At 38.5% G+C, this 55632-nt stretch carries 46 protein-coding genes, 1 other RNA gene and 4 pseudogenes; 30 read left to right on the plus strand and 21 right to left on the minus strand.

Annotated features, from left to right (window positions below; translation table 11 throughout):
• An RNA gene (gene rnpB / locus L647_RS1000000125095) (RNase P RNA component class A) lies at positions 1–189 on the plus strand; the annotation flags it as partial.
• Positions 190–265: 76 nt separating this feature from the next.
• Here rnpB and L647_RS0120350 read toward each other — a convergent pair.
• Positions 266–1345 carry a mechanosensitive ion channel family protein gene (locus tag L647_RS0120350; RefSeq protein WP_024612652.1) on the minus strand — a complete coding sequence of 360 codons (1080 nt, stop codon included), beginning with the start codon at positions 1343–1345 and terminating at the stop codon, positions 266–268.
• A gap of 120 nt (positions 1346–1465) precedes the next feature.
• On the opposite strand from L647_RS0120350, the gene L647_RS0120355 reads away from it, so the two are divergent.
• The gene (locus L647_RS0120355) at positions 1466–2419 is read left to right on the plus strand and encodes a YihY/virulence factor BrkB family protein (RefSeq protein ID WP_024612653.1); all 954 of its coding nucleotides are present in this window, start codon (positions 1466–1468) and stop codon (positions 2417–2419) included.
• A gap of 50 nt (positions 2420–2469) precedes the next feature.
• On the opposite strand, the gene L647_RS0120360 is transcribed toward L647_RS0120355, so the two are convergent.
• Positions 2470–3351, minus strand: coding sequence for a LysR family transcriptional regulator (locus tag L647_RS0120360; protein WP_024612654.1), 882 nt, complete (start codon positions 3349–3351; stop codon positions 2470–2472).
• Between the two features lie 90 nt (positions 3352–3441).
• Entirely contained in the window at positions 3442–6546 is a 3105-nt protein-coding gene (locus tag L647_RS0120365; protein WP_033024562.1) for an EAL domain-containing protein, read from the minus strand.
• Between the two features lie 199 nt (positions 6547–6745).
• Between L647_RS0120365 and L647_RS01000000124715 the strand changes: the two are divergent.
• A pseudogene (locus tag L647_RS01000000124715) lies at positions 6746–7581 on the plus strand (pirin family protein).
• 21 nt (positions 7582–7602) lie between these two features.
• Entirely contained in the window at positions 7603–8580 is a 978-nt protein-coding gene (locus L647_RS0120375) for a glutathione S-transferase family protein (RefSeq protein ID WP_024612656.1), read from the plus strand.
• Here L647_RS0120375 and L647_RS0120380 read toward each other — a convergent pair.
• The 3 genes from L647_RS0120380 to L647_RS0120390 all read right to left on the minus strand — a co-directional run bounded on the left by L647_RS0120380 (position 8577) and on the right by L647_RS0120390 (position 9915).
• On the minus strand, positions 8577–8819 hold the full coding sequence (locus L647_RS0120380; protein WP_024612657.1) for a hypothetical protein: 243 nt from the start codon (positions 8817–8819) through the stop codon (positions 8577–8579). The genes L647_RS0120375 and L647_RS0120380 overlap by 4 nt on opposite strands.
• A gap of 313 nt (positions 8820–9132) precedes the next feature.
• Positions 9133–9570: a hypothetical protein gene (locus L647_RS0120385; RefSeq protein WP_024612658.1), complete on the minus strand. Its 438-nt coding sequence runs from the start codon at positions 9568–9570 to the stop codon at positions 9133–9135.
• A 6-nt stretch (positions 9571–9576) separates the two neighbouring features.
• A complete protein-coding gene (locus tag L647_RS0120390) occupies positions 9577–9915 on the minus strand; it encodes a hypothetical protein (RefSeq protein ID WP_024612659.1) in 339 nt (112 codons plus the stop codon).
• A 496-nt stretch (positions 9916–10411) separates the two neighbouring features.
• Here L647_RS0120390 and mraZ point away from each other — a divergent pair, with 496 nt between their 5' ends.
• The 16 genes and pseudogenes from mraZ (at position 10412) to lpxC (ending at position 28118) form a co-directional block, all read left to right on the plus strand.
• On the plus strand, positions 10412–10870 hold the full coding sequence (mraZ, locus tag L647_RS0120395) for a division/cell wall cluster transcriptional repressor MraZ (RefSeq protein WP_024612660.1): 459 nt from the start codon (positions 10412–10414) through the stop codon (positions 10868–10870).
• Positions 10871–10903: 33 nt separating this feature from the next.
• On the plus strand, positions 10904–11842 hold the full coding sequence (gene rsmH / locus L647_RS0120400; RefSeq protein ID WP_024612661.1) for a 16S rRNA (cytosine(1402)-N(4))-methyltransferase RsmH: 939 nt from the start codon (positions 10904–10906) through the stop codon (positions 11840–11842).
• Positions 11839–12168 carry a cell division protein FtsL gene (gene ftsL / locus L647_RS0120405; protein ID WP_024612662.1) on the plus strand — a complete coding sequence of 110 codons (330 nt, stop codon included), beginning with the start codon at positions 11839–11841 and terminating at the stop codon, positions 12166–12168. Before rsmH ends, ftsL begins: the two co-directional genes overlap by 4 nt.
• The gene (locus L647_RS0120410; RefSeq protein ID WP_024612663.1) at positions 12165–13982 is read left to right on the plus strand and encodes a penicillin-binding transpeptidase domain-containing protein; all 1818 of its coding nucleotides are present in this window, start codon (positions 12165–12167) and stop codon (positions 13980–13982) included. The genes ftsL and L647_RS0120410 overlap by 4 nt, the downstream gene beginning before the upstream one ends.
• On the plus strand, positions 13975–15453 hold the full coding sequence (gene murE, locus L647_RS0120415; RefSeq protein ID WP_024612664.1) for a UDP-N-acetylmuramoyl-L-alanyl-D-glutamate--2,6-diaminopimelate ligase: 1479 nt from the start codon (positions 13975–13977) through the stop codon (positions 15451–15453). Before L647_RS0120410 ends, murE begins: the two co-directional genes overlap by 8 nt.
• Positions 15450–16832, plus strand: a complete 1383-nt coding sequence (gene murF, locus L647_RS0120420; RefSeq protein WP_024612665.1) for a UDP-N-acetylmuramoyl-tripeptide--D-alanyl-D-alanine ligase — start codon at positions 15450–15452, stop codon at positions 16830–16832. Before murE ends, murF begins: the two co-directional genes overlap by 4 nt.
• Positions 16832–17914: a phospho-N-acetylmuramoyl-pentapeptide-transferase gene (mraY, locus tag L647_RS0120425; RefSeq protein WP_024612666.1), complete on the plus strand. Its 1083-nt coding sequence runs from the start codon at positions 16832–16834 to the stop codon at positions 17912–17914. The genes murF and mraY overlap by 1 nt, the downstream gene beginning before the upstream one ends.
• Positions 17915–19205, plus strand: a pseudogene (murD, locus tag L647_RS01000000124720) (UDP-N-acetylmuramoyl-L-alanine--D-glutamate ligase).
• Entirely contained in the window at positions 19202–20377 is a 1176-nt protein-coding gene (gene ftsW, locus L647_RS0120435) for a cell division protein FtsW (RefSeq protein WP_024612667.1), read from the plus strand. Before murD ends, ftsW begins: the two are co-directional and overlap by 4 nt.
• Positions 20374–21450, plus strand: a complete 1077-nt coding sequence (murG, locus tag L647_RS0120440) for an undecaprenyldiphospho-muramoylpentapeptide beta-N-acetylglucosaminyltransferase (RefSeq protein ID WP_024612668.1) — start codon at positions 20374–20376, stop codon at positions 21448–21450. Before ftsW ends, murG begins: the two co-directional genes overlap by 4 nt.
• Complete coding sequence (gene murC, locus L647_RS0120445; RefSeq protein WP_024612669.1) at positions 21451–22902, plus strand: UDP-N-acetylmuramate--L-alanine ligase; 1452 nt, start codon at positions 21451–21453, stop codon at positions 22900–22902.
• Positions 22899–23819 (plus strand): D-alanine--D-alanine ligase, encoded by a 921-nt coding sequence (locus L647_RS0120450; protein WP_024612670.1) that lies wholly within the window; start codon positions 22899–22901, stop codon positions 23817–23819. The genes murC and L647_RS0120450 overlap by 4 nt, the downstream gene beginning before the upstream one ends.
• A gap of 1 nt (position 23820) precedes the next feature.
• Entirely contained in the window at positions 23821–24600 is a 780-nt protein-coding gene (locus L647_RS0120455; protein WP_024612671.1) for a cell division protein FtsQ/DivIB, read from the plus strand.
• Entirely contained in the window at positions 24597–25829 is a 1233-nt protein-coding gene (gene ftsA, locus L647_RS0120460; protein WP_024612672.1) for a cell division protein FtsA, read from the plus strand. The genes L647_RS0120455 and ftsA overlap by 4 nt, the downstream gene beginning before the upstream one ends.
• Before the next feature lie 21 nt (positions 25830–25850).
• Positions 25851–27102: pseudogene (ftsZ, locus tag L647_RS01000000124725) on the plus strand (cell division protein FtsZ).
• Between the two features lie 104 nt (positions 27103–27206).
• Positions 27207–28118, plus strand: coding sequence for a UDP-3-O-acyl-N-acetylglucosamine deacetylase (gene lpxC / locus L647_RS0120470; protein ID WP_024612673.1), 912 nt, complete (start codon positions 27207–27209; stop codon positions 28116–28118).
• Positions 28119–28245: 127 nt separating this feature from the next.
• Here the strand turns inward: lpxC and yjjG are convergent, their stop codons facing one another.
• From yjjG to L647_RS0120485, 3 genes are all read right to left on the minus strand, one after another.
• Positions 28246–28920, minus strand: coding sequence for a pyrimidine 5'-nucleotidase (gene yjjG, locus L647_RS0120475; RefSeq protein ID WP_024612674.1), 675 nt, complete (start codon positions 28918–28920; stop codon positions 28246–28248).
• A 13-nt stretch (positions 28921–28933) separates the two neighbouring features.
• On the minus strand, positions 28934–29479 hold the full coding sequence (gene yjjX / locus L647_RS0120480; protein ID WP_024612675.1) for an inosine/xanthosine triphosphatase: 546 nt from the start codon (positions 29477–29479) through the stop codon (positions 28934–28936).
• A 78-nt stretch (positions 29480–29557) separates the two neighbouring features.
• On the minus strand, positions 29558–30457 hold the full coding sequence (locus L647_RS0120485) for a phosphoribulokinase (RefSeq protein WP_024612676.1): 900 nt from the start codon (positions 30455–30457) through the stop codon (positions 29558–29560).
• A 116-nt stretch (positions 30458–30573) separates the two neighbouring features.
• On the opposite strand from L647_RS0120485, the gene L647_RS0120490 reads away from it, so the two are divergent.
• Complete coding sequence (locus tag L647_RS0120490) at positions 30574–31449, plus strand: hypothetical protein (protein ID WP_024612677.1); 876 nt, start codon at positions 30574–30576, stop codon at positions 31447–31449.
• A gap of 105 nt (positions 31450–31554) precedes the next feature.
• Positions 31555–31920 (plus strand): hypothetical protein, encoded by a 366-nt coding sequence (locus L647_RS0120495; RefSeq protein WP_007579906.1) that lies wholly within the window; start codon positions 31555–31557, stop codon positions 31918–31920.
• An 81-nt stretch (positions 31921–32001) separates the two neighbouring features.
• Here L647_RS0120495 and L647_RS0120500 read toward each other — a convergent pair whose 3' ends face one another.
• The 6 genes from L647_RS0120500 to L647_RS0120525 form a co-directional block, all read right to left on the minus strand.
• A complete protein-coding gene (locus L647_RS0120500; protein ID WP_024612678.1) occupies positions 32002–34575 on the minus strand; it encodes a M1 family metallopeptidase in 2574 nt (857 codons plus the stop codon).
• 127 nt (positions 34576–34702) lie between these two features.
• Positions 34703–35383 (minus strand): hypothetical protein, encoded by a 681-nt coding sequence (locus tag L647_RS0120505; protein ID WP_024612679.1) that lies wholly within the window; start codon positions 35381–35383, stop codon positions 34703–34705.
• A 170-nt stretch (positions 35384–35553) separates the two neighbouring features.
• The gene (locus L647_RS0120510) at positions 35554–35904 is read right to left on the minus strand and encodes a DUF2750 domain-containing protein (protein ID WP_024612680.1); all 351 of its coding nucleotides are present in this window, start codon (positions 35902–35904) and stop codon (positions 35554–35556) included.
• A gap of 17 nt (positions 35905–35921) precedes the next feature.
• Entirely contained in the window at positions 35922–36500 is a 579-nt protein-coding gene (locus L647_RS0120515; RefSeq protein WP_024612681.1) for a glutathione S-transferase family protein, read from the minus strand.
• 62 nt (positions 36501–36562) lie between these two features.
• On the minus strand, positions 36563–36844 hold the full coding sequence (locus tag L647_RS0120520) for a peptidylprolyl isomerase (protein ID WP_024612682.1): 282 nt from the start codon (positions 36842–36844) through the stop codon (positions 36563–36565).
• Positions 36845–36927: 83 nt separating this feature from the next.
• Positions 36928–37503 (minus strand): glutathione peroxidase, encoded by a 576-nt coding sequence (locus L647_RS0120525; RefSeq protein WP_024612683.1) that lies wholly within the window; start codon positions 37501–37503, stop codon positions 36928–36930.
• 82 nt (positions 37504–37585) lie between these two features.
• Here L647_RS0120525 and L647_RS0120530 point away from each other — a divergent pair, with 82 nt between their 5' ends.
• The 3 genes from L647_RS0120530 (at position 37586) to L647_RS0120540 (ending at position 41366) form a co-directional block, all read left to right on the plus strand.
• The gene (locus L647_RS0120530; protein ID WP_024612684.1) at positions 37586–38074 is read left to right on the plus strand and encodes a GNAT family N-acetyltransferase; all 489 of its coding nucleotides are present in this window, start codon (positions 37586–37588) and stop codon (positions 38072–38074) included.
• 119 nt (positions 38075–38193) lie between these two features.
• Positions 38194–40188 carry an ATP-binding protein gene (locus L647_RS0120535; RefSeq protein ID WP_024612685.1) on the plus strand — a complete coding sequence of 665 codons (1995 nt, stop codon included), beginning with the start codon at positions 38194–38196 and terminating at the stop codon, positions 40186–40188.
• A gap of 50 nt (positions 40189–40238) precedes the next feature.
• Entirely contained in the window at positions 40239–41366 is a 1128-nt protein-coding gene (locus L647_RS0120540) for a response regulator (protein WP_024612686.1), read from the plus strand.
• Positions 41367–41413: 47 nt separating this feature from the next.
• On the opposite strand, the gene queG is transcribed toward L647_RS0120540, so the two are convergent.
• The 4 genes from queG to L647_RS0120560 all read right to left on the minus strand — a co-directional run bounded on the left by queG (position 41414) and on the right by L647_RS0120560 (position 45448).
• Positions 41414–42547 carry a tRNA epoxyqueuosine(34) reductase QueG gene (gene queG / locus L647_RS0120545; protein WP_024612687.1) on the minus strand — a complete coding sequence of 378 codons (1134 nt, stop codon included), beginning with the start codon at positions 42545–42547 and terminating at the stop codon, positions 41414–41416.
• Positions 42548–42613: 66 nt separating this feature from the next.
• Positions 42614–43831 carry a methyl-accepting chemotaxis protein gene (locus tag L647_RS0120550; protein ID WP_024612688.1) on the minus strand — a complete coding sequence of 406 codons (1218 nt, stop codon included), beginning with the start codon at positions 43829–43831 and terminating at the stop codon, positions 42614–42616.
• A gap of 49 nt (positions 43832–43880) precedes the next feature.
• Entirely contained in the window at positions 43881–44585 is a 705-nt protein-coding gene (locus L647_RS0120555; RefSeq protein WP_024612689.1) for a glycerophosphodiester phosphodiesterase family protein, read from the minus strand.
• Positions 44582–45448 (minus strand): DMT family transporter, encoded by an 867-nt coding sequence (locus L647_RS0120560; RefSeq protein WP_024612690.1) that lies wholly within the window; start codon positions 45446–45448, stop codon positions 44582–44584. Before L647_RS0120560 ends, L647_RS0120555 begins: the two co-directional genes overlap by 4 nt.
• Before the next feature lie 318 nt (positions 45449–45766).
• Between L647_RS0120560 and L647_RS01000000124730 the strand changes: the two are divergent.
• The 5 genes and pseudogenes from L647_RS01000000124730 to rlmB all read left to right on the plus strand — a co-directional run bounded on the left by L647_RS01000000124730 (position 45767) and on the right by rlmB (position 51822).
• Positions 45767–46855 (plus strand): annotated as a pseudogene (locus L647_RS01000000124730) (sensor histidine kinase).
• Between the two features lie 30 nt (positions 46856–46885).
• Complete coding sequence (locus tag L647_RS0120575; RefSeq protein WP_024612691.1) at positions 46886–47500, plus strand: response regulator transcription factor; 615 nt, start codon at positions 46886–46888, stop codon at positions 47498–47500.
• A gap of 155 nt (positions 47501–47655) precedes the next feature.
• Positions 47656–48390: an enoyl-CoA hydratase/isomerase family protein gene (locus L647_RS0120580; RefSeq protein WP_024612692.1), complete on the plus strand. Its 735-nt coding sequence runs from the start codon at positions 47656–47658 to the stop codon at positions 48388–48390.
• Positions 48391–48589: 199 nt separating this feature from the next.
• The gene (gene rnr / locus L647_RS0120585; RefSeq protein WP_024612693.1) at positions 48590–51082 is read left to right on the plus strand and encodes a ribonuclease R; all 2493 of its coding nucleotides are present in this window, start codon (positions 48590–48592) and stop codon (positions 51080–51082) included.
• Positions 51079–51822 carry a 23S rRNA (guanosine(2251)-2'-O)-methyltransferase RlmB gene (gene rlmB / locus L647_RS0120590; RefSeq protein ID WP_024612694.1) on the plus strand — a complete coding sequence of 248 codons (744 nt, stop codon included), beginning with the start codon at positions 51079–51081 and terminating at the stop codon, positions 51820–51822. Before rnr ends, rlmB begins: the two co-directional genes overlap by 4 nt.
• 430 nt (positions 51823–52252) lie before the next feature.
• On the opposite strand, the gene L647_RS0120595 is transcribed toward rlmB, so the two are convergent.
• Both L647_RS0120595 and L647_RS0120600 read right to left on the minus strand, forming a co-directional pair.
• Positions 52253–54409, minus strand: a complete 2157-nt coding sequence (locus L647_RS0120595) for a TonB-dependent receptor (RefSeq protein WP_024612695.1) — start codon at positions 54407–54409, stop codon at positions 52253–52255.
• A gap of 221 nt (positions 54410–54630) precedes the next feature.
• Positions 54631–55476 (minus strand): LysR family transcriptional regulator, encoded by an 846-nt coding sequence (locus tag L647_RS0120600; protein ID WP_024612696.1) that lies wholly within the window; start codon positions 55474–55476, stop codon positions 54631–54633.
• Positions 55477–55632 lie beyond the last annotated feature (156 nt).

Raw genomic sequence — 55632 nt, forward strand, 5'->3', positions numbered from 1 at the left:
CCGGGCCGCTAGTAATAGTCGGTTGCAAGGTAAACTCCACTCGGAGCAAGACCAAATAGGGTTCCTTATGGCGTGGCCCACGTTGGAACCGGGTAGGTTGCTTGAGCCATAGAGCGATTTATGGCCTAGACGAATGATTATCACTTTCTTCGGAAAGGACAAAACCCGGCTTATAGGCTGACTCACTCATTCAATAAAAAGCCCGCAGTTAACGCTGCGGGCTTTTTTGCGTCTAAATTTTAGTTATATATAATCTAAGCCATCCTTAAATAATATTTTTCCCTTGTTCTGGATCGCGTGATTGCTCTGCTTGTTCGCGTATTTCATCGGTGTCGCTGCTTACATCATCAAGCGTTTTAGTTTGATCAACTGTTTCACTCTTTTTGTTTTTGCTCTGAGATGGCTGTTTTTGCTCTGAACTAGAAATACTGTCGTTAGGGGCTGTGAGTATAATTCTTTCTCGTGCGTCATCAGGCATACTAATATTTTGTTTTGTAAACTCATTCACAAGCTCTCGCATAAGTTGTGAGCCTACCTTTAATGGGCTGTGCTGTTCGCTATTAACCCAAAAATACAAAACAAAGTTAATCGTCGATGATCCTAAGTTTTTTATTAATACTTGTGCCGGCGGGTCGATAAGCACCGCGTTTTGTTGATTCGCAATATCGAGGGCAAGGGTTTGTACGCTGCGTATATCGTTATCGTAGCCTATACCAATTTCTACTTTACCGCGCATTTTTGGATTGGCAGTTAGGTTTTTAATGGTATTTTTATACACAGTCGCGTTAGGAATTTGAATATGATTGCCATCGTAATCAACAAGCGTGGTTGCTCTTGCGGTTACTTTTTTAACAATACCTAATCGGCCATCTACTTCAATGACATCGTCAATTTTAAAAGGTCTTTGTACACTCAATAATAAACTGGCGATGAAGTTCTCTGCTATGTCTCTAAAAGCAAAGCCGAGTATTAAACCGATTAACCCAGTCCCACTCATAATAGCAACAGCAAATTGAGTAAGCCCTGCTAAACGTAAAAATAAATACACCCCTAATAAAATAATCAAGGTGCTTATGCTGCGCCTTATAACGAGATGAACAAGTTTACTGTCGGTCATGTAATCAATGGGTTTAATTAGTAATCGAGAAAGTGGTCCTGCAATTAAGTAACTGAGTATTAAAAGTATTATACCGAGTAAAAGTGTGGGTAAAATTTGCGCTGTTGCGTGAAGTAATTGCACGCCTTGATCATAAAAGAAATTCCACGAAAGTGTGTCAACTCTAATTATTTCAGTTGTTGGTGCTGTATTATTTAGTGCTAGGCTGCTTTGTAGAGTAGTGAGCATGGCTTATCTTCCGTGTTAGAGTCACTTATAGTTAAATGTTAGCAAGTTTGATACCAAACGCTTTATTTAACTTGGCAAATATTTTGCTGTAATAACATAATACAAATTTTGAGGTTTAGAATGAAAGAAGCTAAGCGAGGGCAGCAAGCTACACAACCTATAAGTATTCCTGCTGTAGGTTGGTGGGATATTGCTAAACGCATTTTTAAACAAATGGATGAAGACAATTTATCGCTTGTTGCTGCAGGTGTGGCATTTTATGCTCTACTTGCTATTTTTCCGGCAATTGCAGCATTAGTATCAGTTTATGCCTATTTTGCATCTCCTATTGATATAAATGAGCACTTAAGTCAATTTGTTACGTTATTACCCGATAGCACACGAGAGCTTATTTTATCGCAAGTTTCGAGCCTTGCCCAAAGTTCAAACGCAAGCTTAAGTATGAGTGCTTTGGGTACATTAGTATTAACTATTTGGAGTAGCTCAAAGGGAAGCCAAGCATTAATTACTGCGTGTAACATTAGTTACCGTGAATATGAAAAGCGATCTTTTTTTCAAGCGCAATTGGTTCGATTTTTGTTTTCGGTAGGCGCTATTGTTGTGTCTATTTTTGCGCTATTGATTATTGGTATTTTACCGATTGTTCTCAACTTGGTAGGTTTACAAGAAGAAGTTGATTTACTTATAAAGCTTATTTCATGGCCATTGCTGGCATTTACTTTTAATTTTGCATTAGTACTTTTATATAGATATGCACCACATCGTAAACCAGCTAAATGGCGCTGGATCACGATGGGATCGTCTATTGCAACCGTGCTTTGGATTGTTGCTTCGATTGGTTTTTCATTTTACGTGTCGCGTTTTTCAAGTTACAACGAAACCTACGGATCGCTAGGTGGCGTTGTTATTATGCTTATGTGGCTTTATATAAGTGCTTATATTGTTATTCTAGGTGCTTCTACTAATGCTGCTACAGAGCAGCAAACGGCAATAGATAGCACAATTGGTCCATCTAAAGAAAGAGGTCATAGAGGCGCTTACGTTGCCGATCATCTCGATGTTAAAAATAATTAATTTAAAGCGTATCAGGTAAAAAAATACGCTAATTTAAATTAGCGTATTAATTACGAATTAGTTAAAGCAATTAATTGCTCTTTAAACTCTTGGGCAGCAGGACCTAGTCTATCTATATCGTTACACATTAAATATAAATTAAGAGTGCGAGTTGTGCCTTGCTCTAAATTTAGCGCTTTTAATGTTTGATCTTCTATTAGGTGCGATATTTGTGTATTGGGGAGCCATGCATAACCTAAGTTTTGGCTTACCATATCAATAGAGTTACGTAAGTGGCTAACTGTCCAGCGCATATCGGCACCAAGCCATCCTTCATTGTGGCTGGTGTAAGTTGCTGAATCTCTTACTACTATTTGCCTGTGAAGTTTTAAATCATGAAAATTTAATTGCTCCACTCGTTGGTGCAATGGATGATCTTTATGAGCTACGGCAACAAACTCAATATCACAAAGTTTGGTGCAACTAATGCCATAAACAGGGATAGATGAGATAGCTAAGTCAACTACAGCATTGCTTAGTAACTCGTTTGTACCGGTTAGCACACTTTCGATTAAATCAATTTTTAGCAGCGGATAAAGCTCGCTCGTTTTAGCAAGTGCTTGGTATAAAATAGAATGCGGAAATACTTCATCAACCGCAATTTTTAATGTACTTTCAATACCTTCACTTAAGGTACTTGCTACTGACTCTATTTTACTTGCTTCTTCAATTAAAAACTCTGCACGGCGTAAAATGAGCTTACCATTATCGGTTAAAAATGCTTTACGACCTTTTACTTCAAGCAACTTTACTTGCAAGGCGCCTTCGAGCTTTTGCACAGCATGATGCACGGTTGATTGGCTTTTATGTACTGCAGCGCTTGCACCTGCAAACCCACCGTGGTCTACAACCGCTTTAAACATTCGCCATTGCTCTAATGTTGCTTTTGCCATTTCGAAATCCTGTCACTACTTTCTATCTGATTGCATTACTTGACCGCATAGATGGACTATTTATTGCGTAACAGTGTTTTTTTTGTCTAATTATTTAGAACGAATAACTTTTTTATCAGTTAAAAGTGTCATAAAGTCACTTTTATTTAGAGGCTTAGAAAATAAGTAACCTTGACCATAGTCGCATCCTGCATCGAGTAATAATTGCATTTGTAATTTGGTTTCAATACCTTCAGCAATTACTTTTAAACCTAGTTGATGCGCCATTACTATAATTGCTTCACAAAGCGCGAGTTCTTGACTACCAACTTGAATATTATCAACAAAGCGCTTGTCTATTTTTAAGTAGTCGGTATCCATTTCTTGTAAGTAAGCAAGCGATGAGTACCCTGTACCAAAGTCATCAAGAGCAAGTTGCATTCCTGATTTTACTATTTCTTTTAGGCGTCTTTGCGTTAACGCTTCAGGGTTAACCATTAAACCTTCGGTTATTTCAGCCACAATTGAAGAGGCGGGTAGTTTTGCTGCATTTAGCATCGCGTACCAGTCATCTATACCGCTATCGGGGGTTGATAGTTGTACGGGAGATACGTTTACACTTATTTGAAAAGTATCATCTGTGAGTTTTTTTATGTCATTTAATGTTTGTAAGGCTTGAGCAAACACAAATTGACCAATTGCATTTATTTGTCTGGTTTCCTCAGCAAGTGGAATAAAAGCAATAGGGCTGATTAAGCCTTTTTTTGGGTGTTGCCAACGAATCAATCCCTCTGCTTTGTGAATTTGTAGGTTATTTAAAGCAACAATGGGTTGGTAAAATAACTCAAACTGCTCTTGCTCAATTGCACTTCTTAAATCTTTTAATAGCAACATACGGGCTTGTGCATGTTCGCGCATATCAGCAGAGAAAAATTCAAAACCGTTACGCCCGTTGCTTTTTGCTTTATACATTGCCTGATCGGCGGCTTTTAAAAGTTGCTCGGTATTTTCACCATCGTTAGGCGCACATGCAATACCTATACTTGCACTAATAAAAAACTCTTCTTTTTCAATATGTAAAGCTGAAGACAAGCTAAGTAAAATGTTACTGGCTATTTGATTTATATGGCGTGTACTTTTAATGTGGTTAAACACAATAACAAATTCATCGCCACCAATACGCGCTACAAATTCAGCATTTTTTGCCGACTGCACAATACGCTGTGATACTAACTTTAGTAAGTTGTCACCGTAATGATGACCTAAAGTGTCATTAATATCTTTAAAGTGATCAATATCTAAAAGCATAATAACGAGTTGGTTATTACTGCTATCTACATTTAAAAGTTGTTTGTTTAATCGCTCTTTTAATTCTAATCGGTTAGGTAGATCGGTTAAATGATCAAAATGTGCCTGTCGCCAAATAGTTTCGTTAGCTTGTTTTTTTTCTGTTAGATCTGTGAATATAGCGATACGACGAATTGCTATATTGTTTTGATCGTAAATCGTATCGATAGTGAGTAATTCTGTATACAGCTTACCGCTTTTTTTACGGTTGATAACTTCGCCTTGCCAGCGACCAGTCTGTTTTAGTTCAGACCACATTTTATTATAAAAACTCTTATCGTGTTTTCCCGATGAAAGAATAGCAGACGATTGACCAACAACTTCTTCTCTATTATATAAAGTAGCTTTGCAAAAAGCAGGGTTAACATCGTAAATAATGCCATTAGCATCGGTTATTGCCATACCTTCACTGCTGTTGTTATAAACTAATGAGGCAAGATGGAGCGCCTCTTCATTTGCTTTTCGCTGTGTTATATCGCGAAGTACAACCACGTACTCATTATTGTTTTGCATTGCACTAATACGTGCTTCAAAACTGCGCTTTGGATCTGATTTTTCGAGCGTAAATTCTAAGTTATTCGACACATCTAGTTTAGGCAACTGCGCCAATAAAAGGTAAACATTAGCTTGTGAGAGTATTGATGTTAAGTGAGGAACTTCAATACTGTTTGGATTTACTTGAGGCTTGAATTGACCCGTAATATTAAGAATATCACCCTGACTATTAATCTTAACGTAACTATCTGGTAGCGTATTAAGTAAGCTCGTTAGTTCATCGTGCTTATTTTTTAAGTTAGCCTCTGCGGTGAGTCGAGTTTGCGCCATTGATTTAAAACGTTGATAAAGTGTGTTTAGTTCTGGGCTATTAGGCTGAACTTGCTGCTCGGGCATTGCGCCTTTAGCTAACACATCGGTTGCATTCGTTAGGTTGTTAATGGGGTCAATAATACTGGTTTTAAGTAATTTACGTGCGATTAGGGTCATTGCCAACAATGACAAAATAAATATACCGAGTGCTATAAAAAAATTATTATTTATCTGATTTAAAGCATTAGTTATAGGGAGTGCAATATGTATGTTTAAACTATTATTACTCGGATCGCTATAAATTACAGAGTGATGAAATATACGAGTTTCACCCCCATTAGAATTTATTATTGTTGATGTTGTATTATCTACAGAGAAATCGGTTGCCAGTAAAGTTTGGGTAATATTTTCTCCCACTGCAGCAGAGTCTGGCGGATAGCGGGCTAAAATTTTACCGTTTGCATCAGCAATTGCTGCAATAGAGCCTACTGGTAGTTCAATATCATTAAAAGCATTGTTCCACCAATCAAGTGCTACCACTATAACAATAACACCTTGGGTTATATTATTTTTATTAGTGATGGGCAGGGCAAAGTTAAGCGTATTTTTTTCTAGGCTTCTATCGTGTTGAAAGTAACCTACAGATAACTGGTTACTCTTTAAAGCATTTTGAAAGTATGGACGATCTGCAACATTTATCGCTTTAGCTAATCCATTTGTTGTGCAAATAACAACCCCATGTTGATTAACAATACCAATATTTGCAACGTGCGGATAAATAGCTCTAAATTGATTAAAGTAGTTTGGGCAGGTTGTTGCTAAGTTATTTTTATTACTTTCCTCTTTAGCTAAATAACTAGCTAAACGATCAATATCATCAATTAAGTTTTTTTGCTGAGAAATGAAGTGCTTTGCAATACTTGTTACCTTGTCTTCACTTTGCTCTATTGAATGAGCGCGTTCAAACAGCAATGTAAAAACAATCAAAGCGGTGCCCGGAATGCTAAGTAATATTAACAAGCGATAAAGCTGATGTTTGAGAGAATAAGTAAAAATAACTATTCCTTAGTTTTGTATTTTGCAATAAGAATTGTAACCAAATTAGCTCCAAATAACCATAGTAATTATAAGGTTGAAAATATAACCAATAAAGCATTATAGTCTATTTTTTAGAATGTTAAGCTCGATTTAAAGACATAGTTGTTTTGTTTAATGGATGATTTAATAACTCCATCAACTTATTCTTTAAAGTGAGTTAAAAATGAAAATATTAAAAGTACTTACAGCCTATGCAACTCAAGATGGCGATGGGGTAAATATTAGTCGAATACCAGGGTTTGATGGAAAGTATTTAGATCCGTTTTTAATGATTGATGAACTTAAATCAGATAATAAAAAAGATTACATAGGAGGCTTTCCTGAGCATCCCCACCGAGGAATTGAAACATTTACTTATATTCTAAAAGGAGGCTTTGAACATCGAGATCAAATGGGTAACAAGAAAGCGATTAGATCAGGCGATGTACAATGGATGAGTACAGGTAGGGGAGTAATGCACAGTGAAATGCCACTTGCAGACACTTCAAATGGTCTGCATGGATTTCAAATTTGGATCAATATGCCAAGTTTGGATAAAATGCGTGATCCACGTTATCAAGACACTACACAAAATCCAGCCCCGAGTTTTACAAACACACAAGGCGTGACGTTCAAAGCACTTGCAGGATCGTGGCAGTTCGAAAATGAGATACTTACAAGTAGTTTGCAAAGTTTAGCTGCTAACGCTGCACTTGCAGATATCACATTACCTGCAGAAAAAAGCATGTATTTAGCACCTCTGAGCCAGCAAAAAGTAATGATCTATATTCACAGTGGCTCNCAGCCGATAATCAAACAATACCAGCAGGTAAGTTACTTATTTTAGAACCTGGCAGCGATATTAATATTAGCTCTTTACAAGGTGCCGGTATTTTGGTTTTAGCAGGTGACCCACTTAATCAACCTATTGCTCATATGGGTCCATTTGTAATGACTACTCAAGCTGAAATACAGCAAGCAGTACGCGATTATAAAAATGGTGATTTTGGTAATATTTAACAATATTTTTAGGAGAATTTTATGGGATTATTAGTTAACGGCAAGTGGCAAGATAAGTGGTACGACACAGATTCAAGTAATGGTAAATTTGAACGTGAAGCTGCTCAGTTACGCAATTGGATAACGGCGGATGGCAGAGCCGGCGTTACTGGTGATGCTGGGTTTAAAGCCCAAGCTAACAGATACCACTTATACGTATCGCTGGCATGTCCTTGGGCGCACAGAACGCTTATATTTAGAACATTAAAAGGATTAGAAGAGTTGATTACCGTGTCGGTTGTTAGCCCTGATATGCTTGATAGTGGTTGGGCGTTTGATACTCAAAACAGTACTGGCGATACTTTATTTAACAGTAATTACTTACACCAGGTTTATACAAAAAATAATGCTAAGTATTCAGGGCGAGTGACAGTTCCTGTATTGTGGGATAAAAAGCTTAATAAAATTGTGAGCAATGAGTCTGCTGACATTATACGTATGTTTAACAGTGCGTTTAATGAATTAACAGGTAACAAAGATGATTATTATCCTGATGTATTAAAACTAAAAATTGATGAATTAAACGCGCTGATTTATCCAAATATCAATAATGGAGTTTATCGTACGGGCTTCGCAACAACTCAGAATGCTTATGAAGAGGCATTTAACGATGTATTTAAAGCACTCGATAAAATAGAAAACATACTGAGTAAGCAGCGTTATTTAGCTGCAAATGAACTCACAGAGGCAGATTGGCGACTATTCACTACTCTAATTCGGTTTGATAGCGTGTACGTTGGTCATTTTAAATGTAATTTGCGCACGATTGAAAGCTACCCTGCACTAAGCGGATACCTTAGAGAGTTATATCAGGTTAAAGGGATAGCGGAAACGGTTGATTTTTATCATATTAAACGTCATTACTACTTTAGCCACACAATGATCAACCCAACACAGGTAGTGCCGAATGGTCCTGAGATAAATTATTTATCTGATCACGGTAGAAATATTTACTTTTAAGCGAGTAGCCTAACAAGCCAGCCATATTTTTTGACTAGCCCCGTTTCGTTTTTACCCGCTTGAACTGCTACACCAGCTAAAAATGCACTGGTTAATCCTACTTTAGTTGCAGCGAAACGCTTTAGCCTATATTGAAATGCAGCATGATGCTGTCGTTTCAATTCGCTGCGCACATCCATTTGCTTACTTAAAAGTTGAACATTCTCATTAGGTGCTTTAATTAAATGATTTACTAACACAATAGGCCCGTTTATCTTTTGAGGTTAAATTTACAGTAGCATGTTTGGTTATTAAGCAAAGCAGAGCCTATGTAGTGTGGTTGCTCCCCATAAATAGGTAGTAACGCAGCATAAAGGCAAGACATGCGCTGCCCTTTGGGCAATTTACTCTTTGTTACTTACTCGGTTTTCACTTGTTCTTACATGGATGAAAGCCAGTAGGGTAACGCAAGAGGAGTTACCGAGCCCACTAGGTTACAACCTCGCGCCGCAATTAAACTGCCTCTAGAGAGAACAAATTTTAATCATGGAAGGTCAACAGATCCAAGTCTTCTTACAAATTAAATAGCTGCTTTAAGCTTTTTAGCGTTTTACTAAAACCAATCTTGTTACTTAAATAAACAGTGTTTTTCCAAAGCCATGCTAAGCAAGCGACTTGCAATAAAGTGGCTGNAAGCCATACCGATCCAAATAAATCGTATATACCATATCCAACAGCACCTAAAACTCCCGCCCACAACAAAACTAAACCACTGGCAAAACAGCCCAAAAATATGGTGATCAATGCAAGCGATCTAAGCGATAACCTCCATTCAGCTTTAGCAAGCTGGTGGGTGATCTTTCCTTGAGTTTGGTAATCATCCTTGAGTTGCTTTGAGTATTCTAAAAGCTTTGCAATGTGATCTTGCCAATCGTCCTTTTGGCTTTCATGATCAGTGGTTTGGTTTTGCGCGTTACCATCCTTGGTTGCGTTTGTTTGCGAGTTATCCATCACAAGTTACTTACGGCGAAATAACGATGTAATAAGCATGCCCGCAGCAAAGGCGATACCTGCAGTTGCTAATGGATTTTCAGAGGCAAAGGCGCGTGTTTTTGCTGTACATTCACTTAGCTTTTCACGAGCAATAAGTTGCTTTTCGCTTAATGCTTCAGCTGAACTAGACGCCCCTTTTCTCATACTACTTTCTGCTGTTGCAGCTTTTCCAGATAGAGCATCCACTGCATCGTGTGCAGCTGATGTGGCTTTATCGGTCAAAGGTGCTTCACTATTTGTTTGCTTAATCTCAGACTTCGCATCTGTAGGTACAGTCGATTTAGTATTTGTTGCAGTAGCCATAATCAATCCTTAATAAATTAAAATATTTAAATAGTGATTTTAGATATGCAATGACTGATCCAAATATGTTTTTAATTTTAGTTTATTGATTATATTAGTTTTTATTTTTACTTCTCGTTTTTTATATTTTGTAATTAAAAATAAATCGTAACTATTACTACCTATCTGGGTAAATTTTACAAAATAGTGAAAAAGGGTTAAAAATTTATAAATATTCACTGTTTATTCAGTAAGCAGAGCTTGTAAACAAGAAGTTATCAAAAGCGAGGAAAGTTTTTTCTGCGTTGTTATTCCACTTTTTCCCACGTAATTCAATCGCTTTGCTTAAACCCTTATTTTTTCTAGCTTTGGGACTTGTTAAAGCTGGTCAGCTTACTTGACAAAAAGGCTTGTCAAGCCATAAACTGGAGCACTGTGGTGAAAAGTGGTTTTTAGTGGATCAAATTGGATCAAATTAATCAAATGTTGATTAAAACAATTTTAAAATAGGCTTTTTATGTTTCGTGGCGCAAGTTCGCTGAGTTTGGATGATAAAGGACGCTTTGCGGTACCCACTAAGTACCGAGAATCCTTGTTATCTGAAGATCAGGGAACAGTGATCTGTACCGTTGCGTTAAATGAGCCCTGTTTATGGTTATATCCACTAGCTGAGTGGCAAGAGATAGAGAATCGCTTAGCTAAAATTTCTAATATGGATCCACGAGCCCGTCGAATGCAGCGTATGTTGCTCGGGAATGCTACTGAATATCAACTTGATAAAAATGGTCGAATTTTGTTAGCGCCTTCATTGCGCGCACATGCAGAACTTGGCAAAAAAATCATGCTGGTTGGTTTGATGAATAAATTTGAAATATGGGACGAGGCGCGTTGGAACGAACAGATGCGTAAAGATACTGAGCTAGAAAGACTTGGTGCTTTTGAGCCAAACCCAATTTTAGATAACTTTACACTTTAACTAACAGCACAATAAAAAGGCAAAGAATAGCTAATGACAGCGCAATTTGAACACGTATCCGTTTTGATGGACGAGACCATAGATGCCCTTGCAATTAAGCCAGACGGCATATACATGGATGGCACTTTTGGACGTGGTGGTCATTCAGGCCAAATTTTAGCGCGCCTTGGTGACGAAGGACGCCTGCAAGCAATAGATCAGGATCCACAAGCTATTCAATCAGCTGAAAAGTTTGCTGATGACCCACGGTTTGCAATTGCACACTCTCGCTTTTCAAAACTTTACGAAGTAGCAGAGCAAAACGATCTCATTGGCAAAGTAGATGGTATTTTATTAGACATTGGTGTGTCGTCGCCACAACTTGATGATGCTGAACGTGGTTTTAGCTTTATGAAAGATGGCCCACTTGATATGCGCATGGATCCTACTTCGGGTCGCAGTGCAGCACAATGGTTAGCCGAAGCTGAACTAGATGATATAACCCATGTTATTAAAAAGCTGGGCGAAGAAAAGTTTGGCAAACGTATTGCGCATAAAGTACTCGAAATACGTGAACACACACCAATCACAACTACAAAGCAGCTTGCTGATTTAGTTGACGAAGCGGTACCAGTAAAAGATAAATTTAAACATCCAGCTACACGCACCTTTCAAGCTATTCGTATTTACATAAACAGCGAGCTCGAAGAGATTCAAACTGCATTGCAGTCCGCAGTTAAAGTACTAAAGCCAGGTGGGCGTTTAGTGGTTATTTCGTTCCACTCATTAGAAGATCGTATCGTAAAACAATTTATTAGAAAACAGAGTCGGGGAGAGATTTTACCTAGAGGTTTACCTTTAACTGATGCACAAATAAATAAAAATTTGACGTTAAAAGCAGTGGGTAAAGCAATTAAACCAAGTGCTGCAGAAGTTCAGCGTAATCCACGTTCTCGTAGTTCAGTACTTAGGATTGCACAGAGGCTTGGATGAGTAATAAAGCGAATCATCGTCAACCACCTAATTTATTCTTTGAAATAATTAAAGGCCTGGGAGCTAACAAGCTTACCTCGGTTTTGTTGGTTGTGATATTCGCTTCTAGTTTAACGGTTGTACAAACAACTCATCTTGCTCGTGGGCAGCTAATTGAGCAAGACACGTTATTAGAAGAGCGTGATGAGCTTGATTTAGAGTGGCGTTATTTATTAGTTGAAGAAGAATTTTATTCGCAGCATGCGCGCATTGAAGAAGTGGCTATATCGCAGCTAAAAATGAAACGGCCAACAAGCCAAGATGAACAGGTAATAGTATTACAATGAGAACTCGAGGTAAAAAACCAGCAAATAATTTAATCACATGGCGCTTTATGTTGGTGTGTGGCGTTGTGTTTATGGTGTTTGTAACACTGGTATCTCGAGCTGCTTACTTACAAGTAATTGAACCAGATAAGGCGCGTTCAGAGAGTGATAAGCGAACTGTACGTGTCGAAAAACTTCATGTGCAACGCGGAATGATTTTTGACCGCAACGGTAAAGAACTTGCTGTTAGTGTACCTGTAGTAAGTGTGTATGCTGATCCTAAAGCATTGCGTAAGTCACTTGTTTCTAAAGTGGTTAAACAAGCGCGCAAAGATGGCGAAGATCAAGTGTCTTTAGCTGAAAACGCAGTTGAGCTTGATAAACGCACTGCGCTTTATTATAAAAATGATCTACGTTGGCGTGAACTTGCCGATGTTTTACGCACTGATCCTAAAAAAATAAATACTCGACTTTTAGATGATCCTACTCGTCGTTTTGTGTATTTAAAACGCCAAGTTACACCTGCCGTCGCAAATTACATTGCTGATTTGCGCTTACCGGGTATTCACTTATTAGATGAATCTAAACGTTATTACCCTGCTGGTGAAGTTACTGCCCATGTTATTGGCTTTACCAATATTGATGGCAAAGGAATAGAAGGCATTGAAAAGCTTTATGAAAATGCATTAACGGGCGAAGAAGGCCGTCGTACTATTCGTAAAGATGCACAAGGGCGTGAGGTAGAAGTACTCGATGAACGTGAGCGTGTAGAGCCCGAAAGTATTCAGCTTAGTATTGATCAACGTATTCAGGGTATTGCTTACAAAGCAGTAAAATCTGCTGTACTTACTTATAAAGCGACATCGGGATCTGCCATGGTGGTTGATGTTAAAACTGGTGAAGTACTTGCAATGGTTAATAGCCCATCATTTAACCCTAATAATTTAAATGATGCAGCTCCTCACAAGCGCCGTAATCGCGCAATTACCGATTTGTTTGAACCAGGCTCAACTGTTAAGCCACTAGCCATTTTAGCTGGGCTAGACTACGGCGCAATTAAAGCAGATGACACAATTGATACCTACCCAGGTTGGATGCGTTTAGGCGGAAGCCTAGTACGAGATACTCGTAACCATGGCGAACTAACCTTACGTGAAATATTAAAGTATTCCTCAAACATGGGTGTTGCGAAAGTGACGCAACTTGTACCTAAAGACTACTTAGTCGGTTTATATCAAAAAGTAGGATTTGGAAGTGACACAGGTACGGGCATGGTGGGCGAAAGTAGTGGATTATTTTATCCAAACCGTCGTTGGTCTGACTTTGAAATTGCGACCTTATCGTTCGGGTATGCTATTTCGGTAAGTACTGCTCAAATGGCACGTTTTTATACCATGTTAGGTGCAGGTGGAGTTAATCGCCCTTTGACTATTTTAAAACAAGATAGTGTGCCTGAAGGCGAACGCATTTTTAAGCAAAAAGACGTAGAAGCCGTAGTAAGCATGATGGAAAGTGTGTTTGAAAAAGACGGTACTGCACGAAATATAAAAGTTGATGGTTACCGTGCAGCGGGCAAAACAGGTACTTCTAAAAAAGCTGTTGCTGGTGGTTATGGTGATGAATACGTAGGTTATTTTGCAGGTGTAGCACCGGCGAGTAATCCTCGTTTAGCAGTGGTAGTTATGATTAATGAGCCAGGCGGTGATGTGTACTATGGAGGTGCCACTGCGGGACCTGCATTTGCAGAAATCATCTCTAACGCATTAAGAATATTAAACGTAGCGCCAGACAAGGAAGAGGTTGCGTACGTAAAAGGTAAAGATAACGATGCGTGATTTAAAGGATATTTTAAAATACATCGAAATAGATGCACCCTCGCAACAGGTTAAGCATTTGCGTCTAGATAGCCGTGAAGTAACCCCTGGCGATGTATTTGTTGCAATTAAAGGTCATGAATTAGATGGCGGGCACTTTATTGCCAAAGCAATTGAAAATGGCGCAATAGCTATCATAGCTGATAGATTATGTGAGTTTGAAACAAATTTTGAACCACTGTTTTTAGTAACAGAGCTTGATAAAAAACTGCCAGAATTGGCTAGTCGTTTTTACAATCAACCAAGTCGGAATATTGATTTAATTGGTGTAACTGGAACTAATGGTAAATCGACGACCACTGCAATGATTGCCCATTTGGCGCAATTTTGTAGTACTGAATCAGCTATTATTGGCACACTAGGTTATGGGCATCCCGATAGCCTAATTCCGCTTATTAATACCACACCTTCTACGGTCGACTTACAACACATTTTAAGTGACTTAAGCTCGCAACATAAAAAACTAGTGGCGATGGAAGTATCATCCCATGGTTTAGTGCAGCACCGTGTTGCAAAGTGTGAATTTAAAGCCGCTGTATTTACAAACCTTTCTCGCGATCACTTAGATTACCACGGTGATATGGCAAGTTATGGTGACGCTAAACTAATGCTGTTTCGTGATTTTGAGCCAGAGGTTGTAGTACTCAATCAAGACGATTCTCAAGCTGAGCAATGGCTTGAAAAATATGATTTTGAGAACCTTATTTGTTATGGGCGTAAAAGCCTGCCTCCTAAAAATGCGAAATTTGTATATTTTTCTGACGTTAAATATTCAAGTGAAGGTATTTCGGCGCAATTAACTACAAGCTGGGGTGATGTTGCAATCAAATCTCCATTGTTTGGGGAGTTTAACTTATACAACCTGACTGCGGCTATTGCCACATTATTAGGTTTAGGTTATTCGCTTGAGCAGTTAATTGCTGGTTGTGCGCAATTACAACCAGTTGCTGGGCGAATGCAATCATTTAGCCAAGCAAATATGCCAACGTGTGTTGTTGATTACGCACACACTCCAGATGCACTTGCACTTGCATTACAAGCATTGCAGCAACATGTGCCAGGTGGAGTTAGTTGTGTGTTTGGTTGTGGTGGCGACAGAGATAAAGGTAAACGGGCATTAATGGCACAAGCCGCAGAGCAAAATGCGAATAAAATAATTATCACAAGTGATAACCCTCGCTCAGAAAACCCGAATGATATTATTGCTGATGTAGCTGGCGGTTTAACACATCCTGAAAAAGCGCATTTAGAAGCAGATAGAGCCACAGCAATTAGCTACGCCATTGAAAATGCAACGGCAGATGATGTGATTTTGATTGCAGGTAAAGGTCACGAAGATTATCAAATAATAGGCGATAAGCGCATCGATTTTTGTGATCGCCGTTATATACAAGAACAACTAAAAAAAGCAGTAAGAGGGACTCAAGCATGATCCCAATGGATTTTGATTGGTTAGCCAATGTGCTAGCAACCGATTATCAAGGTGATAATCAACAAGTGCTAAATATAAATACTGATACTCGCACAGTATGCGAAGGCGAAGTGTTTTTAGCGCTTAAAGGACCAAATTTTGATGGTCACAAATTTATAGCAGAGGCTAAACAAAAGGGCGCTATTGGCGTTATTGTTCAGCATAAAGTAGATGTAGATATTCCACAATTTATAGTTAGCGATACGCGTATTGCACTAGGTGTAATTGGCACAGCAGTTATGGCGCAAGTTGCGCCTAAAACAATTGCCATTACAGGAAGTGTAGGCAAAACCACGGTAAAAGAAATGTGTGCGGCAATTTTATCGGTGCACGGTGATGTACTTGCTACTAAAGGCAATTTTAATAACGATATTGGCGTGCCACTAACATTGTTACGCTTAGAGCCACAACATCGCTTTGCTGTTATTGAGCTTGGCGCAAACCACTTAGGCGAAATAGCATATACCACAGCAATGGCAAAACCAGATGTGGCAGTAGTATGTAATGTAGCTGCAGCCCACTTAGAAGGTTTTGGTAGTTTGATGGGGGTTGCGAAAGCGAAAGGTGAGATTTTTGATGGTCTTAAAGGCGATGGTGTCGCCATTGTTAATTGTGACAGTGAATTTAGTCAATATTGGTTAGACAAACTTAAAGGGCGTGATGTTAAGCGCTTTTCAACAACCGAAAAACTCGATATTTGGGCTGAAGATATAACACTTGATGCCAACGCTCGCGCAAGCTTTACGCTTTGTACTAAAGATAAGCAGGTCCCTGTTACTTTAGCATTGCCTGGTAAACATAATATTGGTAACGCGCTTATTGCAGCCGCATTAACTAGCGAGTTTGATGTAACTCTTGAAGACATAGCCAATGCACTTGCCACTATGGGAGATGTAAAAGGTCGTGTAAATTTAATTGAAGTATCTGATTTACTTACCGTAGTTGATGATACATACAATGCCAATGTTAAGTCGGTAAAGGCAGCTATTGATTTGTTAAGCGATATGCAGGGTCATCGTATTTTAGCACTCGGAGACATGGGAGAGCTCGGTGAAGATGCACGTAAATATCATCAAGAAGTAGGTGAATATGCACTGCAAAAAGGTATTGATGAGCTATTTACGTTAGGTGTATTGAGTAAATATGCTAGTGATGTATTTGAAATACCTAATCGCCATTTCTCGAGTCGAGAGCAAATGCAACAAAGAATACAAACGAGTATTAATGAAGTGAATAAAAAAACAACGATAGTAGTGAAAGGATCGCGTAGTTCTCGCATGGAATTATTAGTAACAGATTTAGTTAATGGCCAGCAACAAGCCATCAATGGAGTATCATAATGTTAGTTTGGCTGGCTGAGTATTTAACACAATATTTTAGTGGTTTTCATGTTTTTTCGTATTTAACGCTCCGTGCTATTTTAGGTATTTTAACTGCGTTGGTTATGTCTCTTTATTTAGGTCCTAAATTAATCCGTGGCTTGCAGCGTATGCAAATAGGTCAAACAGTTCGTGATGACGGTCCACAATCGCATCTATCTAAGTCAGGTACACCGACTATGGGTGGCTTACTTATTTTAGCGGCTATTTTTACCAGTACATTACTGTGGGCTGATTTATCGAATAAGTATGTATGGGCAACACTGTTTGTAATTGGCTCGTTAGGTATTGTTGGTTTTGTTGATGACTACCGTAAAGTTATTCGTAAAGACCCTAAAGGTTTAATTGCTAAGTGGAAGTACTTTTGGCAATCGGTAATTGCGCTAGTTGTGGCTACTGCATTGTACTTTACCAGCGCACAAGCTTCTGAAACATCGTTAGTTGTACCATTTTTTAAAGATGTATTACCGCAATTAGGTTTGTTTTATATAGTACTTACGTATTTTGCGATAGTAGGTACTTCTAATGCTGTAAATTTAACAGATGGACTTGATGGGCTTGCAATTGTACCCACTATTTTAGTGGCTTCTGCACTGGCTATCATTGCGTATTTAACGGGTAATATTAACTTTTCAGCTTACTTACATATTCCGCATTTACCATTAGCGAGTGAGCTTGTAGTTGTGTGTACTGCCATTGTAGGTGCCGGGCTTGGCTTTTTATGGTTTAACACTTACCCAGCCCAAGTATTTATGGGCGATGTAGGCTCATTAGCCCTTGGTGGTGCATTAGGTATTATTGCTGTGTTAGTTCGCCAAGAATTACTGCTTATTATTATGGGCGGTGTGTTTGTTATGGAAGCATTGTCGGTAATTTTACAAGTTGGTTCGTATAAACTGCGAGGGCAACGAATTTTTAGAATGGCACCAATCCATCATCATTACGAATTAAAAGGTTGGCCAGAGCCGCGTGTTATTGTGCGCTTTTGGATTATTTCTATTGTGCTAGTACTTGCTGGCCTTGCGACATTAAAGATTCGATAAATGCAGTATTTAAACGAGATAAAAAGCAAACAAATAACAGTGCTCGGACTCGGTGTAACCGGTCTGGGCATTGTGCGTTTTTTATTATCTCAAGGCATTACACCCAAAGTAGTTGATAGCCGAGCAAACCCACCAGGGATTGATTGGCTAAAAGAGCATGCACCAATGCTAAATACGCACTTTGGTAATTTAGATGACGCAGCACTTAGTTCAAGCGATATAATTATTGTAAGTCCGGGGCTTAGCTTAAAAATATCGGCTATTGCGCACGCAATTAACAGCGGTGTTGAAGTTATTGGTGATGTTGAATTATTTGCACGTATAAACACCAAACCTGTAGTTGCAGTAACGGGCTCTAATGGTAAATCAACCGTAGTTACACTTGCTTATGAAGTACTAAAAGAAGCCGGTTACAAAGTTGCATTAGGTGGAAATATTGGCACTGTGGTACTTGATTTACTTAGTGATGATTTTGATGTGTATGTACTTGAGTTATCAAGTTTTCAGCTAGATACAACTACAAGCTTAAAGCCAATTAGTGCGACTGTGCTTAATGTGTCGGAGGATCACCTTGATCGATACGATAGTTACCAAGCTTATATTGACTCCAAACTAAGTATTTATAACTCTGCAGAGCGTGTTGTTGTAAATGCCGACGATATACAAACATACCCAATTAATAGCGGTGTAACACCTCAAGTTAGCTTTGGGGCTCAACATGGTGATTACCATTTGGCGCCACACAATGGTGAAACTCATTTTATTGTTAAAGGCGAAGCTTTTTTACCTGTGAGTACACTTGCGGTAGTGGGTAAGCACAATTATTTAAATGCGCTTGCAGTAATGGCACTTTTAAGCCCGTTTGAAGTAAGCAAAAAGCAATATAAAAACGCGTTAAGTCAATTTAATGGCTTGGCTCATCGTTGTCAATTTGTAGCTGATCAAAATGGCGTTAAGTATTTTAACGATTCAAAAGCGACTAATGTTGGGGCAACTATTGCAGCAATAGATAGTTTAGCAAGTGACGGTGAGAATCTTATTGTTATTGCGGGTGGCGATTCTAAAGGTGCTGATTTAAATGCCCTTAAGCCTTACATAAAACAACATGTTAAAGCGCTAATTTGTTTTGGTAAAGATGCAAATGAGCTAGCTGCAATTACTAATAAAAGCTACTTAACTAATAATATGGAAGAAGCCGTTACTTTGGCTAAAGNCGAGTATTGATATGTACAACAATTATATGCAGCGTGGTGAGCATTTTGTTGAGTGTGTTATGGCGGAGCAATTATGATTGCTTTTGCCGATATTAAAGATGCATTAACACCTAAGCCTTCTGGGCAGCTATACGATGTACCGTTGTTGTACTGCGTAATAATGCTAATTGGTGTTGGTTTTATAATGGTAACCAGTGCATCAATGCCGACAGCTGAGCGATTGTTTAATGACCCTTACCACATAACAATTCGTCATAGCATGTTTTTAGCGATGGCTTTTGTACTTTTTTGGATCACTGTTTGTGTACCAATGGATTGGTGGAAACGGTCAAATCCTTATTTACTAATATTAGGAATGGTGCTGTTAATAGCAGTATTAATTATTGGTAGAGAGGTTAATGGTGCAAAACGATGGATCCCCATTGGACCGGTTGGGTTTCAGGTGGCTGAAGCCGCTAAGTTATACTTTTTTAGTTATATAGCGGGCTACTTAGTTAGAAAGCGCGAAGAAGTACAAGAAAATATTAAAGGGTTTGCAAAGCCAATTGCTGTTTTTGCTGTGTACGCACTGCTTATTTTATTACAGCCAGACTTAGGCACAGTGGTTGTTATGTTTGTAACAACCGTTGGTTTATTGTTTTTGGCAGGCGCTAAGCTATGGCAGTTTTTTGTACTTATCCTAACGGGCATTGGTTTGGTTGTATTACTTATAATTGTTGAACCGTATCGAATGGCGCGTGTTGTTGGCTTTTTAGATCCCTGGGATGATCCCTTTGGCAAAGGCTATCAATTAGTACAATCGTTAATGGCGTACAGCCAAGGCGGTTGGTTTGGTCAAGGCTTAGGTAACAGTGTGCAAAAGCTCCAATATTTACCAGAGGCGCATAATGACTTTATTTTTGCTGTAATAGGCGAAGAGCTTGGCTTAATCGGCGTAGTAAGTATTTTAGTTGTACTAGGCACTTTAGTGTTTAGAGCATTATTAATTGGGCAACAAGCACTTAAATGTGGCAAAGAATACGAAGGTTATTTTGCGTTTGCCATTGGTATTTGGTTTGCGTTTCAAACCATGGTTAATGTGGGCGCAAGTGCAGGTATATTGCCAACAAAAGGGTTAACGCTGCCGTTTATTTCTTATGGTGGATCAAGCCTATTAATAATGACAATAGCCACCGGTATTTTATTGCGCGTAGATTTTGAAACCAAAATGGCAACCAAACAAGCCACCTCACGCGGAGGTAAACGATGAGTAAAAAATTAGTAGTAGTGGCTGGTGGTACCGGCGGACATATTTTCCCAGGCATTGCAGTGGCTGATTATTTAAAGCAGCAAGGCTGGCAAGTTAGCTGGATTGGCACGCCCGATAGAATGGAAGCGACAGTTGTTCCTAAGCATAATATTGATATTGATTTTATTAATGTTAAAGGCGTTCGTGGCAACGGTTTAAATCGCCTTATTAAAGCCCCATTCATGGTACTTAATGCAATATTGCAAGCGCGTAAGGTATTGAAAGAACAGCAACCAGATGTAGTACTTGCAATGGGCGGTTATGTTACTGGTCCAACAGGTATTGCTGCTAAAAGTTTGGGTATTCCATTGGTTATTCATGAGCAAAATGCAGTTGCCGGAATGAGTAACAAATGGCTTGCTAAGTTTGCTAATCGAGTATTAGCTGCTTTTCCTAGTGCGTTTGCAAAGGGACAAGCTGAGCTAGTAGGTAATCCGGTTCGCCAAAGCGTTATTGATATAGTTAAGCGCGATGTATCAAGCCCTATCAATATTTTAGTGGTTGGTGGTTCGCTTGGCGCACAAGTGCTTAATCAAACGTTACCAGAAGCATTTAAAGTACTTGGTAATACCACGCCAATAAGTGTTTGGCACCAAACAGGTAAAGGGCACTTAGACTCTGTAGAAGCGGCTTATAAAGCGCATGAGTTTGCTGATGCAGGTATAAAAGCAGCAGAATTTATTGATGATATGGACGCCGCTTATAGTTGGGCTGACATTGTAATTTGTCGCGCAGGCGCATTAACGGTTAGCGAAATTGCCGCTGCAGGAAAAATGGCTGTTTTTGTACCATTTCCTCATGCGGTTGACGATCATCAAACAGCAAATGCACAATATTTAGTGATGGCTAATGGTGCATTGTTAATGCCACAAGGGCAGTTCAATAAACAATCAATAGTTGAACTTTTAAGCCCATATTTAGCCCAACCTTCATTAATCACTGAAATGGCTGCTAATGCTAAAAAACAAGCCATTTTAGATGCCACAGCAAGCGTAGCTGCGCACTGTGAGCAAGTATCAAATAAGAGAGTGTAAGTGAAACAAACGTCAGTACAAGAAAAACACACACGACCTGCAATGCGTCGAATCGAGACTATCCATTTTATTGGTATTGGTGGTGCGGGTATGGGCGGTATTGCTGAAGTACTCGCTTTTGAAGGCTACCGTATTACAGGTTCAGACATTGCTCACAGCGCAATGACTGAGCGCTTAATTAAAGCGGGCGCAGAAGTATTTATTGGTCATCATGAAAATAATGTAAAAGATGCCAACGTGGTTGTTGTTTCAAGTGCTATTGACGAAACAAACCCTGAAATTATTGCCGCTAAAGCAGCAAGAGTTCCCGTTGTACGCCGTGCAGAAATGCTAGCTGAGCTTATGCGTTTTCGACACGGTATAGCTATTGCGGGTACGCATGGGAAAACAACAACAACAAGTTTAATTGCGAGTATTTATGGGCAAGCAGGGCTCGATCCAACATTTATTATTGGCGGTTTGCTAAATAGCGCAGGTAGTAATGCCAAAGTTGGTAAAAGCGACTTTTTAATAGCAGAAGCTGATGAAAGTGATGCGTCGTTTTTACATTTACAACCAATGGTATCGGTGATCACAAACATTGAAGAAGATCACATGGAAACCTATGGCGGTAGCCTTGAGAAAATGAAAGACACTTACGTGGATTTTATTCATAACTTACCGTTTTATGGTTTAGCCGTTGTATGCATTGACTCTGAAGTTGCTAAAGATTTAATTCCTCGTTTTGGTCGCCCTGTAATCACTTACGGTGAGGCGAGTGATGCAGACTATCGCATGAGCGATTTTAGCCAATCGGCTAATACGTGTAAGTTTACGGTTACTAACAAACAAGGCGAGAGCTTAACGCCAACCTTGAACATGCCAGGTAGGCACAATGCACTTAATGCAACCGCTGCTATTGCCGTTGCAAAAGATCAAAATATTGCTAACTATGCAATTTTAGAAGCGTTGCAAAAGTTTGAAGGGATCGGTCGACGTTTTCAGCATTACGGTGACTTTGAAAACGAACGTGGCAACATTATGTTGGTTGACGATTATGGTCATCATCCATCAGAAGTAGCTGCAACAATTGCAGCAGTACGTGAAGGCTGGCCCGATAAGCGCTTAGTAATGGTTTATCAACCACATCGATTTACGCGTACTCGCGATTTGTATGAAGACTTTGTAAAAGTATTAGCTGATGTTGATCAGTTATTATTACTTGATGTGTATAGCGCTGGTGAAGAGCCAATTGTAGGCGCAGATAGTAAAAGCCTATGCCGTAGCTTACGCCAACGTGGTAAAGAGCCGTTACATGTAGCTTCAAGTTCAGAGCTTGCAGGTGTGTTGGCTGACTGTTTGCAAAATAATGATTTAGTATTAACCCAAGGTGCAGGTAATATAGGGCAATTAGTAAAAGCTTTAGCTGCAACGGGTATGTCGATAGAAAAACTTAAACAAGGTGAAGTATGACTCAGGCAAATGCACAATTTGGAAAAGTAGCGGTGTTGCTAGGTGGAAACTCAGCAGAGCGTGAAGTGTCATTAAAATCTGGTCAGGCTGTTTTAAATGCACTGCAAAATTGCGGTGTTGACGCGATTGCGTTTGATCCACAAAGTCGTTCTTTATGGGAATTAAAAGAGTTAAATGTAGAGCGTGTGTTTATTGCTCTGCATGGTCGTGGTGGCGAAGACGGCACGGTACAAGGTGCACTTGAATTTATGAACCTACCTTATACAGGCAGTAACGTATTAGGTTCGGCACTTGCTATGGATAAAATTCGCTGTAAGCATCTATTTAAATCAGCGGGCTTGAGTACCGCACCTTACGCGGTAGTTGATGCCAAAAAAGGTTTTGATGCAACCGCGATAATGAATAAATTTAAAAAAGTAATGGTTAAGCCATCGCACGAAGGTTCAAGTATAGGCATGGCACAAGCAAGTACAGCACAAGAACTTGAAGATGCACTTGTTAATGCATTTAAGTTTGACAGCCAAGTACTTGTTGAACAATGGATTACAGGCAGAGAATTTACTGTCACTGTGTTAGGTGACGATGTACAGCCTGTGATTGAAATGACGACACCAAATGGTTTTTACGATTACCAAGCTAAGTATCAGTCAAGTACAACGCAATATCATTGCCCTGCTAATTTATCAGAGCAAGATACCAAGTATTTACAAGCAATATCGCTTGATGCATTTGACCTTGTAGGTGCAAGTGGCTGGGGTCGGGTAGATGCAATGCAAGACGAGGAAGGCAACTTTTACCTGTTAGAGGTAAATACAGTGCCAGGAATGACTGAGAAATCGCTAGTGCCTATGGCGGCAAAAGCAAATGGGGCAAGTTTTGAGCAATTAGTTGTTCGCATTTTGGAGCAAACGCTTTAATATGCATCCCCTTTTAGAAAAAGCGCTACAAATCAAACAGCAACTAAATTGGTCGCTGATTTTTGGGGTCAGTTTTTTTCTGGTTGTCGTTATTAGTTTGGTACAAATAACCACGGGTGTGTCTGATTGGTTAGTAGAAAATAAAGATGCCCAAATAAAGCATTTAACGGTGCAAGGAAACCCAAAGTACACAGATGAAACTGCAATAATAAAAGCTATAAAAAAAGCAGATTTAAGTAGTTTTTTTGAATTAGACGTAAAGCACGTGCAGCAACTTGTACAAGATTTACCTTGGGTTGCTACGGTTTCGGTACGTAAACAGTGGCCCGATACAATACAAGTATATGTAGTTGAACATGAAGTAGTTGCGCATTGGAATAGTGATTTATTGCTTAATCAAAGTGGTGAAGCTTTTCAAGCGAGTAGTGACAAATTGAGTGATGATTTACCTCAGTTATTTGGACCTGAAGGCAGCGAAGAAGAAGCATGGGTTGCCTTTAAACAGTTTGATGAAATGCTTAAGGTAAACTCTTTAAAATTAAAGAGTTTAGCGTTATCAGAGCGTTTCTCGTGGCAGTTGTGGTTAGATAGCGGAGTGCGTTTAAATTTAGGGCGCAAAGATAAAGCCAAGCGTGTACAACGTTTTATAGACGTTTACCCACGAATGGAACAACGTGCAGATGCACAAGTAGATACAATCGATTTACGGTATGATACCGGCCTTGCGGTGAGCTTTAAGCCAGTGCAAGAAGAACAATTACAAAATAAGAGTAAGGCATGACTAAGTCAGCAGAAAGAAACCTCGTGATTGGATTAGACGTTGGTACCTCGAAAGTGGTTGCCACGGTAGGTGAAATCACCGCAGATAACAAGCTCAGCATTGTTGGTGTGGGTAGCCAAGTATCCCATGGTATGGATAAAGGTGGCGTTAACGATTTAAACTTAGTGTCTGAATCTATTCGCCGAGCAATAGACGAAGCCGAATTAATGGCTGACTGTCGTATTAGCTCTGTGTACCTTGGTATTTCTGGCAAGCATATACAATGTCAAAACGAAAGTGGTGTGGTGGCAATTAACAACACTGAAGTAACTGACGAAGACATTGAAAATGTGATTCATATTGCGCGCTCTGTGCCTATTTCGGCTGAGCGAAAAATGCTGCATGCATTACCACAAGAATACAGCATTGATATGCAAGAAGGGATTAAAAACCCACTAGGCATGAGCGGTGTTCGAATGGAAGCACGTGCACACATTATTACGTGTTCAAACGATATGGCTAAAAATATCGAAAAATGCGTAGAGCGTTGTGGCTTAGAAGTAGACCAGCTTATTTTTACTGCGTTAGCTTCATGTTATTCAGTGCTTACTGCAGATGAAAAAGAATTAGGTGTAGCGGTACTTGATATTGGTGGCGGTACAATGGATATCACCATTTATATTAATGGTGCACTTCGTCACTCAGCTGTAATACCTGTAGCGGGCAATCAAGTTACTGGTGATATTGCAAAAATATTTCGTACACCTATATCACATGCAGAGTCACTCAAAGTACAATACGCATGTGCTAGTAGCCAAATGGCCAGTAGTGAAGACACAATTGAAGTGCCAAGTGTAGGCGGACGTCCAGCACGACTTATGTCTCGTCACACATTATCAGAGGTTGTAGAGCCTCGCTTTAGAGAATTATTTGAACTAGCGATGGAAGAAATTCGTCGTTCAGGTTTAGAGGATCAAATTGCAGCAGGTCTCGTTATTACTGGCGGGACAGCTAAAATGACTGGTGCGATGGAAGTGGCTGAAGACATTTTCCAAATGCCAGTAAGAATAGGTAAACCAATCGGGATAGTTGGTTTAACGGACTACGTAGATGATCCCTCGTACGCAACCGTTGTTGGTTTGTTACAATACGGGCGTACTATGCGAACGATGAATGCACAAAAATCGAAAGCAGAGGACAACAATAATTGGTGGAACCGCATTACTAAATGGTTTCAAGGCGAGTTTTAGTACTCAAGTCGGAGAGTAAACATGTTTGATATAATGGAACAACACAGCGAAGAAGCTGTAATCAAAGTAATTGGTGTGGGCGGCGGTGGCGGTAATGCTGTTGAGCACATGGTAAAACAACAGATTGAAGGCGTACGTTTTATTGCTGCAAATACGGATGCGCAAGCATTACGTAATTCATCTGCAGATATTACAGTACAACTAGGTACGCAAATAACCTCTGGGTTAGGTGCGGGCGCAAATCCTGATGTAGGTCGTCAATCGGCTGAAGAAGATGCAGATACTATTCGTGCAAGCCTTGAAGGCGCCGATATGGTATTTATTGCTGCCGGTATGGGTGGTGGTACAGGTACTGGTGCAGCACCAGTAGTTGCAAAAATTGCTAAAGAGCTTGGTATTTTAACTGTAGCTGTAGTAACACGTCCTTTTGATTTTGAAGGTAAGAAGCGTGCAGCAGCAGCTGAACAAGGCATTAATGAATTGTCAGAAATTGTAGACTCTCTTATTACAATTCCGAACAATAAACTGCTTAAAGTTTTAGGAAAAGGGACTACACTTCTAGATGCCTTCGCTAAAGCAAATGACGTATTATTTGGTGCGGTTCAAGGTATTGCAGAATTAATTACACGTTCTGGTTTAATTAACGTGGATTTCGCCGACGTAAGAACTGTAATGTCAGCGATGGGTACTGCAATGATGGGGACGGCGTCTGCGTCTGGNTGGTCCAGATCGTGCACAAGAAGCTGCTGAAGCGGCTATCTCAAGCCCACTACTAGAAGACGTTGATTTAACAGGTGCTAAAGGTATCTTAGTTAATATCACCGCTGGTATGGATATTGCGATTGAAGAATTTGAAATTGTCGGTAACCACGTTAAAGCGTTAGCATCAGAAAACGCAACAGTAGTTGTTGGTGCAGTAATTGACCCAGAAATGACAGATGAACTACGTGTAACTGTTGTTGCAACTGGTTTAGGCGGCGATCGTCGTCCACAGTTTGGTATTGTTGATAACGGCTTTAAAAAAGCATCAGGTTCTGATGTCGATAGCTCATCAAACCAAACAAGTAGCATGTACGTACCAAGCTTTGCAAGTCAAGGTACAAGTTCTGAAGAAAGTACTACTAATGCGCAAACGCAAAGCAAAGAGAAAGTTGCTTCAACTAGCTCAAGTAGTAATACAGGTTCTTCAGCACAAAATAGCAAAAAAGCGGATAAATCAGAAGGCGGTGATTATTTTGATATTCCAGCTTTTTTACGTAAACAGGCTGATTAATAAAAATAGCACTTTTGTTTGTAATTTGAACAAACATTGGAAATTAAGCTTATTTATGTTAATATCTGCCGTCTAACTGTAACTAATTTTAAGTGAGCGAACCTATGATTAAACAGCGTACGATTGCCGAAGTAGTCAAAGCCATAGGAATTGGACTTCATAAAGGTGAGAAGGTCACAATAACTCTCCGACCTGCGAGCGCAAATACTGGGATTGTATTTCGTCGTGTCGACCTTGATCCGGTTGTTGATTTTGAAACAACACCTGAAGCCGTTGGTGATACGCAGTTGTGTACCTGTTTAATTAACAAAGATGGTGTTCGCTTATCGACTACTGAGCATCTTATTGCCGCTGTTGCTGCAATGGGAATTGATAATCTAATTGTAGAATTAGATAGCTCAGAAGTACCAATAATGGATGGTAGTGCATTACCATTTATTTACTTGTTACAAAAAGGCGGTATTGAAGAGCAAAACGCTGCCAAGCGCTTTTTACGTATTAAAGAAAAAGTACGCATTGAAGAAGGTGATAAATGGGCTGAAGTTGAACCATATGATGGTTTTCATATCGACTTTGAAATTGCCTTTGATCACCCAGCTATCAACGAAAGCCGTCAACGTGTTGCTTTAGACATTACAACACGTAGCTTTACAGAAGAAATTAGCCGTGCGCGTACTTTTGGTTTTATGAAAGATATTGAATATATGCATGCAAATAACCTAGCTTTAGGTGGCAGCATGGATAGCGCAGTAGTGCTAGACGAGTTTAAAGTTTTAAACCCGAACGGTTTACGCTACAGCGATGAGTTCGTTAAGCACAAGATACTAGACTGTGTTGGTGACATGTTTATGACAGGTCACAACCTTTTAGGTAAAGTGACTGCGTTTAAATCAGGTCATGATTTAAATAACAAATTACTTCGTAAAATTATGGCTACAGAGTCAGCATGGGAGTGGGCTACATTCGAAACGCCTGTGACGATGCCTGCACCCGGCCTTGAATTAGCGCCAGCCTAATTTACTACCTGTACTTAATAAATACAGAGCTCACAAACAGTTATAAAAAAGACGCTAATTAGCGTCTTTTTTTTGCCTTAAATTTAATAATTTATAACATTATTCGTTTTTATATTTCATTTCAAAATTACAGTTCTAAAATAGCCTGTAACTGATTTAAATTAGTGACAGAATATGTAGGTTTTATTCCTTCAGGTAATTGCTCACCAGGGTGTTGTAACCAGCAGGTATCAATACCGGCATTGTTGCCGCCAAGTATGTCACTTGCTGCTGTATCGCCCACCATTAATATTTGGCTTTTATCTGGGTTGCCCATTAATTCAAATGCATGTTCAAAAATAGCTTTATTAGGTTTTGCTATACCTACTAGTTCAGATATTACTAACCATTCAAACATATCTTTTAAGCCTGTGTGCTCAAGGCGTACGGTTTGTAAACGAGCAAAACCATTAGTGATAATACCCAGCTTAGCATTCGGCTTAAGCTTATTTAAAAGCTCAATAGCACCTGGTAATGGCTCACAAATTTGCGCCATTGCATCTAAAAAAGCATCGTTTAGCTCTTTTGCTGGCACACTTAGTTTTGCAGCCCATTCGTTAAAGCGGGTTACTTGTAAGTAATCAGCAGTTATAGAGCCGTTTTGATAATCCACCCATAGTTGCTTATTAGTTTTTTGATAATGAATGTAATCGTCTTGGCTAAAATTTACATCGTAGGCTTTAAACATACGAGTCATGCCCGCTAGAATATCAAACTTAAATAAGGTTTCGTCTGCATCAAACAATACATAGCTGTATTTCATTAAACTTCCTAAATTAATTTGTTTGGCTGTAAAGCTCAGAATGTAAAAAAGGTGCCATTGCTAAAGTCAGCGCTTGAGTGTAAGTACTTTCACGCGTGGCATGATGATTGGTGAGTAGACCTATTGCGCCACCTTGTTGCTTAATATTGGTGGTATTAAATGCTTTATCCATTACATCACCAAGTTCTTCACCTTTAAGTAATGCGTTATAAAGTACTTGGGGTAGGGGGAGGTTACTACTGCGTCCTACAACTTGATTTAAGCCATTATCAATTACTACATAAGCAAACGTTGCGGGTCCATAGCTAAATTGCTCTGCACCGCCTTCCATTGCCACATAGTAGTGAGCCTGATGGTCAGTTTTGCAGTAATTTACACGGTTTTGAGCGCCAATTCGGGTTTCGTCTTCACCAATAGGTTGATCAGGTACATTAGAAGGAGCGTTAACACCTTCGCAATCAATAATGTGTTCTGGAAAATACATAGTAAAAATATGTTTGGCTGCATTTATTTTTACAGGATTTTTAGAACCGACAATAATTTTTAATTGTTGCGACATACTGCTCTCACTTTAAGCAAAATCAGCAGTGTACGTGAGTTAGCTTTAACAAAAAAGAGCAATACGACCAACTTAATATTAAATCGGTAAATCCAGAGGAGCTAGGTTTTCTAATGCGCGTTTTTTTAAAATAATATCTTTAATAAGTGGTGTAAGTACAAGCTCCATAGCTAAACCCATTTTACCACCAGGCACTACAAGTGTATTAATACGTGACATAAAGCTGCCTTCAATCATGCGTAAATAATAAGGAAAATCAACATCCTCAATCCCTCTAAAACGAATAACTACAAAGCTTTCATCTAACGATGGAATATCTTTCGCGCTAAATGGGTTTGATGTATCAACTGTTGGTACTCGCTGAAAATTAATATGGGTACGAGAAAACTGAGGGGTTATATGATTAATATAATCATCCATACTGCGTACAATAGAGCCCATAACTGCTTCGCGAGAATGCCCTCGCTCCGAAGTATCGCGTATTAACTTTTGAATCCATTCAAGGTTAATAATAGGCACCATGCCTATTAGTAAGTCGACATGCTTAGCCACGTCTACATCTTGATCGACTACACCGCCGTGCAGTCCTTCATAAAATAAAATATCAGTACTGTGATCAAGATCTTGCCAAGGAGTAAATGTGCCTGGCAGCTGATTGTAAGGAACTGCTTCATCGAATGTATGTAAATAACGGCGCAGCTTACCTTGCCCTGTATCACTGTAATGACCAAAGAGGGTTTCTAAAGCGCTAAAGTCATTGGCTTCTCGACCAAAGTAGCTAATATGCTTACCTTCTTGTTGTGCTTCTCGTACTTTTTTATCCATTTCAGGGCGAGTGTAACGGTGAAAGCTATCCCCTTCGATAAAAGCCGCTTTAATATTTAGGCTACGAAAAATATGTTTAATTGCATTGGTCGTGGTAGTTGTACCCGCACCAGAGGAACCCGTTATTGCAATGATAGGATTTTTAGCTGACATGTTATTTCTCTTTTTTAGGACCAAGTTAGTTATAAAGAGCTTACTGACTCAGGTCAAGTGACGTCATCAGCAAATAACGTTATCATGAGGTGCTTAAAATTAAAACGAGAGAAAGCATGAAACTTATTAAACCACTGATTGGCTTCTTTTCATTAAGTGCTTTAACCTTAGGTGTAGCACAGGCTAGCATGCCAAAAAGCCAAGTATTACTTGCAGATTTAAACACCCCTTATGGGTTACAAGTAAGCATAGTAAGCGACAAAAACAGTTATAATAATCAACCTAATTTAATTGATAATGGCGTGTATTTTACGCATGAAGTAATTACTAATGGGCAAAGTCAAACCGATATCGTCTATTACGATTTAACAACAAAGCAAATTACCAACATAACAAACTCGCCTGTAAGCGAATATTCGCCAACCATTATGCCAAATAAAAATAACTTATCAGCTATTGTTGTAGAAGCTGACGGTAAGCAAAAACTGTGGCAATACCCTCTTAAAAGCGAAAATGCACCAAGTCGAATTTTTGATTGGATTGAACCTGTTGGATATCACGCATGGGGTATTCAAAATGATTTAGTGATGTTCATTTTAGGCAAGCCCCATACACTTCAATATACTTCTGTTGAAGAAGCGAAGGGACAAGTAGCTGCGAGTAATATTGGACGAACGCTTATTTATAACAAGTCGACGGCTACATTTTTATTTAGTTACACCAAGAACGAGCAACATATTTTAGCTAGTTTTAATCCACAAGATAAGCAAGTTGAAGATTTACTAAGATTACCGGCTCAAGTTCAAGATTTTATTTTAAAAGATGATACGACTATTGCCTACGCCATTAAAAATCGTGTTTATCAGCGTAAGCTCGATGGAAGTGACGAAGTATCGCAATGGCTTAATTTAGGTACTTACTGCGAAACAAACATTACAAGAATGAGCTACAACAATGAAAAGCTCGCTTTTGTGTGTGATGTAATTAAGTAAAACAGCATAAATAAATACAGACTTCATACAAATTGCATTAAATTAATGCTCTAACAATACGTATACGTTAAGGTAATGCGTAAATTTAACTAATAGGGATTACACGTGGCTTATAGTGCAGACGAGCTAACAGAACAGCTCATTAAATTACAGTGCAGAAGTAATTTTAAGATTAAAAACATTGCAGAGTACATGTTAGTAAATTCTAAAGAAGCTTTTTATACCCACAGCGAAAGCGGCAAGGGTAAAATAGTAATTCGCCCCGCATTTGAAGTGTTTAGTGATGATTTTAGTGATATTGATGGCGTAACTCGTGCGCAAGGCTACTTTCATAGCAGCGAGATGACACGCTTTCCTACACGTATTTTTAAAAGTGCTCAGCCTATTCACTACGGTGTTGCATTTAAAATAAATTCTGAGCAAGCGGCAAAAGACTTTATTGCTAAGCTAACGATGATTATTGGCAACTAATAAAGCTAAATATAAACGTAAAAAGCCGCTGAATTTATATTCAGCGGCTTTTGTATTTTTATAGCTTAATAAGCCTAAGAGTTACTTACTTTTTAAGAAGCTATTAACCGATTCAAGTTCGCGTGTTTTAAGCGCAATACAATCGTTTGTGCTTTCTTCAAGCTTACTTAATGTACGCGCGTAGCCAGCTACATCAACTACCTTTTTGTTAAAAAAGGTCTTTGTTTTAGCTAAGCTTTCTGCATCACAGCTTGCAGTTGTAAAGTACGGTAAGTTAGGTATAAAGAACGGCGGTAAACTTGCTGTTACTTTATCGTAGTTACTGTAAACCCAATCAATAAATAATGCTTGGCGCTCATCTGTGTAACTTTGACCCGATAAAATAGTACGCATGTCAGATGCAGTTACTTCATCCGTTAAGCTGTAAGCTAATACCGCTTTTTGTAATTCAGGTTTACCGAAAAAGCCCATTGCAGCAAGCATGTTAGTACGTACTTGTGGATCTTTAGTCGTTTTAAACGTTGTCATGAATTGATCAAGCAGTGCTTTGTCACCATGAAAAGCAGCAAGAGTTAAGTACGTGCCCGCCAAGTAAGGGTCTACTTTTTGTGGATCATTTAAATAAACTTGTGTTTGTTCTTTTGCTTTACTGATTACGTTTTTATCTTCGCCATCAAAACCTAAACGCGATACAACTGCAGCACGAAGCTGTGCAATAGCGCCGTCTTCTCCTGCTTTAGCTTCAAGACCATATTTTTTAGCCGCAGGCGTTACTGCACCACGAATAAATTCAGGCCATAGGTCTTTATTACTATCGTCTTTAAAAGTGCGTTGTTGCGATACTAAGTAACCTAATGCCGTATTTGATACGCGAGGATGGCTGTCACTTACGAACACTTCAAGAGTTTGCATTAATTTAGCAGCAGATATAACACCAGCATCAAGTAGTGCATCAGTAGCCGATAACAACGCTAAGCGTTCACGGTCACTAAGTACGCTCGGCGCCTTTTTAATAAGCGCGCTAAACTGTGCATCATCCATTACCCAACGGTAGTAGCCTAAAGCACCTTGGTCTGGATAAATCCACTCTGGTTCAAAGTCTAAATCTAGCGTTTGGCTTTGCTTATTAAGTAATACGTTTGCAGTTTTTACTTTATCGCCAGCGCCATATTTAATTGCAACTGGTACATTCCATAATTGCTCTGGTGCATCAACACCTGCATTTACAAAACGACTTTGTGAAATAGTTACTTTACTACCGTGCTGAGTTACTTTAACTAGCGGGAAAGAAGATTGTTCAATAAACGATTTTAAAACGCTTGCTACATCTTTGTTTGATGCTTTACCAAGTGCTTCCCATAAGTCAGCCGCTTCAGCATTTTTATATGAAAACTCTTTTAAGTAGCTTTGAATACCTTTTTGGAATGCATCTTCGCCAATCCAATTTTCGACCATAGCAAGTACTGAGCTGCCTTTACTGTAAGCAAGACCTAAACCATCCATAATGTCGGCTTCGGTTTTAATTGGCTTACGAATAGGCTTAGTGCTTAAACGTGCATCAAGTGCCATCACGTTATTTTGTGGCAAGTCTAAGTGCGATTCAAACTCAGGGTTAAGCTGCTTCGTAATTTTTGCAGCCATCCAGCTAGCAAACGCTTCGTTTAACCATAAGTCGTTCCACCATTTCATAGTTACTAAGTTACCGTACCATTGGTGAGCAAGTTCGTGAGCAATAATTGATACATTACGTTGTTTTTTACTGCGTGTTGCAGCAGCTAAATCAACCAATAAAATATCTTCTCGGTAGGTTACTAAACCTGAGTTTTCCATTGCGCCAAATGGAAATTCTGGTACAGCTACAGAGTCTAATTTTTTGTAAACGTAAGGAATACCAAAGTACGCTTCAAGTGCGCCCAGTACTTTTGGCATGTTTTCTTTTGCGTATTCAGCTAAATGAATTTTACCCTGAGGGGTAATAACACGACCAGGAATTGGCATACCTTTAATATCTAATTCTTCAAACGGACCAACAGCCATCGCTACTAAGTACGAAGGGATTGGCGGTGTTTTATCAAAAAAGTGTGTCGTCATATCGCCATTAACTGTTGTTTTTAGCTCTGGCGTATTTGAATATACTTTTTGTAATGTAGGCGCAGTAATTGTTAACTGAAATGGAATTTTATAACTTGGTTCGTCAAAAACAGGAAATGCACGACGTGCATCACTCATTTCAAACTGAGTAAATAAGTAAGGTGTGCCTTGATCTAACGTTTTGTATAAACCAACACTTTGACGATTATATGGCGCTGAAAAATCAACTTTAAGGATGTATTTACCTGGTTGAATTTGCTCATCACAGCTAAATTTAACTTTACCTGTTTTAAGCATTTCGTTGTTTAAATCACAGTTTTCTTCGCCTAGCAGTTGCGCCATTTTAACTGCGTAAGCCACGCCATTTAATTCAATATATTTTGTTGGCTTAAGTACTTCTAGGGAAATTTCAGTCATCCCTGTAAACGTATCTTGGCTCGGGTCGAGTGTTAACGACACTTTTTGTGAGTTTGGTTTTGCGAGTTTTTCAATAACGAATTCGTTAGCGTTTGCAGTATTCATTGCAAAAGCAACGCTTACTGTTAAGAGGCTTTTAAGAAACATAGTGATCCCTAGATTATTGTTGTTAGAAACTTCCCAAATAGATTGGGTACAGCTTATCGTACCAGCTTTTTTAAATGGAGTAATTGATTATGCCCGTGGCTTCAAGGGTAAATGGTAACAAAGTTTGTCAGTTGCTTTCGCGTGCTATAAAACGCTGCCAGCTTAACTGAGAATTTATAATACGTATTTGCTGAATAACGGTATTTAGCAAAGTGATATCGCTAAACGTATCGTGCTGATACTCGTTAAAGCCCATTAAGTAATTAAATGCGCCTTTAGAGTTTGCCTGTAAGGCATAAATACGAACTTGTTGTTCAAAATTAAGGCGTAAGCTACTAATGGCCGTTTTCATTCCGAGCTGATCTATATTAGGAATGGCGCATTTTTGTAAGTAACCAGCACGCTCACCTTCACCTGAAAACCAAATCCGAACTTTTTCACTATATCTACCTGTTTTAGCAGGTAAATCGAACATCAAGCGATGATGGTTTTGTGATTTGATCAAATTTATATAGTCGTTAAATCCGGCATTAATGAGAGCTTTATGGACAGGTACAAGTCGAGGTTTTATTTTTCCATGGGTATGGAAGTTAAAACATAAGGTATTTTGCTCAAGAGATAGGTCATCTAGTGTTAAACAGCCAATTTCATCGCTGTAAGCACCACTATAATAAGCAATTAAAGGCAGCCAAAAATGCCAATGCTTTGCTTGTTCACGCGCAAGCTTAAAATCACCGTATATATATCCATTATAAAGAGTATGCAGCTCCATGGCTGAAAAAGGGCGGCGACCAAGATGGGTTTTCAACGCAATACCTTGAAAATAATGACATGTTCTATTTTATACTTAAACTGCTTAAATATGCGAGTTTGGATTTGAATAACTTAAAATATTTATATAGATTAAAATATGCAGCTTAAACAAAAACACCCTGCACATTTAAATATGCAGGGTGTTTTTATAGTCATGTAGCTAAATTATTCGCTTAAAGCGCGAGCCAAACCTACAGGTTCAATTTCTACACATACTTGGTCGTCATTCCAGTTAATGCCTACTAATGCACTATCTTCGTTTAAGTCTTCAACCCAAGTATCTAAAAATTCATCAAGGTTAATTTCTACAGGACTGTATTCTTTCCATTCATCTTTACATTGGGCTTTAGCGGCTTCTTCACTTTCCCAAAGTAGTAATACGTCAGTCTCATCAAATTGATTTGAATCGCACACTACAAAGCCATTATCGTCTGCACCTAGTGCCCAAATTACTTCGCTAATACGTACTTTTTCAACAAAGTTGACTAGTTGTGATTCAATTTCGATATCGCTCATGTATTTACCTTTTTAAATTAGTGACGAGGATTAGTGTCTATTGCTGCTTGGCGTTTGCTGTATTGCTGATGAAAAGCAACAAGCGCTGAGTGCTGACTGAAATCAGTCAACTCACGAAAGCAAATCCAATCAAGCAGGCAGTATAAACTGATGTTGAGGCATTCACAGCTTTTAAATTCATCATCAGTTAAATGGGTATTTAAATAGCTTAATGTTTGTGCAATACGTTCGTTTTGTAAATTAAAAAATAATTTATCACTTTGCGTATCAAAACCAGAGCGCTTGCATAAAACCATTTCAACTAGAGAGTCATTACAGGCATTGATAATTGTAAGTAGGTTTTCTTGCGCCCAAGTTAATTTTTCTTGAGCTGTTTTTTCAAGTAAATAACGCAATATTGAATTTGAATCACCGAGTGTTAAATCACCATCAATAAGGATAGGGATTTTACGAGCTGGGTTTTTACTTATCATTGTAGGGCGATCTTGCTCTGAGAAAATATCTAAAGTGACAAGCTCTAGATCACAGTTGTTTTCAAGCGCCCATATTCTAATTCTACGAGCATAAGGTGAGGCTACAGTGCTAATTAGTTGCATAATTACTCCATAAAAAAGCCGCATAAGCGGCTTTATTTAAAAACGTGCGGTTTCAGACTAATTTATTCTGAACGGCTGGTAACTTCAAGTAAATGATAACCAAATTGTGTTTGCACTGGGCCCTGTACTTCATTAATAGGCGCAGAAAATACTACTTTATCAAACTCAGGTACCATCATACCAGGACCAAACTCACCAAGGGCTCCGCCATCTTGACCAGAAGGACAGTTAGAATGTACTTTTGCTAGGTCAGCAAAAGCTTCACCTTGTTCAATCTTTGCTTTTAAGTCTAAACATTGTGCTTCACTATCTACTAATATGTGTCGTGCGCTTGCCACTGTCATAAATTCTCCGCTTGTATTTGATGTTTTTTTAAACTAATGAAATATCATTCTAGTTAGTTTCAACTAATTGTACCAGTATAAACCTATTTATCAGAAAGCGCATTTTCAATTGCAGCAATCATCTCATCTGATTCTGGTGATACTTTACTGTTAAAGCGTAAAATAGTTTTACGGTCTTTTGACACTAAATATTTATAAAAATTCCAATTAGGAGCACTTGTTTGTTCGTTTAAATGCTTAAAAATTGGATTTGCATTATTTCCACGTATTTCGCTGGTGGCAAACATAGGAAATGTTACGCCATAATTAATAAAGCAAACTTTAGCAGTCGCTTGCTCATCATTTTCTTCTTGAAAAAAATCATCCGAAGGAAAACCCAATACCACTAAACCTTGTTCTTTATAGCGCTTGTAGAGGGTTTCTAAGCCTTTAAACTGCGGCGTATAACCACAATTACTTGCTGTATTTACAATTAGTAGAGGTTTATTTTTAAACTGGCACAGGTTTATTGATTCTTTAGAGCGTAGTTTACGAATATCTACATTCGTAAAGTCTTGGCAAGTTTGTTCTAGTTTATCATTACTAGCTAAGTTCTCCTGAGCTTGTAAAGAGGCATTAAAAAGTAAAACACTCAACCCTAAAATAATTATTTTTAGCATGGCTATTACCTAAAATTTACGATTGTTTGAACTGATGATCATACGCTAATATGGGGTAAATTGATCAATCACGAAACTTCTTATGACAACTCGTTTAGCAAATATTAATGACTTAAGTGACATTGTAGCAATTTATAATGAAACCATTGCCGGTAGAATGGTAACCGCTGATACCGAAGAGGTAAGCGTTGAGGAAAAACGCGATTGGTTTAATGGTCATACAAAAGAGCGACCTATTTATGTTTACTGCGAAAATAAGCAAATACTTGCATGGTTAAGTTATAAGTCATTTTACGGACGACCTGCTTACGATGGTACTGTAGAAATGAGTATATACATCACCTCAAAAGCACAAGGTAAAGGGCTTGGTAAAAAATTAATGGAGTTTGCACAAACTCAAGCTAAGCAATTAAATATAAAAGTATTACTCGGTTTTATTTTTAGCCATAACCTACCAAGCGTAAAATTATTTAAGCATTTTAACTTTGATGTATGGGGTGAATTACCTAACGTTGCCATTATGGATAACAAACCATACAGCCTCACTATTTTTGGAAAACATCTAGAATAAAGACAGTATTCATTTTAGGTAATATTTTCTTACAAAATAAGTGCAAGAACATATGCTAACTAAACAATAATAGACTACGCTATTAACATATTAAGTTAATTAATTTTAAGTGTAGCTTGATGATTCGAAAAATATTAATTGTAGATAGCAGTAGCATAATAGCTATGCGAGTAAAGGTACTATTAGAGTTAATGGGATGTGAGGTCGAATTAATTCATTTCTCTATGCTTGATATGTACACAAATGTGAGTTGTTACGACTTAGTTGTGGTTGCGCATGGTGTTTCGGTTTCTGCTATTAAAGCTTTAGTTGAAAAAGTGCCACAAGATCGATTTATGTTATTGGCACCTAAAGCCGAAAGTGGTGAACAACTCAATGCATTTAGTGAGCTTAATCATGTTGCACCTAATGCAACGGTGGTTTACCCGTTTTTTTCTAATAAAGAAATCACCTCTTTACTAGAAAGCCTACTAGAACTTGGCTTTGATCATATTCTTCAGTTGCCAACTATTTTATTAGTTGATCATATACCTGAACGTCTCGAAAAAATGAAAAGCAATTTAGTGGGCGCACACATTAAAACCCACACTGCAACAAACTTAACTGAAGCACTAAACGTCTCAAAAAATAATAAAATAGATATACTCATTAGTGACTTTAGTTTAGATAACGGTACAGGGTTAGATATTTTCTCTGATTTAAAACGATTGCAGGCTGATTGCCGATGTTTGTTATTTACATCCCGTCCAGATCAAGTTTCGATGATAGAAGCAATTCGTAAAGGCGTAGAAGATGTATTAGTAAAACCGCTTAACGATAACGTCCTACTGCAGTCGGTTCATAAGTTATGGCAAACCGAATTACTAAAAAGGCACAATGCTGAACTTGTTGAAAGACTACAAGATACTGTTGATGCACTCATTGAAAAAGACAGTTTATTACAAGTAATCTATAAACATACGCCAGACCCAATAATGTTATTTAAAAAAAATGGCGAAGTAATTGAAGCAAATGATGCTTGCTTAAAGTTGTTTAATTTAACGTTTAGCGAGCTCGAACACAGGTCAGTTTTTAACTTTTTAGATGCAGATTCAATTACAGGTATAAAAGATAAAATATTAACATTAAACAGTAATCGCCAATTTAGTTGCGACTTACGCTTATCAAAGGCGGCGGGCGGGTATGTGCCGCTTGTAGGTTCATTTAATGAAATAGATCATCATGGTGAAATAGCACTCGCTGTAATCTTTAAAAATGTGACTCATTTAAAACAAAAAGAAGAGCTACTACTTGAGGCTAAAGATGTTTTAGAGGAACAAGTTAGAGCACGAACTTCACAGCTCGAACACGCCAAAAATGTTGCTGAAGCTGCAAACCTTAGTAAATCAGAATTTTTAGCAAATATGTCGCATGAACTACGTACACCAATGCATTCAATATTAAGTTTTGCGCGCTTTGGACTTAGTAAATTAGAAGCTGGCGACTTTGCCAAAGAAAAGCTTTTAAAGTACCTATCTCGTATTGAATGCAGTGGTGAGCGATTGCTTTCATTACTTAATAATCTACTCGATTTGTCTAAGCTTGATGTGGGGAAATTTCCTTTTAATCCTCAGCCTTACAACTTAGCTAATATTATTAAAACAAGCATAGACGATGTCGCTGGAACAGCGATGGAAAAAGAGATTGAAATTGTATTCACCCCGCAGCCAACTCCTATTATTGCACAATGTGACGAAGAGCAAATAAATCAGTTATTGCGTAATGTATTAGGTAACGCATTAAAATTTAGCGAACCCAAAAGTAAAATATTGATTAGTTTAGAGTCGGACGATGACTTTGCTACATTAGAAGTAATAGATACAGGTATAGGTATACCAGAAGATGAGCTAGAGCATATTTTTACCAAGTTTGTGCAAAGTAGTAAAACAAACAGTGGTGCAGGTGGCACTGGCTTAGGACTTGCCTTGTGCAGAGAATTTGTTTCTTTGCATCAAGGTAATATTACTGCATTAAATAATGAAAAGGGCGGTGCTACTATATGCATACAAATACCGCTAAAAATAAATTTAGATGAACATCTAACCGATGAAAAACTAGCAGAACAAGCGAGTTAAAAATTGGTTAGTGAGCAGAATAACCTTATTAGGAATTTGGATTATAAATTATGACGTTAACTAAAATTCTTGCTGTTGATGACGAGCCCTTTAATCTTGAAATAATTGAAGAGATTTTAGAGGATCTTGATTTTGAATTAAAAGTGGCGATGAGTGGTCCAGAATGCTTGGGGATGGTTGAAGATTTTATGCCGCAAGTAATCTTACTTGATGTAAGTATGCCGCAAATGAATGGCTACGAAGTGTGTAAAAGTCTTAAATCGAACCCTAATACAGCACACATTATTGTAATGTTTGTGTCGGCTCGCGGTACAGTGGAAGAGCGCATGGAAGGTTACTCAGTAGGTGCTGAGGACTACATTGTAAAACCATTTGGTCATGATGAACTTAAATCAAAGCTGAAAAACTTAAATCACGTATTAGTAGAAAAACAGAGTCTTGAAAAACAAGTTGAAGATGCAACATCAACTGCATTTAATGCAATGGCTAATAGCAGTGAAATGGGGAAAATAGTTAACTATGTCGAAAACATAGGGCTTATAAATGATTTTAAAAGCTTAGGCAAAGCACTGGTAGATTGTTTGCAGTCTTTTGATTTGAAAAGTAATGTAGAGTTTAGACATAACGATGAGAATGAGCATTTTGCATTAAATGGTGTTTGCTCACCTATTGTTATAGAACTGTTTGAAATGCTTAAAAACAAAGGTCGATTACATGAATTTTCACATCGGATTTTAGTTAACTATGAACTAATTAGTTTATTAATATTAAATATGCCTGATCACGATCCAGACAAGCACGGACGAATTAGAGACCACGTATGCTTTATTGTGAGTGTTACTGAGCAGCAACTACGTGCCATTATGACAAAGCAAATGCTTGAGTCACAACAAAAACAACTTAATTCTATTGCAAGTACAGTGCACAGTAAGTTTCACAGCTTAATTAGTCTGTTAAACGATAACCGCCAAAATAACGAAAAAGTATTTAAACAGCTTCAAGAAGAGCTTGAAGAACGAATACCTTCTATGGGATTAGATGAAGATCAAGAGATATTTATCTACAAAAAAGTGGATGAAACCATCCAAAAATCAGTGGCTCGAGAGGAGTCTGTTCAGCAAGTAAAAGCAGCTTTTGCTGAAATAGAACAAGATTTATCGTTACTTTTAAAAAGCTAAATAAATTTAATTAAATAATGTTACTTCAAAGGCTTACACCAATCGCATTATGCGTCTCTGGGTAAGCCTTTTTCTACAATTCTAATTAACCTTGCTGTTTTACGAAGTTTAACTCGTTGCTTATCGTTTTGCTGTGCGAGTGCCCAATTAATATGCTCTAAAACAAGCTCGCTACAAATTAAGCTTTTCTCTTCAAGCGCAAATATAATTGCAGGGCTAAATTGTGCATTACCCAATCCTACTGCTAAGTTACGTAGCCAACGTTCGTGACCAATACGGCGAATAGGGCTGCCTTCGGTGTTTTTTAAAAATGTAGGTTCATCCCAAGCAAATAGCTCAAGTAAGTCTTTATCTTTTAATTGTGTGCGAGGGTGGAAGTCATTCTCGTCTGTAATTTGCCCATAACGATTCCAAGGGCACACTAACTGGCAATCATCACAGCCATAAACTCTATTCCCTAATAACGTTCTATATTGCTCAGGAATTGGTCCTTGGTGTTCTATTGTTAAATACGATATGCATTTACGGGCATCAACAACATAAGGCTCTACAATTGCACCTGTTGGGCACAGAGTTATACAAGCAACGCATTTACCGCAGCCTTCAAAGGTGTTTTCTGCATCAATTGGTAGTGGTAAATCAACGAATAGTTCACCTAAAAAAAACCATGACCCAGCTTCTTGGTTAATTAATAAAGAATGCTTACCACGCCAACCTAAACCTGCTTTTTCAGCTAATTGACGCTCAAGTACTGGCGCTGAATCTACAAAGGGTCTAAAGCCATATTCGCCAATTTCTTGTTCTATTTTTTGACCGAGTTTTTTTAATCGATTACGCATTAATTTATGGTAATCACGACCCAATGCATAACGGCTTATATACGCTTTTTCTTTATTTTTTAGTGTTTTTGCAAAGCCAGCATCGGGAGGAAGGTAGTTCATTTTTACAGATACGACACGTTGTGTACCAGGTACTAATTCAGCTGGGCGAGCCCGTTTCATACCATGCGCTGCCATATAATCCATTGAGCCATGAAAGCCCGCATCAAGCCAGCGTTGAAGTTGAGCTTCATGATTACTTAAATCAATATCAGTAATACCCACTTCGCTAAAGCCAAGCTCTTGCCCCCAGGTTTTTATTTGTAGGGCTAGTTTTTCATAGTCTGGGGTTGGGTTGCTCACACGCTTTACACACTTAAATTAATAGCTGCGTAATTTACCATATTTACCAATAGGGTAAAACGCTTGTTAAAGCACAAAGCGTTTTAACTGTTGTTGAGTTTGTAAGCTTAACAGCTGGGATTGCTCACTATCTGCTAATGCAGTGTCTATTAGTTTTTTAGCGTGCTCACCTAGCGCTACAATTTGCTCAACAGAGTGATGAGTTTGGTTTTGTGTTTGTTCTAGCAAATGAACTGCACTGGCTATTTGCTGCAATTGTTGTTGGTTATGCTCAAACTCATTAAGCATTTTACTAAACCCGTCGGAGGTTGTGCTAATTGAGCTTTGCGCATTATTGGAGTGAGTAATTAATTGTTCTGATTCTTTATTTGTTTCATTTACTAGCTCATTCATTTGAGTAATAAAGTCACTAATTTGTCTGGTTGCCCCACTTACCTTTATAGATAGTGTGCGCACTTCATCAGCAACTACAGCAAAGCCTCGGCCGGCTTCTCCGGCTCTTGCTGCTTCTATTGCAGCGTTGAGCGCTAATAAATTGGTTTGATCTGAAAACTCTTCAACCATTTTTAAAATACTGCGGATATTTTCGCTGTTTTCTTTTAAACCTGCGACCGTATTTGAAAAACTCCCCAGCATATTAGTAATTAATTTAACTTGTTCAACAAGTGTTGAGAGTTCTTTAGCTGAGAGTTTTACAAACTCTAAATGTTCATTATTAATGCTGTGTACGCTATCAGTATTACCTACAATATTTTGTAAACTCTGAGTGATTTGCATGCTTGAATTAATAATACTGCTACTTAAGTTTATTTGTTGCTCGCTAGAATGCTGTGTATTTTTCATTGACTCAGCAACTGCTTTATTACTATCTGCACTTTCTTTAGCGCTACTATATGTTGTGTTTAGTAACTCGCCTAAGTGAGCGGTAAAAGTATTGTATTGTGAGCTTAAATCTCTAAACTCATCATATGAAAAGTGAGGTAATTTAGCGGCTAAATTACCATCTTGTTGATTTATTTTTATCAGCGTGTCGCGCATGGCACTAACGGGTCGCACAATTAAAAAGCGCATATAAAAAAGGGTAAATGCAAAGCCCATAATAATTATAAGTGTTAAAAGCCAAAACAGATTGGTACTTTGCTGCTCCTCCAGGCTTTGGTACAACCAAAATAAAGTAATAGCTTGAAACAAAAATACAAAACTTAAATTACCTACAATTTTACGCGTTAGTGTAAAAAAGAAGGTTTGCTCAATGTAATTATAAACTTTCATGCTGCCACTCATTTTGCTTAAACCTTAATTATTTGCATTGTTTAATTATCCAAAATTTAGGTTAATTATTAACTAATGATAGTAAACGTGTTTTTGTTTGCTCAGGATAATTGGTAAAAAGACCATCTATGCCATATTTAATCATTAATGCTATGTCTTGCTCTTTATCTACCGTGTAAGCATAAATTTTTAATCCGCGTTTTTTAGCGTCATCAACAAAGGCTTTATTAACAAAGTTTTTATCTACGTGCACACTGTAGGCATTTAAATCTTCAGCAAATTTTGCATAGTTGATTGGCATAGAAGATGTGAGTGCACCTATTTTTAACCATGGTAAACGCTTTTTAAGCCACTGTAGTTGATGATGATCAAACGATGATACTAAAATATTAGCACATGAAATTTTTCTAGCACTTATGTTTTGCTCAAGTTGAGCCACAAATTTTTCAAGTTCAAAAGCATGTTTAAGCTCTAGGTTCAGTAGTGTTTTATCGTTATTCCAATCTATTAATTGTTGTAGCGTTGGTACTTGCTCACCATTTCCAGCATCAAGTTTAGCTATAGTTGCAGCATCAAACTCATTTACTTTACCAGTGCCATTAGTCGTTCTATCAAGCCATGAGTCATGTATTACCATGTAATCATCAATTGCGCTTTGTATATCTACTTCAATACCATCAACGCCCACTTTTAATGCTTCTAAAATAGCGCTTTTAGTGTTTTCAGGAAAACTACCGCTGGCGCCTCTGTGTGCAAATACTTTCATTTACGTGCCTTTTGTGTGATTGACCAAGTTTCAAAGCAAGCCGCACTAACAATTAATATGCCACCTACAAGTGTCATTAGAGAAGGGCGTTCATGTATAATTATTATCGCAAGTAATGTGCCGTAAAGAGGTTGCAAACAAGCAATTAAACCAGCGGTAGCTGCCGACAAATGCTTTAAACTTGCTGCAAATAATGAATGCGGGGTCGCCGTAAAAATAACGCCTGCAATCAAAATTAAAGTAAGATCATGATTACTTACTTCATATATAGGCACTTCAATAAATGCGCATAGCATAATGCTTGCAACTAAGGTTTGATAAAACATTGTTTGCGGACCACTGTATTGGCTAAAGTAGCGCTTGTGGGTAATGTTTCTTAACGCAAAAAATAATCCCGAGAACACGCCCATTACTATTCCCATTGTTACATCGTCGCCTAAGTTTGCGCTTGGCACTAATAAATAAATACCTAATACAACAACTGCGGCACTTATTATATCTTTAGCTTTAGGTCTACTTTTATTGAAAAGCGGCTCTAAAAAAACGGTCACTACGGGGTAGCTAAAAAAGGCAAGCATACCAACTGTAATGCCCGCCATTTGCATACCCGCAAAATAAGTAACCCAATGTATACCTACAGCAACGCCTAATAATAAAACAATTAAATAATCTTTTGGTTTATTTAATTTAATCGGCTTTTTTTGTAAATACAGCATAAATAAAATAGCTATACCTGCAACCGCCGTTCTATAAACGGTAATATCTATGGCATTTAAATCAATAAGTTTGGCAAAAAGGGCGGTTCCGCCAAAAAGTAATACTGCAATGTGTAAGTAAAGTAGGCTTTGCTGCTGGGCTTGCATTTAGTTTCCTTGTTATGTTTTTTGAGCATATTAGCATTGGTTAAAAATTCTTGAGATTAATATTTTTCATACATGACAAATGTCAGAAAAGTTGATGACATTTCACACTCATATTATTTTTAGATGCAGGCATAGTTATCGTATTCAAATGGGGGTAACTATGAATTCTTTAATTTTAATAAGTTTATCTATCTGCGAGTTTTTTGAGACACAAAGCTTTAGTATTACGTTTGGTGTTTACTTTGTGCTCTTATATATTTTTGCGTTAATTAGTAAAAATATAACTATAAATAAAAACAATATACCTAAGGGATTAATATGAGCTCACTGAGTACTTTTTCTAAGCAAAGCGATAAAGGTTTTTGGAAATATGGACATCTTATTTTTACTGGCTTTTACTTATTACCGTTAATTATTGATTTTAAAAGTTTTACGACTAATCAAATCACTATGTCTTTAGCCTTTTATATTGCTTTTATTCTTTTGTATATAAAAGCAATTAATTGCGAAAGTACAAATGTAACCAAGTTATTTGTACCATTACTTCTCATTTGTTTTAGTGCGACTTTTTTTACTTCTGGTACACCTACATTATTTGGCTTTGTAGCTTATGTGGCAGGTTACGCATATAACAAAACACACAGAGTTTATGCTGCTTTAGCGATAATATTAACGGTTTTATTGAGCTCATATATTAGTGGTATGGCAAAGCTTGAGTATTTTTTATCTGTTGCTTTAATTTTATGTGCCGCGTTGTTTAGCTACGGAATTGCAGCAAAAAGAGAGCGTCAATATAAAAAACGTGAGCAAGAAAGTGCCACCCAATTAGAGCAACTAGCAGCCATTGCAGAGCGAGAGCGAATAGCCCGCGATTTGCACGATATTTTAGGTCACTCACTTTCATCAATTGCGCTTAAAGCTGAGCTTGCTAATAAATTACAAAAAGCTGAGCGGTTTGAACAAGCAGGAAGCGAAATTACCCAAGTTGCCGATTTAGCCCGTGCGCTTTTGTCTGATGTACGACATGCTGTTACCGATTTAAAACAGCAGCAATTAGCAGGGCAAGTCGAGCAATTAAAACAGCGCTTAGAAGAGCAAAATATTACAACTAATGTAACGCTTAACTTACCGTCGTTACCTGCAGTAATAGAAAGTGAGTTGTGCTTAATTATTAGAGAAAGCGTGACGAATATTTTACGCCACAGTAAAGCTAATAAATGCGATATAAACCTCACATAAAATAAACAAACCATAACGCTTAACTTGTTTAATAATGGCGATTGCAAAAGTATTACACCTGGCAACGGCTTAGCTGGTATTAAGCAACGTGTAGAGCAGTTAAATGGTCAAGTAGAGTTTGAAGCCAAAAATGGATTTAGACTTACCGCAAACATTCCTTTGTCATAAGTAAAATTAAAAAATAAGTGAATAAAAAGCATGATTAAAGTATTTTTAGTAGAAGACCAAGGATTAGTTCGCGATGCCATAGCAGCATTACTTGGTCTCGATTTTAATATAGAAGTGATAGGGCAAGCGTGCGACGGACAAGCCGCACTTGATCAATTATCTGGTTTATCTGACGAACTATTACCCGACATTGTGCTTAGTGATATAGAAATGCCAAATATAAATGGTATTGAATTGAGCGAAAAAATAGCTGCTAAGTACCCATCTATTAAAGTAGTAATAATGACCACGTTTTCTAGAGCGGGTTATATAAGGCGCTCACTTTCGGCAGGTGTTAAAGGCTTTATTTTAAAAGAAGCACCAAGTGAAGACCTAGTAAATGCGCTAAAAAAAGTAATGCAAGGTCAAAAAGTGATAGATCCTGAGCTTGCTATTAATGCTTTAGATGACTCCGATCCGCTTACCGATAAAGAACGTAAAGCGCTTAAACTCGCAAGCGACGGACTTAAAACAAGCGAAATAGCCAAGCAGTTGTTTATAAGCGAAGGCACTACACGTAATTACCTTTCAGACGCTATTGCTAAATTAAATGCGACTAACCGAATAGATGCTGCTCGTATAGCAAAACAAAAAGGCTGGCTATAAGCCAATACATAAATTAAGCCAGTACCGTACAATTTTAGCTTTTAGTTTGCTATAAACAGTGGGTTTATAAATTATAAGTAAAGTATTACTATGCTAATTATAAAAGTAACGAACAGCGCTTAAAGTTGACTTAAATAGCGCTAAAAGAGGGTTTAATGGCAAATTTAATAGAACTAACAACTAAAAATAACATCGCTATACTTACCATGAATACCGCTGAAAACCGTCACAATCCAGCATTTTTGGCTGAGTTTAATTTACATCTTGATCATATCGAAGCAGATCAAAGTATTAAATCTGTTATTTTAACGTCTGCGAGTGACAAAAACTGGTCATTAGGCATTGATCTTCAATGGATGTCTGACCCAAGTATTTTACCGGCTGCAATTTCTGACTTTATGGTGCAAATAGGCGATTTATTTAAACGCATAGTTACGTTTCCTATGCCTGTTATTGCTGCATTAAATGGTCATACTTATGGTAATGGTGCTGTACTTGCTTGCGCGTGCGACTTTAGATTTATGAAGTCAGATAAAGGCTTTTTTTGCTTCCCCGAAGTAGATGTAATGGTGCCCTTTGTACCGTCTATGTTTCCTATCATTAATAAAGCGATTCCACAAACATTTTTTAATCGTTTAGCTATGTCGGGCTTGCGTGTAGGCGCTAAGCAATTATTAGATAGCAATGTAGTTGAAGATATTTTTACAAACGACGATACCTTACAGAGCGGCGTACTTGAGTTTGCCCAGCAGTTTAATAAAAACCGCTGGATATATGGACAAAATAAAACGCAAATGAATAAACAAATTTTATTAACAATGAAAGAAGAAGATCCAAGTTTTATTGATAATATAAGTAAAATTCTTTGGAAAAACTTACAAAAAAAATAGTATAAAATAAATGTTTTAGTAACAGCTACAACATAGCCATATACACTTTGTAATTAAGGGCTCGTTAAGTCCTGTTACGCTAGATTTTTAGGCTATACAGTTAGGTAAAAGTGCTTTCTTAAAAGTTTAATGGCTTTTACCTGTCTCATTTTAACTATATGGGTTAAAATGCCTATATAACCAACTAACAAGATAGTGAATGTCAAACCAAGATCCAAATCTCAGTCGAGAACAAGAAAAGTACGAAAACCCAGTCCCTAGTCGTGAGTTTATACTTACTCACCTTCAAGAGCGTTCAAAACCAGCTAATTACGCGCAATTATGTGAAGAACTAGCCGTAAACGATGAAGAACGCCAAATAGCATTTAAACGCCGCCTTCGCGCTATGGAGCGTGACGGACAGCTGTATTTTAATAAATCTAAATGCTATGCCCTAATTGACGAAGCCGGTTTAACCAAAGGCAAAGTAATAGGCCACAGAGACGGTTTTGGCTTTTTAGAAGTCGAAGGCGAGAACAAAGATTGGTTTATTGCTAAACACCAAATGAACATGGTGTTACATGGCGACATTGTACTAGCTAAAGGCACTAAACGTGGCTCTGGCTCAAAATGCGATGCACGTATTATAAAAGTGCTTACCAATGAGCGCGCCCCGGTTGTTGGGCGTTACTTTGTTGAGCACGGTATTGCCGTTGTTGTAGCTGAAGATCCGCGCATAACGCAAGATATAATGATTTTACCAGGCAACGATAATGGTGCCCGCCATAACCAAATGGTGCAGGTTAAAATTACACAAAATCCGAGTCGCAACATGAACGCGGTAGGTAAAATAGTTGACGTACTTGGTGAGCATTTAGCCCCAGGTATGGAAATTGAAGTAGCACTGCGTAACCACGATATTCCACATGTATGGCCAGAAGAAGTTGAAGCACAAGTTGCCCACTTAGGTGAGTTTGTTGATGAAGCTGACAAACAAGGTCGCGTAGATTTACGTGATTTACCACTTGTTACTATTGATGGCGAAGATGCTCGCGATTTTGATGATGCCGTATATTGTGAACCTAAAAAATCAGGTGGTTGGCGCTTATGGGTAGCCATTGCCGACGTATCGCATTATGTAGGAATGAACACGCCGCTTAACGAAGAAGCTATTACGCGTGGTAACTCAGTGTATTTTCCTGAGCAAGTAATTCCTATGTTACCAAAAGTGCTTTCTAACGGATTGTGTTCGCTTAATCCAAAAGTAGATCGCTTATGTATGGTTGCCGAAATAACCGTATCGAGTGCTGGCAAGCTTTCGGGTTATAAGTTTTACGAAGCGATAATGAACTCGCATGCGCGTTTAACTTACACCAAAGTAAATGCTATTTTACAAAACGACGAAAAACTACGCGAAGAATACTCAGCAGTAGTGCCACATTTAACTGACTTACAGCAAATGTATATAGCACTTAAAGCAGCACGCCAAGAGCGTGGTGCCATTGAGTTTGAAACCCTAGAAACACGTTTTGTATTTAACGCTCAGCGTAAAATAGAATCAATAGTGCCAGTTATTCGTAACGACGCGCACAAACTAATTGAAGAGTGCATGATTTTAGCCAACGTATCGGCGGCTAAATTACTCGAAAAGTACGAAGCAAGCGCGCTTTACCGTGTGCATGACGAACCAGACGGCGAAAAACTAAGTAACTTTACTAAGTTTTTAGGCGAGTTAGGTATCGAAAGCACATTAAGCGACGAGCCAACGCCAAAAGAAATAACGCAAGTATTAGCCCGATTAGGCGACCGCCCAGAAGCAGAACTTATTCAAACTATGTTACTGCGTTCAATGAAACAAGCTGTTTACCAGCCAGATAACATTGGTCACTTTGGTTTAGCGTTATCGGCATATGCGCATTTTACATCGCCAATTCGTCGTTACCCAGATTTAGTAGTGCATCGTGCTATTAAAGCGGTATTAAAAGCACAAGGCCAGCAAACATCTGGCGAATATGCGTATACCGATGATGAAGTAGATCAACTTGGTGAGCAGTGTTCTACAACAGAGCGCCGCGCCGATGATGCAACTCGCGAAGTAGCCGATTGGCTTAAATGTGAGTTTATGCAAGATCACGTAGGTAGCGAGTTTAACGGTGTTATTTCGTCGGTTACTAACTTTGGTTTGTTTATTCGTTTAGACGATTTACAAATTGATGGGTTGATTCATGTTACTAACTTAGGCGAAGAGTTTTTTGCACACGATGCTGCAAAACATTGCTTAATTGGCGAACACACTAATACTGTTTATCGTCTTGGCGATAAAGTAACAGTGCAGGTTGCGTCGGTTAGTTTAGACGATCGCCGTATTAACTTAACGCTTAAAGGCGATGTTGCACAAGACAGATACTCACGCCGCCGTGCGCCAAAAGGTGCAGGCAAATCTGGTCATGCACCAGCAAGCGTACGTTCGCAACTAAAAGCAGGTAAAGTACCAGGTAAAAAGTCGCACAGCGATGACAAACCAAAAGGTAAAAAAAAACCAGCGAATAAAGATAAAGGTAAACCTGTAAATAAGTCTGCAACTAAACCCGCAGATAAAAAAGCAGCAGACACCGCAGTAAAGAAAAAACCAAAAAAGAAGGCTGTTAAAAAGCCTAAAAGAGCAGGCAAAAATGCCCGTAAACGTACTAGCCCAGGAGCAGACAATACGTGAGTAATGAATTAATTTTTGGCTTTCATTCTGTTGAAGCAATTTTAGAAAGCGAACCAGAGCGCTTTGTAGAAATTTACGCCCTTAAAGGTCGTGACGACAAACGCTCAACTCCGATTATTGATGAAGCACGTAAATTTGGTATTTCAGTACAGTTTATGCAGCGTAAAGCCCTTGATAGCAAATCAAAAGGCGAGCAACATCAGGGTATCATTGCTAACGTAAAAGCAGCGCCTACGTTTAATGAAAAAGATCTTGATGCGATCATTGCCCGTGAAGACACACCGTTTTTACTTGTACTAGATGGCATTACCGATCCGCATAACTTAGGTGCATGCCTACGTAGTGCAGACGCAGCAGGTGTTCACGCTGTAATTGTACCTAAAGATCGCTCTGCAAAGCTTAACGGCACAGCACGTAAAGTAGCCTGTGGCGCAGCCGAAACAGTACCACTTATTCAGGTTACCAACCTTGCACGTACGCTTCGTGAAATTAAAGATGCGGGCGTATGGGTTGTAGGCACCGCGGGCGAAACTGATAACCACGTATTTGACGCAAGCTTAACAGGTCCTATGGCTATTGTTATGGGTGCAGAAGGCGAGGGTATGCGACGCTTAACGCGTGAGCATTGCGATATGCTCGTTAAAATCCCTATGGCGGGTACTGTTTCAAGCTTAAACGTATCGGTAGCCACGGGTATTTGTTTGTTTGAAGTATTACGCCAACGTAACGCAAATAACTAACATATAAACGATAAGTTTTATGTATAAAAAAAGCCGAGATTGAAATTCAATCTCGGCTTTTTTGTGTCTGTAATTTACGCTTTTAACTTTGCACCAATTGTACTGAATTGATGCTCTATCATAGCGATAGGAAAATAACTCTATAGCAAGGCAAAAATAACGAAATATAGTTGTTCTTATATGAGTTATTATTAACGCAGCTAGTGAACGATTTCTCCTATACAAAGCGCAGGGAAACGGTTTAATAGCAAGGCAATAATTTAGATGTGTAGTGCTTTTACATAAAAAATTATTAACGCTGTTAGTGAACCATTTCTCCTATACAAAGCGCAGGTAAACGGTTTAATAACAAGGCAATAATTTAGATGTGTAGTGTTCTTACATAAAAAATTATTAACGCTGTTAGTGAACCGTTTAACCAGCTTTAAGCTTAAAAGCTATAAGTGTAGCCCATCTGTACAGTACGTGGCTTACCTGGCTGAATGCCACCGTTTGAGCGGTTAGCAACGTATGTTTTATCAAACAGGTTATCAACGTTTAGGTATACTCTTTGATTATCATCAATTAAGTATTTAGCAGCTAAATCCCACACTACGCGGCTATCAATTGCGTTTAAGCCCGACTCAGTTAAGTTAGCGTGCGCATCAGACACATAACGTACTTGGCTATTAACTACAAATGCAGAAAACTCAGCACCTAACGATAACGCTACTTGGTTTTCTGGTACGTAAGGCATTGCATCGCCTTTTTCTACCGTGCCCCAAATTTCTGAATCAAAATCGTTTTTAAACTCAGAGTCTGTGTAAGTGTAAGTTAATTTAACAGGGAACATTGCTGCGTCAGTTGCAAAAGTACGTGCCGCACTAAATTCAAAGCCTGTTACTTCTACTTCACCGTAGTTATATTGATCGCCAATATTCTCATCGCTACAACCAACAGCCGCAGTACAGTTACCGTGCATGTTGTCGTAGTCAGAGTAAAACGCAATTACTTCACCGCTAAAGCCATCCATATTAAAGCGAGAGCCAAACTCAATGTTTACACTTTCTTCTTCTTCTTGGTCAGCATTGCCTGGTGCTGCTGGAGCATACCCTTTTTGAATACCGGCAAGAAATGTCACGTTTTCGTTAAGAGTATAAGTAGCACCTAACGATGGAACTAAAATTTCTGTATCGTTCGACACATCTTTAGTTAAACCGTTGCTGCGAGTTGGATCTGATTTAGACCACTCTTCACGTGTAATAGTAATATCTTCATAACGAAGACCTGCACTTACTACTAATGCGTCAATTGTCCACTCGTCTTGAATAAACAAAGTACTTGCTTCTGCGCTATCTACACGGTTGCTGTCAGAGCCTGGAATGCCTTGGTCTGTAAGCGTTAAGCTTAGGTCTTGATTAAGCGTGTATGTGTCTTCCCACTGAAAACGATCCATTTCATCTTCATGGTAACGCACACCAACAGTCACATAGTGATCGCCTGCAGGAATATGTAATTCAGACTGAATCCCTTTTGCTTGGTAATCGCGGTTATTAGCTTTAATACCAATACCTTCAATGCCTTCGCTTGTAGGGTTTGCTTCAAACTCGCTGTATTGCTGTAAAACGCTTTCGCTTACTTGGCTGGCTTTATACCAGTTACGATGAAAATCGTTTAAGTAAGCCGTTGCTAAAAATTCGTAGCCATCACCAAAACGATACGCGTAGTTAAGTTGGTATGCATTGTGGCGAGTGTTCATTTCATCGTTTTGCGATGCAGCATAACGGCGATAAGGACTTTGTTGATAATCTTCGTCTGTTAAGCCCATGTATGTTTCGTCTGATGTTTCGTCAGAGTACTTAATTTTTAGCTCAAGATTATGCGCATCGTTTTGACCAAACGTGTGACCAAACTTTAATAGTAAATCTGTTTTTTCAAAGCCGGTGTTGTCATCGCCTACTGGCAGCTCTTTAAAGCCGTCTGCGCCGTAAGTAAATATTTCGATTAAACCTGCTGTATTATTTTTTTCTTTACCAAAGTAAGCGTGACCTTTGTAGTAACCGTCGCTACCAAGGGCTGCATCTACCATACCTTTTGAGCTATTTGGCTCAGTTGGTAAGCTGCGCGAAAGTAAGTTTAAAACACCACCCGTAGTACGAGGACCATACTTAACTGAGGCTGCGCCTTTTAAAACTTCAATAGACTCCATACGACCCACAGTAGGGAAGTAATAAGCAGAAGGTGCAGAGTAAGGTGCTGGTGCAACTAATACACCGTCTTCCATTACCGATATTTTATCGTTACGACCAGTACCTGTGCCGCGCATACCAATATTAGGGCGCAGACCGTAGCCGTCTTCTTCTTGCACGTAAACACCTGGAACAGACGCCAAAACGCGAGAAATATCAGTAAATTTGAATTTTTTAAGTTCTTCTTCAGAAATAAATGTAGCCGAACCCGGAATATCGTTAATTGCTTGTTCTGAGCCAATAACAGTAATTTGTTCAAAGCGTTGTTCTTTATTGCTGGTGTCTTTTGCTATTGCAGTAGCACTAAAAGACAAAGCAACCGCAGTTGCAAGGGTCGATACTAAAAATTTAGGGTTCATTGTGTTCCTAATCATGTCAATTATCTCAATTATCTCAATTGGCGTAATTTGAACACGTTAACGAATACGAATCAATGTTATTAACTGTTTAACTATCCTGTTTAATAGAACTAAAAACACCTACTTATGCAACTTTGTTAACTAAATTGTTTCTTTTGTATTGATTTGTAATTGCTTTACTAGTTATAAAGGCTGAATTAATTATATGTACTATATGAGCGCTAGCCCAAGCGTAGGGCTATAAATTCAGCGAGTTTATCTACTGCGTTCTCCGACTCACCCGAACTTTTAACTAAGCTAATACCAATATTACCAAGAGCAGGTAAATGCTTGGTTTGAACCTGATAGTTAAGCTCACTCGGCACTGTACTTTTGGCAAGTACCGTAATACCTAAGCCTTCTTTTAATGCAGCAATAAGACCGGTTAAGTCGGCGTTGCTATATACAATTCGGTATTTTATACCTGCACTTTTTAATGCATCGGTAGCGCGGCGACGGTAAATACATCCCTCAGGAGCGGTAACTAAAGTAACCACCTCGTTTTGAGCAATCGATAAATCACCTACCCATACGAGTTTGTCTTGCATAAAAATAGGAAACTTATCGGAGTTAAGTCGCTCATTTAGCGCCAGCACTAAATCAAACTGATCTTGGCGAGACGCCGAAAGCAAATGCTTACTCAAACGAGATTTAACTTCTAGCGACACCTCAGGGTAGAGCGCCACAAAGTCGCCAATAATTGAAGGTAAAATACGCGCCGCAAATTCGCTCGGAATACCCAAGCGTACTTTACCTGCAATGTTTTCTGAGGTGAACTGCTGCAAAATAGCATCGTTGTGTTGCATCATCTGCTTTGCCATAGGCAATAATAGCTCGCCGTATTGATTAAGTACTTGGCGTTGGCCCTGTTTTTTAAATAACTTATAGCCAAGCACATCTTCTAAACGTTTTATTTGTAGGCTTACAGCGGGCTGCGATAAGCCAAGTAAGTCGCCTGCTTTAGCAAAACCACTTACCTCAACTACCATTACAAAGGTGCGTAAGCTGTCGGTTGATATGTTTTTCATATTTATAATTACAATTTATATGGCTATATATATAAGTATTATTTATCAATTGATAAATAATTACAATTTGTTGTTACTCACCTCGCGCAATATACTTTTAGTATTGAAAATACATAGGTGTTTGTTATGACTTTTAATCCAATAATGTTTGCCCGC

This window comes from Pseudoalteromonas sp. TB64 (genome assembly GCF_000498095.1).
Taxonomy (GTDB): domain Bacteria; phylum Pseudomonadota; class Gammaproteobacteria; order Enterobacterales; family Alteromonadaceae; genus Pseudoalteromonas.

What these genes read in the sequence shown, in the direction of transcription:
- L647_RS0120350 (WP_024612652.1), bottom strand. Translation starts at nt 1,345, where the DNA reads ATGCTCACTACTCTACAAAGCAGCCTAGCACTAAATAATACAGCACCA.
- L647_RS0120355 (WP_024612653.1), top strand. Translation starts at nt 1,466, where the DNA reads ATGAAAGAAGCTAAGCGAGGGCAGCAAGCTACACAACCTATAAGTATT.
- L647_RS0120360 (WP_024612654.1), bottom strand. Translation starts at nt 3,351, where the DNA reads ATGGCAAAAGCAACATTAGAGCAATGGCGAATGTTTAAAGCGGTTGTA.
- L647_RS0120375 (WP_024612656.1), top strand. Translation starts at nt 7,603, where the DNA reads ATGGGATTATTAGTTAACGGCAAGTGGCAAGATAAGTGGTACGACACA.
- L647_RS0120390 (WP_024612659.1), bottom strand. Translation starts at nt 9,915, where the DNA reads ATGGCTACTGCAACAAATACTAAATCGACTGTACCTACAGATGCGAAG.
- mraZ (WP_024612660.1), top strand. Translation starts at nt 10,412, where the DNA reads ATGTTTCGTGGCGCAAGTTCGCTGAGTTTGGATGATAAAGGACGCTTT.
- rsmH (WP_024612661.1), top strand. Translation starts at nt 10,904, where the DNA reads ATGACAGCGCAATTTGAACACGTATCCGTTTTGATGGACGAGACCATA.
- ftsL (WP_024612662.1), top strand. Translation starts at nt 11,839, where the DNA reads ATGAGTAATAAAGCGAATCATCGTCAACCACCTAATTTATTCTTTGAA.
- L647_RS0120410 (WP_024612663.1), top strand. Translation starts at nt 12,165, where the DNA reads ATGAGAACTCGAGGTAAAAAACCAGCAAATAATTTAATCACATGGCGC.
- murE (WP_024612664.1), top strand. Translation starts at nt 13,975, where the DNA reads ATGCGTGATTTAAAGGATATTTTAAAATACATCGAAATAGATGCACCC.
- murF (WP_024612665.1), top strand. Translation starts at nt 15,450, where the DNA reads ATGATCCCAATGGATTTTGATTGGTTAGCCAATGTGCTAGCAACCGAT.
- mraY (WP_024612666.1), top strand. Translation starts at nt 16,832, where the DNA reads ATGTTAGTTTGGCTGGCTGAGTATTTAACACAATATTTTAGTGGTTTT.
- ftsW (WP_024612667.1), top strand. Translation starts at nt 19,202, where the DNA reads ATGATTGCTTTTGCCGATATTAAAGATGCATTAACACCTAAGCCTTCT.
- murG (WP_024612668.1), top strand. Translation starts at nt 20,374, where the DNA reads ATGAGTAAAAAATTAGTAGTAGTGGCTGGTGGTACCGGCGGACATATT.
- L647_RS0120450 (WP_024612670.1), top strand. Translation starts at nt 22,899, where the DNA reads ATGACTCAGGCAAATGCACAATTTGGAAAAGTAGCGGTGTTGCTAGGT.
- L647_RS0120455 (WP_024612671.1), top strand. Translation starts at nt 23,821, where the DNA reads ATGCATCCCCTTTTAGAAAAAGCGCTACAAATCAAACAGCAACTAAAT.
- ftsA (WP_024612672.1), top strand. Translation starts at nt 24,597, where the DNA reads ATGACTAAGTCAGCAGAAAGAAACCTCGTGATTGGATTAGACGTTGGT.
- lpxC (WP_024612673.1), top strand. Translation starts at nt 27,207, where the DNA reads ATGATTAAACAGCGTACGATTGCCGAAGTAGTCAAAGCCATAGGAATT.
- yjjG (WP_024612674.1), bottom strand. Translation starts at nt 28,920, where the DNA reads ATGAAATACAGCTATGTATTGTTTGATGCAGACGAAACCTTATTTAAG.
- yjjX (WP_024612675.1), bottom strand. Translation starts at nt 29,479, where the DNA reads ATGTCGCAACAATTAAAAATTATTGTCGGTTCTAAAAATCCTGTAAAA.
- L647_RS0120485 (WP_024612676.1), bottom strand. Translation starts at nt 30,457, where the DNA reads ATGTCAGCTAAAAATCCTATCATTGCAATAACGGGTTCCTCTGGTGCG.
- L647_RS0120490 (WP_024612677.1), top strand. Translation starts at nt 30,574, where the DNA reads ATGAAACTTATTAAACCACTGATTGGCTTCTTTTCATTAAGTGCTTTA.
- L647_RS0120500 (WP_024612678.1), bottom strand. Translation starts at nt 34,575, where the DNA reads ATGTTTCTTAAAAGCCTCTTAACAGTAAGCGTTGCTTTTGCAATGAAT.
- L647_RS0120510 (WP_024612680.1), bottom strand. Translation starts at nt 35,904, where the DNA reads ATGAGCGATATCGAAATTGAATCACAACTAGTCAACTTTGTTGAAAAA.
- L647_RS0120515 (WP_024612681.1), bottom strand. Translation starts at nt 36,500, where the DNA reads ATGCAACTAATTAGCACTGTAGCCTCACCTTATGCTCGTAGAATTAGA.
- L647_RS0120520 (WP_024612682.1), bottom strand. Translation starts at nt 36,844, where the DNA reads ATGACAGTGGCAAGCGCACGACACATATTAGTAGATAGTGAAGCACAA.
- L647_RS0120525 (WP_024612683.1), bottom strand. Translation starts at nt 37,503, where the DNA reads ATGCTAAAAATAATTATTTTAGGGTTGAGTGTTTTACTTTTTAATGCC.
- L647_RS0120530 (WP_024612684.1), top strand. Translation starts at nt 37,586, where the DNA reads ATGACAACTCGTTTAGCAAATATTAATGACTTAAGTGACATTGTAGCA.
- L647_RS0120535 (WP_024612685.1), top strand. Translation starts at nt 38,194, where the DNA reads ATGATTCGAAAAATATTAATTGTAGATAGCAGTAGCATAATAGCTATG.
- L647_RS0120540 (WP_024612686.1), top strand. Translation starts at nt 40,239, where the DNA reads ATGACGTTAACTAAAATTCTTGCTGTTGATGACGAGCCCTTTAATCTT.
- L647_RS0120550 (WP_024612688.1), bottom strand. Translation starts at nt 43,831, where the DNA reads ATGAGTGGCAGCATGAAAGTTTATAATTACATTGAGCAAACCTTCTTT.
- L647_RS0120555 (WP_024612689.1), bottom strand. Translation starts at nt 44,585, where the DNA reads ATGAAAGTATTTGCACACAGAGGCGCCAGCGGTAGTTTTCCTGAAAAC.
- L647_RS0120560 (WP_024612690.1), bottom strand. Translation starts at nt 45,448, where the DNA reads ATGCAAGCCCAGCAGCAAAGCCTACTTTACTTACACATTGCAGTATTA.
- L647_RS0120575 (WP_024612691.1), top strand. Translation starts at nt 46,886, where the DNA reads ATGATTAAAGTATTTTTAGTAGAAGACCAAGGATTAGTTCGCGATGCC.
- L647_RS0120580 (WP_024612692.1), top strand. Translation starts at nt 47,656, where the DNA reads ATGGCAAATTTAATAGAACTAACAACTAAAAATAACATCGCTATACTT.
- rnr (WP_024612693.1), top strand. Translation starts at nt 48,590, where the DNA reads ATGTCAAACCAAGATCCAAATCTCAGTCGAGAACAAGAAAAGTACGAA.
- L647_RS0120595 (WP_024612695.1), bottom strand. Translation starts at nt 54,409, where the DNA reads ATGAACCCTAAATTTTTAGTATCGACCCTTGCAACTGCGGTTGCTTTG.
- L647_RS0120600 (WP_024612696.1), bottom strand. Translation starts at nt 55,476, where the DNA reads ATGAAAAACATATCAACCGACAGCTTACGCACCTTTGTAATGGTAGTT.